At 42.7% G+C, this 57671-nt stretch carries 49 protein-coding genes (2 of these 49 running past the window's edge); 48 read left to right on the top strand and 1 reads right to left on the bottom strand.

Annotation, left to right across the window (positions count from 1 at the left end; all coding sequences use genetic code 11):
- From coaBC to spoVM, 12 genes are all read left to right on the top strand, one after another.
- On the top strand, nt 1–1116 hold the 3' portion of the coding sequence (gene coaBC / locus IQ19_RS10865) for a bifunctional phosphopantothenoylcysteine decarboxylase/phosphopantothenate--cysteine ligase CoaBC (protein WP_144542445.1). Its footprint begins 93 nt before the window's first position; only the last 1116 of its 1209 coding nucleotides appear in the window; its start codon lies off the left edge, out of view; the stop codon is at nt 1114–1116.
- Nucleotides 1113–3527, top strand: a complete 2415-nt coding sequence (priA, locus tag IQ19_RS10870) for a primosomal protein N' (protein WP_144542446.1) — start codon at nt 1113–1115, stop codon at nt 3525–3527. The genes coaBC and priA overlap by 4 nt, the downstream gene beginning before the upstream one ends.
- Before the next feature lie 75 nt (nt 3528–3602).
- Nucleotides 3603–4088 (top strand): peptide deformylase, encoded by a 486-nt coding sequence (gene def / locus IQ19_RS10875; RefSeq protein ID WP_144542447.1) that lies wholly within the window; start codon nt 3603–3605, stop codon nt 4086–4088.
- Nucleotides 4085–5035: a methionyl-tRNA formyltransferase gene (gene fmt / locus IQ19_RS10880; protein WP_144542448.1), complete on the top strand. Its 951-nt coding sequence runs from the start codon at nt 4085–4087 to the stop codon at nt 5033–5035. The genes def and fmt overlap by 4 nt, the downstream gene beginning before the upstream one ends.
- Entirely contained in the window at nt 5032–6387 is a 1356-nt protein-coding gene (gene rsmB, locus IQ19_RS10885; RefSeq protein WP_144542449.1) for a 16S rRNA (cytosine(967)-C(5))-methyltransferase RsmB, read from the top strand. The genes fmt and rsmB overlap by 4 nt, the downstream gene beginning before the upstream one ends.
- Nucleotides 6388–7473 carry a dual-specificity RNA methyltransferase RlmN gene (gene rlmN / locus IQ19_RS10890; RefSeq protein WP_144542450.1) on the top strand — a complete coding sequence of 362 codons (1086 nt, stop codon included), beginning with the start codon at nt 6388–6390 and terminating at the stop codon, nt 7471–7473. It begins immediately after the preceding gene.
- A gap of 4 nt (nt 7474–7477) precedes the next feature.
- A complete protein-coding gene (locus IQ19_RS10895; protein ID WP_144542451.1) occupies nt 7478–8227 on the top strand; it encodes a Stp1/IreP family PP2C-type Ser/Thr phosphatase in 750 nt (249 codons plus the stop codon).
- A 6-nt stretch (nt 8228–8233) separates the two neighbouring features.
- Nucleotides 8234–10216 (top strand): Stk1 family PASTA domain-containing Ser/Thr kinase, encoded by a 1983-nt coding sequence (gene pknB / locus IQ19_RS10900; RefSeq protein WP_144542452.1) that lies wholly within the window; start codon nt 8234–8236, stop codon nt 10214–10216.
- 15 nt (nt 10217–10231) lie between these two features.
- Complete coding sequence (rsgA, locus tag IQ19_RS10905) at nt 10232–11113, top strand: ribosome small subunit-dependent GTPase A (protein WP_144542453.1); 882 nt, start codon at nt 10232–10234, stop codon at nt 11111–11113.
- A gap of 3 nt (nt 11114–11116) precedes the next feature.
- Nucleotides 11117–11767, top strand: a complete 651-nt coding sequence (gene rpe, locus IQ19_RS10910) for a ribulose-phosphate 3-epimerase (protein WP_144542454.1) — start codon at nt 11117–11119, stop codon at nt 11765–11767.
- 111 nt (nt 11768–11878) lie between these two features.
- Complete coding sequence (locus tag IQ19_RS10915; RefSeq protein WP_144542455.1) at nt 11879–12526, top strand: thiamine diphosphokinase; 648 nt, start codon at nt 11879–11881, stop codon at nt 12524–12526.
- Between the two features lie 177 nt (nt 12527–12703).
- Nucleotides 12704–12784, top strand: coding sequence for a stage V sporulation protein SpoVM (gene spoVM, locus IQ19_RS10920; RefSeq protein WP_019381739.1), 81 nt, complete (start codon nt 12704–12706; stop codon nt 12782–12784).
- Between the two features lie 158 nt (nt 12785–12942).
- On the opposite strand, the gene rpmB is transcribed toward spoVM, so the two are convergent.
- Entirely contained in the window at nt 12943–13131 is a 189-nt protein-coding gene (gene rpmB / locus IQ19_RS10925; protein WP_019381740.1) for a 50S ribosomal protein L28, read from the bottom strand.
- Nucleotides 13132–13585: 454 nt separating this feature from the next.
- On the opposite strand from rpmB, the gene IQ19_RS10930 reads away from it, so the two are divergent.
- The 36 genes from IQ19_RS10930 to topA all read left to right on the top strand — a co-directional run.
- Complete coding sequence (locus IQ19_RS10930; protein ID WP_009330806.1) at nt 13586–13948, top strand: Asp23/Gls24 family envelope stress response protein; 363 nt, start codon at nt 13586–13588, stop codon at nt 13946–13948.
- Nucleotides 13949–13964: 16 nt separating this feature from the next.
- A complete protein-coding gene (locus IQ19_RS10935; RefSeq protein ID WP_144542456.1) occupies nt 13965–15641 on the top strand; it encodes a DAK2 domain-containing protein in 1677 nt (558 codons plus the stop codon).
- 550 nt (nt 15642–16191) lie between these two features.
- A complete protein-coding gene (gene recG, locus IQ19_RS10945; RefSeq protein ID WP_144542458.1) occupies nt 16192–18240 on the top strand; it encodes an ATP-dependent DNA helicase RecG in 2049 nt (682 codons plus the stop codon).
- 485 nt (nt 18241–18725) lie between these two features.
- Nucleotides 18726–19286, top strand: coding sequence for a transcription factor FapR (fapR, locus tag IQ19_RS10950; RefSeq protein WP_144542459.1), 561 nt, complete (start codon nt 18726–18728; stop codon nt 19284–19286).
- Nucleotides 19287–19307: 21 nt separating this feature from the next.
- Nucleotides 19308–20312, top strand: coding sequence for a phosphate acyltransferase PlsX (gene plsX / locus IQ19_RS10955; protein ID WP_144542460.1), 1005 nt, complete (start codon nt 19308–19310; stop codon nt 20310–20312).
- Between the two features lie 198 nt (nt 20313–20510).
- Nucleotides 20511–21458, top strand: a complete 948-nt coding sequence (gene fabD / locus IQ19_RS10960) for an ACP S-malonyltransferase (protein ID WP_144542461.1) — start codon at nt 20511–20513, stop codon at nt 21456–21458.
- A complete protein-coding gene (fabG, locus tag IQ19_RS10965) occupies nt 21455–22198 on the top strand; it encodes a 3-oxoacyl-[acyl-carrier-protein] reductase (RefSeq protein ID WP_144542462.1) in 744 nt (247 codons plus the stop codon). The genes fabD and fabG overlap by 4 nt, the downstream gene beginning before the upstream one ends.
- A gap of 90 nt (nt 22199–22288) precedes the next feature.
- Nucleotides 22289–22522: an acyl carrier protein gene (locus IQ19_RS10970; RefSeq protein WP_009330799.1), complete on the top strand. Its 234-nt coding sequence runs from the start codon at nt 22289–22291 to the stop codon at nt 22520–22522.
- 374 nt (nt 22523–22896) lie between these two features.
- The gene (rnc, locus tag IQ19_RS10975) at nt 22897–23640 is read left to right on the top strand and encodes a ribonuclease III (protein WP_144542463.1); all 744 of its coding nucleotides are present in this window, start codon (nt 22897–22899) and stop codon (nt 23638–23640) included.
- A 50-nt stretch (nt 23641–23690) separates the two neighbouring features.
- Nucleotides 23691–27257, top strand: a complete 3567-nt coding sequence (gene smc, locus IQ19_RS10980; protein ID WP_144542464.1) for a chromosome segregation protein SMC — start codon at nt 23691–23693, stop codon at nt 27255–27257.
- Nucleotides 27258–27334: 77 nt separating this feature from the next.
- Nucleotides 27335–28336: a signal recognition particle-docking protein FtsY gene (gene ftsY / locus IQ19_RS10985; protein ID WP_144542465.1), complete on the top strand. Its 1002-nt coding sequence runs from the start codon at nt 27335–27337 to the stop codon at nt 28334–28336.
- A 1027-nt stretch (nt 28337–29363) separates the two neighbouring features.
- Complete coding sequence (locus IQ19_RS10990; protein ID WP_144542466.1) at nt 29364–31745, top strand: hypothetical protein; 2382 nt, start codon at nt 29364–29366, stop codon at nt 31743–31745.
- On the top strand, nt 31742–32677 hold the full coding sequence (locus IQ19_RS10995; RefSeq protein WP_144542467.1) for an ABC transporter ATP-binding protein: 936 nt from the start codon (nt 31742–31744) through the stop codon (nt 32675–32677). The genes IQ19_RS10990 and IQ19_RS10995 overlap by 4 nt, the downstream gene beginning before the upstream one ends.
- Nucleotides 32674–33522, top strand: a complete 849-nt coding sequence (locus IQ19_RS11000; RefSeq protein WP_144542468.1) for an ABC transporter permease — start codon at nt 32674–32676, stop codon at nt 33520–33522. The genes IQ19_RS10995 and IQ19_RS11000 overlap by 4 nt, the downstream gene beginning before the upstream one ends.
- Before the next feature lie 78 nt (nt 33523–33600).
- A complete protein-coding gene (locus IQ19_RS11005) occupies nt 33601–35166 on the top strand; it encodes a hypothetical protein (RefSeq protein ID WP_242020956.1) in 1566 nt (521 codons plus the stop codon).
- A gap of 5 nt (nt 35167–35171) precedes the next feature.
- Complete coding sequence (locus IQ19_RS11010) at nt 35172–36176, top strand: AAA family ATPase (RefSeq protein WP_144542470.1); 1005 nt, start codon at nt 35172–35174, stop codon at nt 36174–36176.
- Nucleotides 36176–37042 (top strand): DUF58 domain-containing protein, encoded by an 867-nt coding sequence (locus IQ19_RS11015; protein WP_144542471.1) that lies wholly within the window; start codon nt 36176–36178, stop codon nt 37040–37042. The genes IQ19_RS11010 and IQ19_RS11015 overlap by 1 nt, the downstream gene beginning before the upstream one ends.
- A gap of 7 nt (nt 37043–37049) precedes the next feature.
- Nucleotides 37050–38822, top strand: a complete 1773-nt coding sequence (locus IQ19_RS11020; protein ID WP_144542472.1) for a vWA domain-containing protein — start codon at nt 37050–37052, stop codon at nt 38820–38822.
- The gene (locus IQ19_RS11025) at nt 38806–41589 is read left to right on the top strand and encodes a VWA domain-containing protein (protein WP_144542473.1); all 2784 of its coding nucleotides are present in this window, start codon (nt 38806–38808) and stop codon (nt 41587–41589) included. The genes IQ19_RS11020 and IQ19_RS11025 overlap by 17 nt, the downstream gene beginning before the upstream one ends.
- A 306-nt stretch (nt 41590–41895) precedes the next feature.
- Nucleotides 41896–42228, top strand: a complete 333-nt coding sequence (locus IQ19_RS11030; RefSeq protein ID WP_144542474.1) for a putative DNA-binding protein — start codon at nt 41896–41898, stop codon at nt 42226–42228.
- A 12-nt stretch (nt 42229–42240) separates the two neighbouring features.
- Nucleotides 42241–43593, top strand: coding sequence for a signal recognition particle protein (gene ffh / locus IQ19_RS11035; protein ID WP_144542475.1), 1353 nt, complete (start codon nt 42241–42243; stop codon nt 43591–43593).
- A gap of 358 nt (nt 43594–43951) precedes the next feature.
- Nucleotides 43952–44224 (top strand): 30S ribosomal protein S16, encoded by a 273-nt coding sequence (gene rpsP / locus IQ19_RS11040; RefSeq protein WP_026585563.1) that lies wholly within the window; start codon nt 43952–43954, stop codon nt 44222–44224.
- Between the two features lie 11 nt (nt 44225–44235).
- Nucleotides 44236–44466 (top strand): KH domain-containing protein, encoded by a 231-nt coding sequence (locus IQ19_RS11045; protein ID WP_144542476.1) that lies wholly within the window; start codon nt 44236–44238, stop codon nt 44464–44466.
- Nucleotides 44467–44888: 422 nt separating this feature from the next.
- The gene (locus IQ19_RS11050; protein WP_144542477.1) at nt 44889–45275 is read left to right on the top strand and encodes a YlqD family protein; all 387 of its coding nucleotides are present in this window, start codon (nt 44889–44891) and stop codon (nt 45273–45275) included.
- Nucleotides 45276–45289: 14 nt separating this feature from the next.
- Nucleotides 45290–45811 (top strand): ribosome maturation factor RimM, encoded by a 522-nt coding sequence (gene rimM / locus IQ19_RS11055; RefSeq protein ID WP_144542478.1) that lies wholly within the window; start codon nt 45290–45292, stop codon nt 45809–45811.
- Nucleotides 45811–46548 carry a tRNA (guanosine(37)-N1)-methyltransferase TrmD gene (trmD, locus tag IQ19_RS11060; protein ID WP_199749454.1) on the top strand — a complete coding sequence of 246 codons (738 nt, stop codon included), beginning with the start codon at nt 45811–45813 and terminating at the stop codon, nt 46546–46548. Before rimM ends, trmD begins: the two co-directional genes overlap by 1 nt.
- A 136-nt stretch (nt 46549–46684) precedes the next feature.
- Complete coding sequence (rplS, locus tag IQ19_RS11065; protein ID WP_009330779.1) at nt 46685–47029, top strand: 50S ribosomal protein L19; 345 nt, start codon at nt 46685–46687, stop codon at nt 47027–47029.
- 492 nt (nt 47030–47521) lie between these two features.
- Nucleotides 47522–48073: a signal peptidase I gene (lepB, locus tag IQ19_RS11070; RefSeq protein WP_144542480.1), complete on the top strand. Its 552-nt coding sequence runs from the start codon at nt 47522–47524 to the stop codon at nt 48071–48073.
- A 69-nt stretch (nt 48074–48142) separates the two neighbouring features.
- The gene (gene ylqF / locus IQ19_RS11075; protein WP_144542481.1) at nt 48143–49015 is read left to right on the top strand and encodes a ribosome biogenesis GTPase YlqF; all 873 of its coding nucleotides are present in this window, start codon (nt 48143–48145) and stop codon (nt 49013–49015) included.
- Nucleotides 49016–49101: 86 nt separating this feature from the next.
- Nucleotides 49102–49881 (top strand): ribonuclease HII, encoded by a 780-nt coding sequence (locus IQ19_RS11080; RefSeq protein ID WP_144542482.1) that lies wholly within the window; start codon nt 49102–49104, stop codon nt 49879–49881.
- A gap of 11 nt (nt 49882–49892) precedes the next feature.
- Nucleotides 49893–51794 (top strand): hypothetical protein, encoded by a 1902-nt coding sequence (locus IQ19_RS11085; protein WP_144542483.1) that lies wholly within the window; start codon nt 49893–49895, stop codon nt 51792–51794.
- Nucleotides 51791–52087 carry an EscU/YscU/HrcU family type III secretion system export apparatus switch protein gene (locus tag IQ19_RS11090; RefSeq protein ID WP_144542484.1) on the top strand — a complete coding sequence of 99 codons (297 nt, stop codon included), beginning with the start codon at nt 51791–51793 and terminating at the stop codon, nt 52085–52087. Before IQ19_RS11085 ends, IQ19_RS11090 begins: the two co-directional genes overlap by 4 nt.
- Nucleotides 52088–52412: 325 nt before the next feature.
- Nucleotides 52413–53573 carry an ADP-forming succinate--CoA ligase subunit beta gene (gene sucC, locus IQ19_RS11095; RefSeq protein WP_144542485.1) on the top strand — a complete coding sequence of 387 codons (1161 nt, stop codon included), beginning with the start codon at nt 52413–52415 and terminating at the stop codon, nt 53571–53573.
- Between the two features lie 136 nt (nt 53574–53709).
- Nucleotides 53710–54612: a succinate--CoA ligase subunit alpha gene (gene sucD, locus IQ19_RS11100; protein WP_110065705.1), complete on the top strand. Its 903-nt coding sequence runs from the start codon at nt 53710–53712 to the stop codon at nt 54610–54612.
- 148 nt (nt 54613–54760) lie between these two features.
- Complete coding sequence (gene dprA / locus IQ19_RS11105; RefSeq protein WP_144542486.1) at nt 54761–55636, top strand: DNA-processing protein DprA; 876 nt, start codon at nt 54761–54763, stop codon at nt 55634–55636.
- A 691-nt stretch (nt 55637–56327) separates the two neighbouring features.
- On the top strand, nt 56328–57671 hold the 5' portion of the coding sequence (gene topA, locus IQ19_RS11110) for a type I DNA topoisomerase (RefSeq protein ID WP_144542487.1). The gene runs 732 nt beyond the window's last position; only the first 1344 of its 2076 coding nucleotides appear in the window; its start codon is at nt 56328–56330; its stop codon lies off the right edge, out of view.

A 57671-nucleotide genomic window follows, 5' to 3' on the forward strand; every position in this document is an offset into this window, starting at 1 on the left:
GCGGATGTAAAAGTTATATTAAGTGACTCTGCAGCAAAATTTGTGGCTCCCCTAACATTTCAGGCTTTGTCGAGAAACGATGTTTATACTGATACCTTTGATGAAAAAGATTCAAAGGTGATTGCCCATATTGATCTTGCAGACTGGGCAGATTTGATACTTGTGGCTCCGGCCACAGCTAATGTGATTGGAAAGCTGGCGAACGGAATAGCGGATAACATGATCACAACAACCTTATTGGCTGCAACATCGCCTATTTGGATTGCTCCTGCAATGAATGTACATATGTATAGCCATCCGGCAGTCCAGAAAAATATTGAAACGTTATACAGCTTTGGCTGCAGGTTTATCGAACCTTCTGAAGGTTATCTTGCATGCGGGTATGTTGGCAAAGGCAGATTGGAAGAGCCTGAGAAGATTACAGAGACGATCAGCTTGTTTTTCAGCAAGCCCAAGCAAGATCTTGCAGGAAGAAAAGTTGTGATTACAGCAGGTCCAACGAGGGAGAAAATTGATCCGGTCCGTTACATCACCAACCATTCTTCGGGAAAAATGGGCTATGCGATTGCGGAAGAAGCAGTTGCTGCCGGTGCAGAAGTAACTTTAATTTCCGGACCTGTGTCCATTAAAGCCCCAGATGGCGTAAAGCTTATAAATATTGAAAGCGCCGAAGAAATGTATCATGCTGCAATGGAAGAATATGAAAATGCCAATATTGTTATAAAAACAGCTGCAGTTTCCGATTATCGTCCTAAAGTGTGCTTTAGCCAAAAAATGAAGAAGCAGCCTGGAGACGAAGTATTGGAGCTTGAAAGAACAAAAGATATTTTGTTTGAACTCGGGCAGAAAAAGAAGGGCCAGATTTTAATAGGCTTTGCTGCTGAAACTGAACGGGTTGATGTATATGCAAAAGGCAAGCTGAAGAAGAAAAACGCCGATATGATCGTTGCCAATAATGTAACTTCTGAAGGTGCCGGCTTTGGGACAGACACCAATATTGTTACTTTGTTTAAAAAAGATGGAACTTCAGAAGAGCTCCCTCTTATGTCCAAAAAAGATGTTGCTGCAAAGATTCTTCAGGAAGCTGCGATTTTACTAAAGGATGAGCAGAAATGAATATTGCCAGTGTAATTGTTGATGTACCTGCCAAGCAGACAGACCGAGCGTTTGACTATAAAATACCTGGCCATTTGGCAGGTGTAATTCAGCCTGGCATGAGGGTCATCGTTCCATTCGGACCAAGGAAGATCCAGGGTTTTGTAACTGGCCTGAAAACAGAATCGGAATTCAGCCAATTAAAGTCCATTGCAGAACCAATGGATTTAAATCCTGTCCTAAATCAGGAGCTTCTGTCTCTGGGAGATTGGCTGACAGAGAAAACACTATGCTATAAAATATCAGCCTACCAGGCAATGCTGCCAGCAGCCCTTAAGGCAAAATATGAAAAAAAACTAGTATTGGCGGAAAAGGCAGACCGTGTGGCGCTTCCTGAAAAAGTGCAAACTCTTTTTGAAAATACTGAGGCAATCACCTGGGATGAAGCAGTGAAGGATGGAACTCTGTCGCTTTTGCAGAAAGAAGCTACCAATGGGAATATTGACATTATCTATCAAGTAAAAGAACGTGTGAAAAAGAAAAAAGTAAAGCAGGTATTTCCAGCCGCAGACCGAAATGGCCTTGCGGAATACATTGAAAAGCTGCCTGCTAATGCAACCAAGCAAAAAGAGGTGCTTGAATACTTCCTTCAGGATGACAGCCCGATCGAACAAAAAGAGCTATTCTCCTTCCTCAGAATAACCTCGTCAACAATAAAAGGGCTCATCCAAAAAGGGTTGCTTGGTCAAAAAGAAGTAGAAATTTATCGTAATCCTTTTGGAGACCGAGAGTTTAAAAGAACAGAACCACTGCCCTTGACCGAAGAGCAGAGAAAAGCAATTATCCCCATCCTGAATTCCATAGAGGAAAAAAGGCATGGAACGTTTTTGCTGTATGGCGTAACAGGCAGCGGCAAGACAGAGGTATATCTTCAATCGATTCAAAGGGTTCTTCAGGACGGAAAAGAAGCGATTGTCCTGGTTCCCGAAATTTCGTTAACTCCGCAAATGGTCAACCGCTTTAAAGGAAGATTCGGCGATCAGGTTGCCGTTATGCACAGCGGCCTTTCTGCGGGGGAAAAGTATGATGAATGGAGAAAGATTCAAAGGAAGGAAGTAAAGGTGGTTGTCGGAGCACGATCCGCAATCTTTGCTCCTTTTGAAAACCTCGGGATTGTCATTATTGATGAAGAGCACGAGACAAGCTACAAACAGGAGGAAAACCCAAGGTACCATGCAAGGGATGTGGCGATCGAAAGGGCTGGAAAGTATAAATGTCCGGTCGTTCTAGGCAGTGCAACTCCTTCACTTGAATCGTTTGCAAGAGCCCACAAAGGAGTATATCAGCTCCTATCCCTGCCTAAAAGGATGAATAACCAGTCTTTGCCGTCAGTTGAAATTATTGACATGAGAGAAGAGCTCCGGGAAGGCAATCGTTCCATGTTCTCCAGGGTGCTCCTTGATAAAATAAAAGACCGGCTGGAAAAGAAGGAACAGATTGTCTTATTTCTCAATAAAAGAGGGCATTCCTCTTTTGTTATGTGCAGGGATTGCGGCTATGTCATTAATTGTCCGCACTGTGACATCTCCTTGACTTATCACCGGTTTAACCAGCAAATGAAATGCCATTATTGCGGGTATGAAGCATCTGTCCCAAATACATGCCCGGAATGTGAAAGTGAACATATCCGTTATTTTGGAACCGGGACACAGAAGGTTGAAGAAGAGCTGGCAAAGGTTTTGCCGGAAGCAAAGGTCATCAGGATGGATGTGGACACTACCAGCAGAAAGGGATCTCATGAAAAGCTGTTGGACCAATTTCAGGAAGGTCATGCGGATATTCTCCTTGGTACGCAAATGATTGCAAAGGGCCTTGATTTTCCCAATATTACATTAGTAGGTGTGCTTTCCGCCGATACAATGCTCCATCTGCCTGATTTTCGTTCTTCGGAAAAAACCTTCCAGCTTTTGACCCAGGTCAGCGGGCGCGCAGGGAGGCATGAGCTTGAGGGTGAGGTTATTATCCAAACCTATACACCTGAACATTACAGTGTCGAGCTTTCAGGAGAGCAGGATTACGATAAGTTCTATGAAAGGGAAATGATGGTCCGCAAAATTCATAGATACCCTCCTTTCTACTATATCTCCCTTGTTACCGTCAGCCATGAAGAATTAATGAAGTCCGTTTCCGTAACTGAAAAAATAACACAATATATTCAGTCGCGACTATCGGCGGAAAGCATTGTGCTTGGCCCGGTTGCATCGCCAATTCCGCGGATCAATAATAGATATCGCTATCAATGTCTGATAAAATACAAGCGGGAACCTGAGCTTGGTCGGGCACTGAAAAAGGTCCTTGATAATTATCAGCATGAAATTGCTGCAGGAGGCCTTGCCATTTCAGTGGACCTGAATCCATATATTTTAATGTAAATATTTATGCTGGCATAAATCCGGTTATGATTAATCAAAAAATGGTTGAAAATAGATAAAAATGGAGGAAATGTTTTGGCGGTTAAAAAAATAGTAACGTACCCGGCTGAAATCCTGGAGGCAGAATGCGAATCTGTACAGGTTTTTGATAAAAAGCTGGGCAAATTATTAAATGATATGTACGATACGATGATTGAATTTGATGGTGTCGGGCTGGCTGCTCCGCAAATCGGCCTTGACAAGCAAATCGCCATCGTTGATATAGATGATGAATTTGGCACTATCGAGATGATCAATCCGGAAGTTCTTGAAACAGATGGAGAACAGACAGGGACTGAAGGATGCTTAAGCTTTCCAGGTTTATATGGTGAAGTTACGAGGCCTGATTATGTAAAAATAAAGGCTCAGGACCGCAAAGGGAAATACTATACACTCGAAGCTGAAGGCTTTCTGGCAAGAGCGATCCTGCATGAAATTGATCATTTGCACGGAGTTTTATTTACATCAAAAGTGACCAAGTATTTGAATGAAGAAGAGTTGGAAGGATTGGAAGCTGAATGACAAAGATTGTATTTATGGGGACACCCGATTTTTCTGTACCGGTATTGCAGCAAATAATAAAGGACGGCTATGAAGTGATTGGAGTCGTCACCCAGCCTGACAGGCCCGTGGGAAGAAAGAAAGTCCTCACTCCTCCGCCTGTCAAAGTGGAAGCTGAAAAGCAGGGCATTCCTGTGCACCAGCCTGAGAAAATCCGGCAGCCTGAGGAACTGGAAAAAATTCTTGCACTTAAGCCTGATTTGGTCGTAACTGCTGCTTTTGGCCAAATTTTGCCAAAAGAGCTTTTGGAAGCGCCAAAACATGGCTGCATCAACGTCCACGCTTCGCTTCTTCCTGAACTGCGCGGCGGGGCACCGATCCATTATTCCATTTTACAGGGAAAGGATAAGACGGGCATTACAATCATGTATATGGCTGAGAAGCTTGATGCAGGCGATATTTTAACACAGGTGGAAGTGCCTATCACTAAGACAGATACAGTAGGCACACTGCATGATAAATTAAGCGCAGCTGGTTCAAAGCTTTTGTCTGAAACATTGCCAAAGCTGCTGAAATGCGAGTTGACACCTATAAAGCAAAATGATAAGGACGCCACTTTCGCTTATAACATTAAACGTGAGCAGGAAAAAATCGACTGGAACAAAACTGGGGAGGAAATCTACAATCATATCAGGGGTTTGAACCCATGGCCAGTTGCTTATACAACATTTGATGGCAAAGTGATTAAAGTCTGGAGTTCAGAAAAGACAAAATTAGCAGGCAACGAGGCACCTGGGACGATTATCCGACTAGAAGAAGATGGGTTAGTAGTTGCAACCGGAAATGATACAGCTATCAAAATAACAGAGCTGCAGCCTTCGGGCAAGAAAAAGATGCCTGCAGAACAATTTTTAAGAGGGGCAGGCTCCCATCTTTCTGCCGGTGGCCGCCTGGGAGATAGCGAATGAAGAATCAAAAGACTAAAAATGTCAGAGAAACTGCATTAGAACTGCTGGAAACCATTGAAAAAAGTCAGTCCTACAGCAATCTTTTGCTGAATAACGCCATAAAAAAGAATGAAATCAGCCAGAAAGATATTGGCCTTCTTACAGAATTAACTTATGGCACTCTTCAGCGCCGGATGACCCTTGATTTTTATTTGAACCCCTTTTTAAAAGGAAATAAAAAAGTCGAGAGCTGGGTAAAGCAGCTGTTAAGGCTGACCCTTTATCAGATGGTTTACCTGGATAAGATCCCTGACCGTGCAGCTATTTTCGAGGCAGTGGAAATTGCCAAGCGGAAGGGACATAAAGGAATTTCCGGTATGGTTAATGGCGTGCTGAGAAATATTCAAAGGCAAGGGCTTCCATCCCTTGAGCAAATTGAGGATCCGGTTGAGCGGCTTTCCATTGAAACCAGCCATCCCTTGTGGCTCGTAAGAAGATGGGTTGATCAGCTTGGCTATGAAGAGACGAAGAAAATGTGCGAAATCAATTTGACTGCGCCACTGCAGACTGCAAGGGTGAATGAGGTCAAGGCCTCAAGAGAGGAATGCTTATCGCTTCTTGAGGAAGAAGGCTATGAGGTGGAAGCGAGCCCGTTTATTCCCGTAGCCATTAAGTGCTTGAGAGGTAATTTGGCAAACTCCCAAGCCTTTAAAGAAGGGCTGATAACGATACAGGACGAGAGCTCCATGCTCGTTGCCTATGCGCTTGGCGGAAATCAGAATGAAACCATATTGGATGCCTGTGCTGCTCCTGGAGGAAAATCAACGCACATTGCGGAAAATCTGCAAAATACTGGACAGGTCATCTCGCTGGATCTTCACGAGCATAAGGTTAAGCTGATTAATGATAATGCCATGAGACTGGGATTATCCAACATCAAGGCAAATGCGCTTGACAGCAGGAAAGTGCAAGAGCATTATGAAAAAGGATCTTTTGACCGGATTTTAGTGGATGCACCATGTTCGGGCTTCGGTGTTATGAGAAGAAAACCGGATATGAAATACACGAAAAAGGAAGAGGATTTATACCATCTTCACAAGGTTCAGAGAAATCTATTGGCTGCCGTTTCGCCTTTGCTGAAAAAAGGTGGTATTCTAGTTTATAGTACGTGTACAGTTGACAAGGAAGAAAACCAGCATGTCGTACAGTCATTTTTAAATGAAAGTGCGGACTTTGAAGGAGACATATCAGTCCGGGAGCGAATGCCAAAAGCTATTACTCCGTTTATAGACGGATATGAACTGCAAATTTTGCCGCAAGATATAGGTTCGGACGGGTTTTACATTGCCTGTCTGAGAAAGAAGGTGCAATAAATGGAACAAACAGCAACTGAGAAAACAGCAACAGCCGAACAAAAGCCATCTATTTACACTTTACAGCTGCATGAGTTGAAAAACTGGCTTAAAGAAAATAATGAGAAAGCTTTCCGTGCGGAGCAAATATTTGATTGGCTATATATAAAAAGAGTCTCATCCTTTGAAGAAATGACAAACTTGTCAAAAGGATTAAGGGATTTATTGTCGGAGAATTTTTCTTTGACAACTCTTAAAACCATTATCCAGCAGGAATCAGCTGACGGAACAATTAAATTTCTTTTTGAACTTCACGATGGGTATTCGATTGAAACCGTGCTGATGAGGCATGATTATGGAAATTCTGTGTGTGTTACAACTCAAGTAGGCTGCCGAATCGGCTGTACTTTCTGCGCTTCCACATTAGGCGGATTAAAACGCAACCTGGAAGCAGGAGAAATCGTTGCCCAGGTCGTAAAAGTACAACAGGCACTTGATGAAACAAGTGAACGTGTCAGCTCGGTTGTAATCATGGGCATTGGTGAGCCTTTTGACAACTATGAGCATATGCTTTCGTTCTTAAAAATCATCAACCATGACAAAGGCCTTAATATCGGTGCACGCCATATTACTGTTTCCACAAGCGGCATCATCCCTAAAATTTATAAATTTGCGGATGAGAATATGCAGATCAACTTTGCTATATCCCTGCATGCCCCGAATACAGAGATCAGAAGCCGCCTGATGCCGATAAACCGGGCTTATAAATTACCTGATCTTATGGAATCCATCAGGTATTATATTAATAAGACAGGAAGGCGTGTCAGCTTCGAATATGGTTTATTCGGTGGTGTCAATGACCAGGTTGAACACGCAGAGGAATTGGCAAAACTCATCAAGGATGTTAAGTGCCATGTCAATCTGATTCCGGTAAACTATGTGCCTGAAAGGGATTATGTGCGAACACCAAAGGATCAAATTTTTGCTTTTGAAAAAACTTTAAAGAAACATGGCGTTAATGTAACGATTCGCCGCGAGCACGGTCATGATATAGATGCAGCATGTGGACAACTTCGTGCAAAGGAGCGAAAAGAGGAGACGAGGTGACAGAATGAGAGCTGTTTTTATGACAGATCGTGGCAAAGTCAGACAGCATAATGAAGATAATGGCGGCATCTTTATGAACAGCAGCGGGCAGCGCCTTGCCATCGTCGCAGATGGCATGGGCGGCCACCGCGCTGGCGATGTTGCCAGTGAAATGACCTTAACCAGTCTAAAGGAGTTCTGGGAACAATCGGATGAAATCCAAACAGCTGAACAAGCCGAAGATTGGCTGAGGAAGCATATTGACCAGGTGAACAAAATCCTTTTTGAACATTCGAAAGAGAACGCAGAATGTGAGGGGATGGGTACAACCATTGTTGCGGCTATCTGTACGGACCGTTTTTCAACTATTGCCAATATAGGCGATAGCCGCTGCTATATCCTAAATGAATTAGGTTTCCAGCAGCTGACGGAAGATCATTCTCTTGTGAACGAACTTGTTCGTTCAGGGCAAATTACAAAGGAAGATGCCGAGCATCACCCAAGAAAAAATGTCCTTCTCAGGGCATTGGGAACGGAATCATCGGTTGAAATGGATATCAAAACCATCACTTTTGAAGAAAGCGACTTATTATTGCTGTGCTCTGACGGCTTATCCAACAAGGTAACAGTATCGGAAATGGACGAAATTCTCAAGAGTGCACGAAATCTTGAGGAAAAAGCCACAGTGCTAATCGAGCAGGCTAACCATAATGGCGGCGAGGATAACATTACACTCGTGATTGTCGAGTTTTATGATGGCAGTGAGAGCGGGTGATAAAAAATGATTAAAGGCAGAAGAATAAGCGGCCGCTATAAAATTCTCGATATGATTGGCGGAGGGGGCATGGCAAATGTCTACCTGGCCCATGATATGATTCTTGACCGCGATGTAGCCGTCAAAGTACTCCGGCTGGACTTTGCCGAAGATGAAGAATTTATCCGCCGTTTTCATCGTGAAGCCCAATCTGCTACCAGCTTAGCCCACCCGAATATAGTAAATATTTATGATGTTGGCGAAGAGGATTCAATCTATTATATTGTGATGGAATATGTAGATGGACAAACCTTAAAGCAATACATACAGCAAAACAGCCCGGTGCGTATTGATGAAGCGCTGGAGATTATGAAACAGCTCACTTCCGCTATATCACATGCCCACCAAAACCATATTATCCACCGGGATATTAAACCGCATAATATTCTAGTAGACAGGCATGGAAATGTTAAAATCACAGATTTTGGCATCGCTATGGCTTTAAGTGCTACAAGTATAACCCAGACTAACTCTGTTTTGGGATCTGTTCATTATCTTTCTCCTGAACAGGCCAGGGGAGGAATGGCAAACAGAAAGTCGGATATCTACTCCCTTGGAATTGTAATGTTCGAGCTTCTGACTGGCAGGTTGCCATTCTCAGGTGAATCTGCTGTATCGATTGCCCTAAAGCATCTGCAATCGGAGACACCATCACTTAAAAGGTGGAATCCGTCTATACCGCAGAGCGTTGAAAATATTGTTTTAAAAGCAACAGCCAAAGATCCTTTCCATCGGTATGATACGGTGGATGAAATGGAAGAGGATATAAGAACAGCGCTGGATCCGGAACGGCTCCATGAAGAAAAGTTTATGGCTCCGATTGATGATGATGCCACTAAAGCAATTCCTGTCATTACAGATGACCGGCCATATCAAAATATGGATGAGACACTTGTCCATGCAAAAGATCCTAAGGCTGATACCCAGCCGGTTGCTAAGCAAAAGCAGGAAAAGAAGAAAAAGAAAAAGAAAAAGAAAAAGAAATGGCCGTTCATTTTGGTATCAATGTTCCTTACACTCATTGCATTAGGTGTTTTGGCTGTAACTGTTCTTCCAGACCTCCTGGAGCCGAAGGATGTCCAGGTTCCCGATGTGTCTGGAAAAGAAGTGGAAGATGCCGTGGCAGAGCTTGTTGCTGCAGGGTTTGCCGTCAATGAATCCATACCGATCAGCGACCCTGAAATAGAAGAAGGACATGTGGTTAAAACGGACCCGAAAGCGGGTAGAACCGTTAAAGAAGGAACCTCCATAGACATCTATGAAAGCACCGGCAAGGAAAAGTTTGAACTATCCGATTACCAGGGCCGCGAATTTGATGAAGTGGTTCGATTGCTGGAAGGCAAAGGTTTTAAAAGCATAAAAAAGAACGAAGAAAATAATGAAAGCGAGCCGGCAGGCGCAATCCTCGACCAAAACTTTTCAGAAGGCGATCTTGTCGTGCCTGAGGAAACAGACTTGGTATTTACCGTCAGCAAAGGGCCTGCTCCAATCTCATTGAAGAATTTACAGGGATATAATGAAAAAGGCCTCCAGGAATATGAAGAGTCTTCAGGCTTAAACATAGAATATGCTGAAGCTGAGTACCATGATGAAGTTCCAGAAGGTCTTGTTATAAAACAAGATCCTGCGCCTGGAACAAACCTGACAAGAGGCCAGAAGGTTACTGTGGTACTTTCAAAAGGTAAAGAAGAACTTCCTCCAAAAACGGTGAATGTGGATATAAACGTCCCATACCAGCCTGCCGTAGAAGGAGAGCCTCAGCATGTTCAAATATTTTTTAGGGATATGAATAATACTGGAGATGCACCGGCAGTGGATCAGTTTATTGAGGAAGATACAATCATAACTATTGATATGACTATTGCTCCGGAACAAAATGGCTTCTATAAAGTACAGATAGATGGCAAGGTTTATGAACAAAATGAAGTTCCTTATCCTGAAGAATCTTAAGCAAGGAGTGTTGCTATGCCTGAGGGCAAAATTATTAAAGCCTTAAGCGGGTTTTATTATGTGTTAAGCGGTGATGAAACGATCCAGTGCCGCGGACGCGGTGTTTTCCGCAAAAATAAGGTAAACCCGCTCGTCGGTGATGAAGTGGTTTTCCAGGCCGAGAATAATACTGAAGGTTATATTCTAGAAGTGAAGGACCGGAAAAATGAACTGATCCGGCCTCCGATTGCAAATGTGGACCAGGCTATTCTTGTATTTTCCGCAGTGGAGCCCGGGTTTAGCACAACGCTTTTAGATCGGTTCCTTGTCCTGGTTGAATACAACCATATTAAGCCAATTATTTGTATTACAAAAATTGACCTGACAAATCAAGAGGAATATAAACAGATTCAGCAATATGCAGCAGATTACCGCCAGGCTGGATATGATGTCCTGCTCGCTTCCTCCGAAACAGAAGAAGGAGTCAAGGATCTAATGCCATATTTGGAAGGTGAGATCTCGGTGTTTGCCGGACAGTCTGGTGTGGGAAAATCCTCCCTGTTAAATGTGTTAAGGCCAGATTTGGAGCTGAAAACCAATGATATATCTTCACACCTGGGCAGGGGGAAGCACACGACAAGGCATGTAGAGCTCATCGAGGTAGGCAAGGGGCTTGTTGCAGATACTCCAGGATTCAGTTCTCTGGATTTCACTGATATTGAAATGGAAGAATTGAACTTTTGCTTTCCTGAAATTCAGGCGAAGAGCGAGGAATGCAAATTCAGGGGATGCCTCCATATGGCAGAGCCAAAGTGCGCCGTGAAGACTGCAAGTGAAAACGGTGAAATTCCTTCCTACAGGTACGAGCATTACAAAACGTTCTTACAGGAAATAAAAGATAGAAAGCCGAGGTATTAATTGATGGTTAAAATCGCACCTTCTATTTTATCAGCCGATTTTTCCAACTTAGGAGAAGAGATTAAGGATGTAGAACGGGGAGGAGCAGATTATATCCATGTGGATGTAATGGACGGCCACTTTGTTCCCAATATCACGATTGGCCCTTTAATTGTGGATGCTATTCGTCCAGTCACGAAGCTTCCATTGGATGTCCATCTGATGATTGAAAACCCGGATGCATATATTGAGGCATTTGCAAAAGCAGGAGCCGACTATATAACAGTACATGTAGAAGCATCCCGGCACCTGCATAGAACCGTCCATTTTATAAAGTCTTTTGGTGTAAAAGCAGGTGTGGTCCTAAATCCGGCTACCCCTGTAAATGCAATTGAGCATATCATCGAAGATATCGATATGGTTCTGCTGATGTCCGTTAATCCTGGCTTTGGGGGCCAGAAATTCATTCCTTCCGTCCTTTCGAAAATTGCAGCAGTTAAGGAGATGGCAGATTCTAAAGGGCTGGAAATTGAAATCGAGATTGACGGCGGCGTAAACGAAGAAACAGCCAAGCAATGTATCGATGCAGGAGCCAATGTCCTGGTTGCCGGATCTGCTATTTATAATCAAAAAGACAGAGCCAAGGCGATTGCAGCTTTAAAAGGTTCAAGATAAAAAGAAGCCAGCTGTGCAGCAGCTGGCTTTTTTGCAAATATAAGAGAAGTTCTTAGAGCGGCGTGAGCGCCTCTTGATGCAGCGTTTTTTAAAAAATGGAGTGAATAATTAATGAAGATAAATATTCTGGCAGGGGGACCGGAGGACCTGCTTCCGGATCTGTCACTTTATGAAAATGATAGCGATATGTGGGTCGGTGTAGATAGAGGAGTTCTGACACTGATCCAAAATGGCATTCAGCCACAACTTGCATTTGGCGATTTTGATTCAGTGACACTGGAGGAATTGTCATTGATTAAGGAAAAAGTAAAAGAGCTAAACAGATTCAAGCCGGAAAAAGATGAAACAGACATGGAGCTTGCATTGAATTGGGCGCTCGAGCAGAGTCTGGAGAGAATACGGCTATTCGGGGCAACAGGAGGAAGGCTTGATCACTTATTCGCTAATATTCAGCTTCTTATAAAGCCTGTTCTGCAAAAGAACCCTGTTCAAATTGAAATAATCGACAGAAAAAATATAGTCTATATAAAACCCGCTGGGGAGTACACGATACAAAAAAATAAAAGGTTTAAGTACATTTCTTTTATCCCGATCACCATGGAAGTCAAAGGCATTACGCTAAAGGATTTCAAGTATCCGCTGGCAAATCATACAATTCCTATTGGTTCAACACTATGTATAAGTAATGAACTTAATAACGATTATGGTACTTTTTCTTTTACTGAAGGCATATTAATGGTTGTAAGAAGCAAGGATTAATTGAAAAGCTGAAGGCGCCAGCCTATGGTGCCAAAAGCCAGACATCTGTCTAAGTTGAAATTGCTTTCTAATCATTTTTAGAAATCATGAGTACTTATCTTTCATTATTTGAATAAGATAGTAAGGACGATTTAAGGACAGAATGGATGCGTAAGATCGTGAGGAGGGACACGAGTAATGAGATTTTATACAATTAAACTTCCGAAATTTTTAGGGGGCATTGTACGTGCCATGCTAGGAACCTTCAAAAAGGGCTAAACCCATACATTTCAAAAACAGATAAAAAGCAGTTATCAGAGTCAAACTGGGCACCTCTCCACGGGGTGCTTTTATTTTTTGCAGAATTGGGGAGACTGATAGTGGAGTAAAATTCCGGCAAATAAAAAGGACATCCAATATAGGATGTCCCGAGCATATTAAACACGCTCTACTTTACCTGATTTAAGTGCTCTTGCAGAAACCCAAACACGTTTAGGCTTGCCGTCTACAAGAATACGTACCTTTTGAAGGTTAGCACCCCAAGTACGCTTGTTAGCGTTCATCGCGTGAGAACGTGCGTTACCTGAAGTTGTCTTTTTACCAGTTACAACACATTTGCGTGGCATGTATGTTTCCCTCCTTACTATACCAAAGCTGAAACTATTTTTCATGCTTTCATTTGCAATCGTCAGATTCATCCATCTGAATTAATGTGAAAATCCTGTTCGGCTTTCGACATTAAAAGATACTTTAATAATTTATCACACAACCCTTCTGATTGCAATAGTTTGCTTTCAAGAAAATTTCCTTGACATAGGGGTAGGCAACATGAGCTATAATAGAGATGGGGAAGTATGACTTTCAAATTCACAGCCCATATAGTAAAATGTCATAAGATATGCTTAAAGCTTTGGAGTTAGGAAGAATGCTGTCTGGCTGAATAAAGCAGCATGTTTTTATTTTGCGGCTTGGGCTTAGCGGCAGTTTCAAGTGGAATGCAAGCGCTCCGGCTTGAATGGGAGCGTTTGAACGCAGTGCGCTTTTCTTAATATAAAGCAATTTCCAAAGGGGGAACGAAACATGTCCATCGAACTAAAAACTAATTTCGGGCAAATTGATATCTCAAATGACGTTATTGCAACGATTGCAGGCGGAGCAGCAGTGGACTGCTATGGCATTGTAGGAATGGCCTCTAAGAATCAAATTAAAGATGGCTTAACCGATATTCTTCGCAAAGAGAATTTCACGCGCGGAGTGATTGTGCGCCAGGAAGAAGATGAAGTACATATCGACATGTATATTATTGTAAGTTACGGAACGAAAATTTCCGAGGTTGCCCACAACGTGCAATCTAAAGTAAAGTACACCCTTGATAAAACAGTGGGGCTCAGCACAGACTCGGTTAATATTTACGTTCAGGGAGTTCGTGTAACGAACCCGTAGTGAGGAGGAAAGACTTGTGTCAAAAAAAGTTTTAGATGGGAAGCTTTTTGCCGAAATGGTTATACAAGGAGCGAACCATTTATCTGCTAATGCAAAATTAGTAGATGCATTAAACGTTTTCCCTGTTCCTGATGGAGACACGGGAACAAACATGAATTTGTCCATGACTTCCGGTGCAAAGGAAGTTAAGAGTAATATTCAGGAACATATCGGAAAAGTGGGCTCTGCTCTCTCTAAAGGCTTGTTAATGGGTGCCCGCGGAAACTCCGGGGTAATCCTTTCCCAGCTGTTCCGCGGCTTCTCCAAAGCCATTGAGCAGAAAGCCGCTATTAATGGAAAAGAGTTTGCTGATGCCTTGAATTCAGGGGTTGAGACTGCCTATAAAGCCGTAATGAAACCTGTAGAAGGAACGATTTTAACCGTTGCCAAGGATTCTGCCAAGAAGGCTATACAGGCCGCGAAAAATGAAGATGATATTATTGCCATCATGGAGGAGGTTTTAATAGAAGCAAAAGCTTCGTTAAACCGGACTCCAGACCTTCTGCCTGTTCTAAAAGAAGTGGGTGTTGTAGACAGTGGCGGCCAAGGCCTTGTTTTTGTCTATGAGGGATTCCTTGCAGTGCTTAAAGGCGAGAAACTTCCGGATACACCGGCTGCCCTTCCAAAGATGGATGACCTGGTAAGCGCAGAACATCACAAAAATATTCATAGTTTCATGAACACTGAAGATATTGAGTTCGGCTATTGCACTGAGTTTATGGTGAAGTTTGAAGGTGAAAAGCTATCTGCTAACCCTTTCTCAGAGGAAAAATTCCGCCAGGATTTAAGCCAATATGGTGATTCTCTGTTAGTTATTGCAGATGAGCAGCTAGTAAAAGTACATATTCACTCCGAGCAGCCTGGCGATTGCTTAACGTATGGCCAGCGCTACGGGAGTTTAATCAATATGAAGATTGAGAATATGCGCCAGCAGCATACAAATTTGGTAGAGGATGTCCAGACACCTTTAGCTGTCGAAACAAAGCCGAAAGAAAAGCAAGAGTACGGTATTGTTACGGTATCAATGGGAAGCGGAATCGCTGATCTTTTCCGCAGCATCGGGGCGCATGCAGTCATTGAAGGCGGGCAAACGATGAATCCAAGTACGGAGGATATCGTGAAAGCCATCAAAGAAGTGAATGCAAAGAAAGTCATTATTTTACCAAACAATAAAAATATTATCATGGCAGCACAGCAGGCTGCAGAAGTGACAGAGGAAGAAGCAGTAGTTGTTCCATCAAAAACTGTCCCTCAAGGAATGGCAGCGCTTCTTGCCTTTAATCCAGGTGCAGACCTTGCTCAAAACGAGGCAGGCATGATAGATGCCCTTCAGCATGTTAAAACCGGCCAGATCACATTTGCTGTCCGGGATACGAGCATTGACGGACTTGAAATTGAAAAAGATGATTTCATGGGCATAGCGGATGGGAAAATAGTTGTAAAAAACAAAGATAGAGTGCAATCCGCCAAAGACCTTCTTGATCAAATGATCGACGAAGATTCTGAAATCTTAACCATTTTAAAAGGTGAAGATGCCGCAGAGGAAGAGGTAGACGCACTGATCAGCTATGTTGAAGAAAAGTATGAAGATGTCGAAGTGGAAGTGCATGATGGCAAACAGCCGCTATACTCTTTCATCTTCTCAATTGAATAATAATGACAAAAGCGAGGGCATTGCCTTCGCTTTTTGCCTGTTTAAAAAGCTTGATTTTCTTTCCGCACAGAGAATATTAGGCTGTGTTAAATGGCGATGTTGTTTTGGGCACTTTGTTGATTGGGGCTGAAGTCGCTAATCCCGCGAAAATGCATTCGCATTTCCTTCGTGCGGTGTGTTTTCAACGATGTTTATTCAAAGTCCTGCGGGAGTGCGGATCAAAGGGAGACCCCGCAGGCTTAATGCTTGAGGAGGCTCTCGGACCGCCCGCGGAAAGCGAGCTTTGTGAGCGGAAATCAACAGGCAACCTTTACAAAGCCAAATATTTAAAAAATATGCAAAGGAATTATTCTGAAAGCACGAGGGTGTTCAACTGACATAAATTAATGCTTAGGAGTGATTCATTTATTTGCATATTTAAATAAAAATGTGCTAGGTATAAATTAGGCATTTAAATGCCTGCAGAACAAAAGAAACTGCGCAGGGAGGGTTGGCGGTCTGCCTTGAACACGGATACATTAAAATTAAATTGGCATGCTGCTCAATAAACGTGAATCAAAACTTAATCCAGTCTGTTACGGCTGTTAAAGGTATAGGCGAGGAAACAGCAGAATCACTGGCCGAAATGAATATAAATACTGTCAGGGACTTGCTTGAGCATTTTCCATACAGGTACGAGGATTACAGGCTAAAGGATCTCGCTGACATCAAACATGACGAAAGAGTGACCGTGGAAGGGAAGGTTCACAGTGAGCCCTCTCTTGTCTATTATGGGAGAAAACGATCGAGGCTGACGGTCAGGGTACTTGTCGATCGATATCTTATCCAAGTAGTCCTGTTTAATCAGCCATATTTAAAAAATAAAATCGCTTTGAATGAAACGGTATCAGTTACAGGCAAATGGGACCAGCACCGCCAGGTCATTACGGCGAATGAATTGAAAATTGGCGCGGCCTCTAATAACAAAGATTTTGAACCTGTTTATGCCGTTAAAGGCAAAATAACAGTTAAAGGAATAAGGCGCTTTATCAATCTTGCTTTCTCCCAATACGGGAATGAGATCGAGGAAACATTGCCTGAACGTTATTTATTGCAATATAGGCTTCTTAATAGAAGAGATGCAATGAGATCCCTTCACTTTCCTGCAAATGAAAATGAGCTGAAGCAGGGAAGACGGCGTTTCGTCTTTGAAGAATTTTTCTATTTTCAATTAAAAATGCAGGCACTGCGAAAGATTGAAAGAGAGCAGTCAAAGGGGATTGTACAAGCCTATGATCTTCCTAGGTTAATGGAATTTATAGATTCTTTGCCTTTTTCACTAACAAGCGCGCAAAAAAGGGTTGTAAATGAAATCCTGGCCGATCTGAAATCTCCATACCGTATGAACAGGCTTCTTCAGGGGGATGTAGGTTCAGGCAAAACGGCCGTGGCAGCCATTGCGCTATTTGCCAGCAGAACAGCGGGATTCCAAGGAGCTTTGATGGTTCCGACAGAAATATTGGCAGAGCAGCATGCTGAATCTTTAAAAGCAATGCTTGAGCCATTTGAATTACGCTGTGAACTTCTAACTAGCTCAGTTAAGGGAAAGCGGAGAAGAGAAATTCTCCAGCAGCTTAAAGAAGGCGAAATTGATGTCCTTATAGGAACCCATGCACTCATCCAGGAAGAAGTGGAGTTTGAAAAGCTTGGATTAGTTATAACGGATGAGCAGCATAGATTCGGTGTAGGACAGCGCCGAATACTGAGGGAAAAAGGAGAAAATCCCGATGTGCTGTTTATGACCGCTACTCCTATTCCAAGAACTTTGGCGATCACCGTCTTTGGGGAAATGGATGTATCCATCATCGATGAAATGCCCGCAGGTCGAAAAGCAATTGAAACATATTGGGCCAAGCCGGAAATGCTTGATCGGGTTCTGGACTTTATGGAAAAAGAGCTTTCAGCGGGCCAGCAGGTATATGTAATATGCCCCCTTATTGAAGAATCAGACAAACTGGATGTCCAAAATGCTATTGATGTCCATGCTACTTTGATGCACCATTTCCATGGCCGGTACGATGTCGGGCTAATGCATGGAAGACTGCATCCTGAAGAAAAAGAAAACGTCATGAAGGCTTTCAGCAAGAATGAAATTCAGGTTCTTGTTTCCACTACAGTTGTTGAGGTTGGCGTAAATGTTCCCAATGCTACCATGATGGTTATCTATGATGCAGAAAGATTTGGGCTTGCACAGCTCCATCAGTTAAGGGGAAGAGTTGGCCGAGGAGATAAGCAATCTTTTTGCATTCTCCTTGCCGATCCGAAATCAGAAGTAGGAAAAGAGCGAATGAAAATCATGACGGAAACAAATGATGGATTTGCACTCAGTGAAAAAGATTTGGAACTCAGGGGGCCTGGAGACTTTTTTGGAAAAAAACAAAGCGGACTGCCTGAGTTTAAAGTTGCAGATATGGTCCATGATTACCGCGCACTGGAAACAGCAAGAAATGACGCAGCTGCCCTGGTTGAATCAAACGAGTTTTGGAACTCTGATGAATACTTGCCATTAAGGGATTATCTAAAGGAAACTGGAGTTCTTGAAGGAGAAAAACTGGACTAGGGACAGAGGGTCCGATAGATCAAGAGTACAAAAGAGCGGCTAATATTGTGAAATGGCCAAGAAGTTGTATCAAAGAGTTGGTATAATGCTATTTTTCCTTTATGAAGGTTAATCTTGTATATTTTGTCTCTTTTAAACTGCAAACTAGGTTTTACTCACAGAGTTGATTGAAGCGGAGGGTACTTGATCTTCGAAAATGCATTGGCATTTTCTTCGTGCGGTGTTTATTCAGGGAAGCAAATTCAATGTCCTGCGGGAGGAGAGGGAGTGTGAGACCCCACAGGCGAAGCCGAGGAGGCTCTCATTCTTCCCAGCGGAAAGCAAGTACCTGCAGCGGAAATCAACGGTCAGCATTCATAAGCTAATACAAAATTCAATGGATCACCAAGGCAGAATTGCAGAAAAGTTCTTTCTTGCAATCTGCTTTTTTTGATTATATACTACTATTAGTACCTAGTCTTAATATCTCGGACGGTGGGATTTTTATGAAAAGAAACAAAAAAGAGCGCCAGCAATTATTAACGGACACAATAAAAGAGAACCCTTTTGTTACGGATGAAGAGCTAGCTGAAAAATTTTTAGTAAGCGTCCAGACGATCAGGCTCGATCGCCTTGAATTATCCATTCCTGAATTGCGCGAACGGATCAAGCATGTAGCTGAGAAAAGGTTCGAGGATGAAGTCCGTTCTTTGCCTATAGAAGAAATAATCGGTGAAATAATAGATATAGAACTGGATAAAACAGCTATTTCCATTTTTGATGTAAAGGAAGAGCATGTTTTTAAAAGAAATCAAATAGCCCGCGGTCACCATATGTTTGCACAGGCCAACTCACTGGCAGTAGCTGTAATAAACGATGAGCTTGCTTTAACGGCAAAAGCAAATATTCAATTTACAAGGCCAGTAAGATTGAATGAACGTGTTATCGCAAAAGCCAAAGTACTGACAATCGACAAGGGCAGCGGCAGGACGATTGTCGAGGTCAATAGCTTCGTCAACAATGAATTGGTCTTTAAAGGCGAATTTGATATGTTCAGAAAAAAATAAAGACTAAAAGGATGAATCATCATGAAAGTTGCAATTGATGCAATGGGAGGCGACAATGCGCCAAAGGAAATTGTTCTGGGAGCGATGAAAGCTGCAGCAGAGTTTAAGGATGTTCATATCACCCTGGTTGGGGACGAGTCGAAAATTAAAGAACACTTCACACCTCATGAACGGATAGAAATTTTACATACGAATGAAGTCATACTCCCGGATGATGAACCAGTAAGGGCGGTCCGGAGAAAAAAGAATGCATCGATGGTGCTGGCAGCCCAGCTCGTCTCAGACGGTAAAGCAGATGCTTGTATATCAGCAGGCAACACGGGTGCCCTAATGGCAGCAGGCCTTTTTGTAGTAGGCAGAATAGAAGGGATTGAACGCCCGGCATTATCACCGACGCTTCCAACAATTGGCGGGGAAGGTTTCCTGCTGCTGGATGTAGGAGCAAATGTGGATGCAAAACCTGAACATCTTCTCCAATATGCGATTATGGGGTCCATTTATGCGGAAAAGGTACGCGGAGTATCCCATCCCAGGGTCGGCCTTTTAAATATTGGAACAGAAGAGAAGAAAGGAAATGAACTAGCTAAAAACACCTTCGATCTCCTGAAGCAGGCAGATATTAATTTTATCGGCAATGTGGAAGCACGAGATTTACTAGAAGGTGCTGCCGATGTTGTTGTAACAGATGGATTTACCGGAAATATGGTGCTTAAAACAATTGAGGGCACGGCGCTTTCTGTTTTTAAAATGTTAAAAACAGCTTTGACAAGCAGCTTTAAGACCAAACTGGCAGCAGCTGCTTTAAAGCCTGATTTATATGAACTTAAATCTAAAATGGATTATTCGGAATATGGCGGAGCAGGATTGTTCGGGCTAAAGGCACCGGTCATTAAGGCGCATGGATCTTCTGATGCGAATGCTTTATATAATGCGGTACGGCAGACCCGAAATATGGTTGAAAACGATGTTGCCGAAACTATCAAGGCAGCTGTTGAGAAAGAAGCGGGCAAAGCTTCTATTAAATAATAGGCTGTTTATAGCTTAATGTTGATTTTAGCAACCTGTTGATTGGAGCGGAAGGCGCGTGTCAACGGGAGACCCCGCAGACGCGAACGCGTCGAGGAGCGTCGGGCCGCCCGCGGAAAGCTTGAGTGCCTGGAGCGGAAATCAACAGGCAAATTTAACCGAGCCAAATAATAATAATTAAATTTAGGGGGAAGCACGATGGGTAAGATTGCCTTTTTGTTCCCTGGTCAGGGATCACAGACTGCAGGAATGGGAAAAGCATTAGCTGAACAAGATGAGAAGGTAAAATCCTTTTTTGAAAATGCTGATCAAAAACTGGGGTTTTCACTTTCCTCACTTATATTCGAAGGGCCTCAGGACAAGCTGACGTTAACAACAAATGCTCAGCCTGCGCTGCTGACAACAAGCATTGCTATTCTGGATTACTTTAAAAGATCTGGCGTTACACCTGATTATGTAGCAGGCCACAGCCTTGGCGAGTATACAGCACTGGTTGCTGCAGGGGCTATTTCCTTTGAAGATGGCGTATATGCTGTCCGAAAAAGAGGAGAATTTATGGAAGAAGCTGTTCCGAATGGGGAAGGCACCATGGCTGCGGTGTTAGGCCTTGACAGGGAAAAGCTGACTGCTGTGACAGAAGGGGTAACCAAAGAAGGGAATCCTGTGCAGCTGGCAAACTTGAATTGTCCTGGCCAAATCGTTATTTCTGGCTCCAGAGCAGGTGTTGAACAAGCTTCCGCAAAGGCTAAAGAAGCAGGGGCCAAACGCGTGCTTCCTTTAGATGTAAGCGGGCCTTTCCATTCCGAGCTTATGAAGCCTGCTGCGGAGAAGTTCAAACAGATTTTGGATGAGATTGAAATAAAGGATGCTGCTGTACCCGTTATTGCAAACGTTACTGCATCTGAAATGACATCTGCGTCCGAGATTACCAGCAGATTGATTGAGCAATTATATTCTCCTGTACTCTGGGAGGACTCCATCCGCAAAATGGTAGATCTTGGAGTTGATACTTTTATAGAAATAGGACCTGGAAAAGTATTGTCAGGATTGGTTAAAAAGGTTGATCGTTCCCTAAAAACCTATGCGGTTTCAGATGCAGAAACCTGCCAGGCAGTACAAGAGTCCTTAAAGGAGGAAATACGATGAAGTTAGAAGGAAAAGCAGCGTTGGTTACAGGTGCTTCCCGTGGAATTGGCAGGGAAATCGCTCTTGGCCTTGCAAAGCAGGGTGCTGATATTGCGGTTAATTACTCAGGAAGCGAAACAAGAGCAAATGAAGTAGTTGATGAAATCAAAGCATTGGGCAGAAATGCATTTGCAGTGCAGTGCGATGTTTCCGATAGTGAGTCTGTGGCTAACATGGTGAAGGAAACAATTGAAAAGTTTGGCAAGCTTGACATTCTTGTCAATAATGCCGGCATAACAAAAGACAATCTGATCATGAGAATGAAGGAAGACGAGTGGGATGATGTTATTAACATAAATCTCAAAGGGGTATTCCTTTGTACCAAAGCTGTAACAAGGCAGATGATGAAGCAGCGCAGCGGACGCATTATCAATATTTCCTCCATTGTAGGTGTAAGCGGAAATCCTGGCCAGGCTAACTATGTGGCTGCGAAGTCAGGGGTGATTGGCCTGACAAAAACATCAGCCAAGGAGCTTGCATCAAGAGGGATTACGGTAAATGCGATTGCCCCAGGTTTTATTACAACTGACATGACTGATAAGCTAAACGAGGAAGTAAAAGACCAAATGCTTAAACAAATTCCGTTAGCACGTTTTGGGGATCCGGCTGATATTGCAAATGTAGCAGTATTTCTTGCTTCCGAAGACAGCCGCTATATGACAGGGCAAACCCTTCATGTAGATGGAGGAATGGTTATGTAATTGTAATAGGCTTGTAATGCAAAATTTCTTATAAAACCTTTTATTAATTGATTAAAATAATCTATAATACTTGAGGGGAGGTGAACAAGCATGGCAGAAGTATTAGAACGTGTAACAAAGATCATCGTAGACCGTCTTGGTGTTGAGGAGTCTGAAGTAAAATTGGAAGCTTCTTTTAAAGATGATCTTGGCGCTGATTCCCTTGATGTAGTAGAATTAGTTATGGAATTAGAAGATGAGTTTGATATGGAAATTTCTGACGATGACGCTGAAAAAATCGCAACAGTCGGTGACGCTGTAAATTACATAAAAGCTAGCCAATAATCGTTAGGTGAACCAAACCCTGCAGTGAGGGACTCCCCCTCGCTGCAGCAATTTTAACAGTGGATGTTTACTGTCCGTTGTTACCTGTTGCATTGGCCAGAAGCTGCATTCATACCAACGCGGTATCCGCCAGTTTCTTCAGGTGGCTGCGGACAGTAAATATGTTTTAACAAAAGCTCCGTTTCGATAACGGGGCTTTCTTCTGTGAAAAATGGATTATCCGGATTAGCTTGTAATGGACGGTAAAAAGCACCCAAGTTTTTTTGCGTTTTTTATCTTTATTACGTAAACTTAGGGAAGACCATGATAAACTCTATCTTTAACGATGAAACAAAGAAACCAAGAATATAATATGTTAGCAAGGTGGATGCATTATGCGCAGTAACAATAAAGACAAGGAAAGAAAATCATTTCGCGGAATCGAAAAGCAATTTAAAGATTTTCAGGCAAAGATAGGAATTCAATTTGAAAATGAAAAGCTTTTAAAACAAGCTTTTACCCATTCATCTTATGTGAATGAGCATCGGAGAAAACCCTACGAGGATAATGAAAGGCTTGAATTTTTGGGAGATGCTGTCCTGGAATTGACAGTTTCTAAATTCCTTTATCTGAAATATCCTATGATGAGCGAAGGAGAATTAACCAAATTGAGGGCGGCTGTTGTTTGTGAGCCATCCCTGGTTTCTTTTGCCCATGAATTATCCTTCGGAGATCTTGTCCTGCTTGGAAAAGGAGAAGAAATGACAGGCGGAAGAGCTCGTCCTGCACTGCTTGCAGATGTTTTTGAAGCTTTTGTCGGTGCCTTGTATTTGGATAAAGGGTTGGATACGGTTGTCGGCTTTTTGGAAAAAGTCGTTTTTCCAAAAATCGATTCAGGTGCTTTTTCGCATGTGATGGATTTTAAGAGCCAGCTGCAGGAGCTGGTCCAGCGTGATGGTGCAGGTTCAATTGAATATAAAATACTTCAGGAAAAAGGGCCTGCCCATAATCGAGAATTTGTTTCCACCGTTTCCTTGAATGGCAGGGTGCTTGGAACAGGCACAGGGCGTTCAAAGAAGGAAGCGGAACAGCATGCTGCCCAAATGGCTCTGGAAGTATTGAAGAACCATATAAAATAAACTCTGACAGCAAAGAATGGAGACTCGGAGGAGACAGAGGGGGAGCAAAGTTGTTTTTAAAACGGCTTGACGTAGTTGGATTTAAGTCATTTGCTGAAAGAATCACAGTTGATTTTGTTCCGGGTGTCACTGCTGTTGTGGGTCCGAATGGAAGCGGTAAAAGTAATATAACGGATGCCATCCGCTGGGTATTGGGCGAGCAATCGGCTAAATCCCTTCGCGGCGCTAAAATGGAGGATGTCATTTTTGCTGGCAGCGATTCCCGAAAAGCACAGAACTTTGCAGAGGTTACCTTGACACTTGATAATGGAGATCAAGGATTGCCGATTGATTACAGTGAAGTTAGTGTGACAAGAAGGGTTTACCGTTCAGGAGACAGCGAATATTTAATCAATAAGCAAACTTGCAGACTTAAAGACATTGTGGATTTATTTATGGATTCCGGCCTGGGGAGAGAAGCTTTTTCGATCATAAGCCAGGGCAGGGTTGAAGAAATTTTAAACAGTAAAGCGGAAGAACGCCGCACCATTTTTGAAGAAGCAGCAGGTGTACTTAAGTATAAAACAAGAAAGAAAAAAGCGGAAAGCAAGCTTTCTGAAACACAGGATAATTTAAACCGTGTTAATGATATCTTACATGAACTTGAAAGCCAGGTAGAGCCTCTAAAGATTCAGGCTTCGATTGCAAAAGATTTTTTGCAGCAGAAGGAAGAATTGGAGAAAATAGAGGTTGCTCTTACTGTCTACGAGATAGAAGACCTGCATTCAAAATGGGAGAAGCTTTCTCGCCAGCTTGAACAGCATACAGAGGACGAAATGAAACTTTCCTCAGTCCTGCAGAACAAAGAAGCGAAAATGGAGGAATTAAAAGACCATATCGCTGCCCTCGATGAGTCGGTGAATGATTTGCAGGAGGTCCTCCTCCATGCAAGTGAAGAGCTTGAAAAGCTTGAAGGCAGAAAAGAAGTACTGAAAGAACGAAAGAAAAATGCAAACCAAAATAAAGACCAGCTTCAAAGAAACATGGAAGAACTGGCTTTGAAAATAACCGGCATGAGAGAGCAAAAAGAAAAACAAACAGCTCTTAAGGAAAAGGTCAAAGCTGAGGCGCTCAAGCTTCAAAAGGCATTAAAAGAAAAGCAGGATCAGCTCAAGCTTTTCAGTGAAAATACGGAAGAAAAGATAGAATCGCTTAAAAGTGATTATATCGAAGTGCTAAACTGCCAGGCTGCTTCCAGAAATGAATTGCAAAATATTGAGCAGCAGCTGAGCCAGCAGGGACAGCGGAGCTCCAAGCTTGAAATGGACAATGAAAAGTACATTGCCGAGCGCAAGAAAATTGAAGATAAGAAGCGGGCCATTCAGTCAAATCTAGAGGACCTGCAGAAGGAATTAGAGGGTCAGGTCCATCTTTTCCGGAATGAAGATCGTAAACTTGAATCTTTGAAAAATAATTATCAAAAGCAGGAAAAGACCTTGTATCAGGCATATCAATACCTGCAGCAGGCTAATTCAAGGCAGGAAATGCTTGAAGAAATGGAAGAAGATTATTCAGGCTTTTTCCAGGGGGTAAAAGAGATCCTGAAAGCACGCGGGAACAAGCTCCAGGGGATTGAAGGAGCGGTTGCCGAATTGATTCAGGTGCCGAAGGAGTACGGAACCGCGATTGAAACGGCACTTGGCGGAGCTATGCAGCATATCATTGTCCAGACTGAACAGGATGGCCGAAATGCGATTCAATACTTGAAGAAGAACTCATTTGGCAGAGCAACTTTCCTCCCATTAAGTGTAGTAAAAGGGAAAAAGTTAAATTCTGGCCAGTTGAAATCTATGAATGCACACCCAGCCTTTATTGGCGAAGCAGCTTCACTTATTCAGTTTGAAGGCAAACATCAGCCTGCAATTGAAAATTTACTGGGCAATGTTGTCATTGCAAAGGATTTAAAAGGTGCCAATGAGCTGGCAAAACTGCTTCAGTATCGTGTGAGGCTTGTAACTGTCGAAGGAGATGTGGTCAACCCTGGCGGTTCCATGACAGGCGGAGCTATAAAACAAAAAAGCTCTTCGATTTTATCCCGTAAAGGCGAGCTAGAGGAGCTAAAAGACCGGATTGCCGACATGGAATCCAAAACAGCCAATCTCGAAAAACAAGTGAAGCTGCAAAAAAGCGAGATTCAAAAACAGGAAGCCCATATTGAAAAGCTCAGAAAAGCCGGTGAAGAGCTTCGCATGAAGGAACAGGCGGTTAAAGGCGACCTTCTTGAAGTAGAATTTGAGGAAAAAAGCATCAATGAACGTTTGTCTCTATATGATATGGACAAGGCCCAGTTTTCTGAAGACAGGGAAAAGCTTTTAAACAGAAAGAATGAGCTCGCATCCATATTGGAAGAACAGCAAAAACAAATAGCCAATCTGGATGAGGAAATAAAAGCTTTAACCGATAGAAAAAACACCCAGCAAACATCAAAGGAAACACTGGTCTCCGAAATTAATGAGCTTAAGATCGGTTACGCCTCAAAAAGCGAACAGCTGAATCATGCCGAAGATAAGCTGGCAGCAATAACCTCCGAACTTGCTTTTAATGAAGATAAACTGAAGACGGTTAAAGAGGATTTGGAGCTTTTATCATCGGAAATGACAAACAGCTCTTCCGGAGAACAGCATTTGGAAGAAGCTGCACAGCAAAAGCTCAAAGAAAAAAACGAAACGCTCGAATTGATTGCATCAAGGCGGGAAGAGCGGCTAAAACTTCAAACAGCTTTGGAAGACCTCGAGCTGGAGACAAAGGAATTGAAGCGCCAGCACAAAGGCATGGTTGAGGTGCTGAAGGACGAAGAAGTGAAGCAAAACCGCCTGGACGTAGAGCTAGAAAATAGACTAAACCATTTAAGAGAAGAATACCTGCTTTCCTTTGAAGCGGCTAAAGAAGAATACCCGCTTTTAATCGAAGTAGACGAAGCGCGTAAAAAGGTAAAACTGATTAAATTGGCCGTTGAAGAGCTGGGAGCTGTAAATCTTGGGGCAATTGAAGAGTACGAACGTGTTTCAGAACGCTATGAATTCCTGCTCGAACAGAAAACGGATCTTCAGGAAGCCAAGGACACATTATTCCAGGTTATAGATGAAATGGATGTAGAAATGAAAAGGCGCTTTGAAGAAACCTTCGAAGGAATTCGTTTCCATTTTGAGTCTGTTTTTCAATCATTATTCGGCGGTGGGAGAGCAGACTTAAGGCTGACCCAGCCTGATGATTTATTGAATACAGGGGTGGAAATCGTGGCACAGCCTCCAGGCAAAAAGCTGCAGAACCTCGGCCTCTTATCAGGGGGAGAAAGGGCGCTGACGGCTATCGCACTCTTATTCTCAATCCTGAAAGTCCGGCCGGTTCCGTTCTGTATCCTCGATGAAGTTGAGGCTGCACTTGATGAAGCGAATGTACAAAGATTCAGCCAGTACTTAAAAAGATACAGCGATGAAACCCAATTCATTGTCATCACCCACCGAAAGGGAACAATGGAAGAAGCAGATGTCCTTTATGGTGTTACCATGCAGGAATCCGGAGTGTCAAAGCTCGTATCTGTTCGGCTTGAAGAAACGAAGGAATTAATTCTTCAATAGCATCATTTATGGAGCAGCATTTTTAAAAGCTGTTCCATACCCATACATATTAAAGCTCTTAAAAAGGAAGTGAGAAGATGAGTTTTTTTAAGAAATTAAAAGAAAAAGTCACCAAACAAACAGATACAGTTACTGAAAAGTTTAAAGATGGATTAACCAAAACACGTGATAACTTCTCAAATAAGGTGAATGACCTGGTTTCCAGATACCGAAAAGTTGATGAAGAATTCTTCGAGGAACTGGAAGAGATCTTAATTCAAGCGGATGTCGGCTTTGACACTGTAATGGAATTGGTGGAAGAGCTAAGGCGTGAAGTCAAGCGAAAGAATATTCAGGACCCGCGCGAGGTGCAAGCTGTCATTTCAGAGAAGCTTGTGGAAATATACGAAGGAGCTGGCGAAGTCTCCACTGAATTAAATATTCAGCCTGATGGGCTTACAGTTATCCTGTTTGTCGGTGTTAATGGTGTTGGGAAAACCACTACCATCGGCAAGCTTGCCCATAAGTTCAAAAATGAAGGCAAAAGCGTCTTGCTTGCCGCAGGCGATACCTTCCGCGCTGGAGCGATCGAACAGCTTGAAGTGTGGGGAGAACGTGTCGGAGTTGATGTAATCAAGCAGGGAGCAGGTTCTGACCCGGCTGCAGTCATGTTCGATGCAGTCCAATCTGCAAAATCGCGCAAAGCGGATATTTTGATATGTGATACAGCAGGACGGTTGCAAAATAAAGTAAACTTAATGAAGGAATTGGAAAAGGTCAAGCGTGTCATTGAAAGGGAAGTTCCTGGCGCTCCGCACGAGGTATTGCTGGTACTGGACGCAACCACTGGACAAAATGCTATGATCCAGGCGAAAACCTTTAAAGAAGCAACAGATGTTTCAGGCATTGTGCTTACCAAGCTGGATGGCACAGCAAAAGGCGGAATTGTTCTTGCCATAAGAAACGAACTGGAAATCCCGGTTAAATTCGTCGGACTTGGCGAAAAAATGGATGACCTTCAGGAATTCAATGCAGAACAATACGTTTACGGCCTCTTTGCCGACGTGGTCGAAAAAGAAGCAGAAGAGGAAGAAGAATAAGATTTGAAAAACAGCCGGAGTTGGGTCTTTGGCTGTTTTTTTATTTTGACTCAATTATCTTTGAGGATAATTTTTTATTCTTAGAAAGACGCCGAAACCTTGTGCCCGGCTCATAAAAGAAAGTTAATCCGGTAGAATAACGACGAAAACAACCGTCCACTTGCAGAAAAGGTAATTAATCCAGTTGGATAACGACGAAAACTGCTCCCCATCTCCAGAAAAGGTAGTTAATCGGGTTGGATAACGACGAAAACTGCTCCCCATCTCCAGAAAAGGTAATTAATCCAGTTGGATAACGACGAAAACTGCTCCCCATCTCCAGAAAAGGTAGTTAATCGGGTTGGATAACGACGAAAACTGCTCCCCATCTCCAGAAAAGGTAGTTAATCGGGTTGGATAACGACGAAAACTGCTCCCCATTTCCAGAAAAGGTAGTTAATCGGGTTGGATAACGACGAAAACTGCTCCCCATCTCCAGAAAAGGTAATTAATCCAGTTGGATAACGACGAAAACTGCTCCCCATCTCCAGAAAAGGTAGTTAATCCAGTTGAATAACGACGAAACGCCTGCCCACCTCCAGAAAAGGCAGTTAATCCAATCAAAATATTGAAGAAATCCTGGACACCTTCTTCAGAAATGATAGTTAATCCGGCAGGATAGGGACCGATTTATAATTTCCTTTTCATACAAGGGAAATTAGTTAATTTACTAATCCCATAAATATCAAAATAGATTGACAATTAATTCAAAAAGTGTAAAATTACACTAAATACAAATGGGTAATCTCTTCAGTACCTTCTTAGTAATTTCTCCATCTAAACTTAATAAAATGGTTAAATTTCTAAATGGTCAGGAACTTTTTGTCAGTTGCCTGCGTCTATACTTATGGAAGCTGTCATTGAGTATTCAAAATAGTCATCTATTTTTAATAGCAGCTATTTTAAGGTTTAATATGGCCCAAAAAAAAGATAACAGAATCAGGGCCAATACAATTGATGTTTATATTTTTAATTGGGGGAGATTGGGTTGCACAGAAGGTTTAAGATGATCATTATGGGTCTTTTATGTTTATTCCTTATGGTTAATCCCTTGCAAACCGCAGGGGCCGCAAACACAAAGATCAAAGTTACGCTTGATGAAGGATTTGGAGGAAAGGTAAAGAGGGGAAAGGGGTTTCCACTGAGGATAAAGCTTGAAAATACTGGGGAGTCTTTTAGCGGTGACTTATTAATAAGCTATCACCCTTCCTATAATACCGGCGGTGCGGTTTCGGTGGATGTCGAGCTTCCGGCAGGCAGCACGAAAGAATATTTGGTTTCCATGCCGGGAATGACGGAGGACCATCCTTCCATTTATCAAAATATTCCTTCACTGACTCTTTATCATGGAGATTGGAAGAATGGAAAAAAAGCTAGTTTCAAAGGCGAAGATACTTTAAAACCAAAGTTTATAGATATGAGTTCTAAGGTTGTTGGAGTCTTAAGCGAAAAATATGACCGTTTAAAAGAACTTAGGACGCTGCCTTCCATGTCCATTCAGATGATTGAACTAAAAAAAGAGGAATTGCCAAATCAGGCTATAGGATTTGAAACGCTTGATTATTTGCTGGTGGATGAATATGAGGTTTCCCAGCTGAATGAACAGCAGCAAAAAGCAATTAAGGATTGGGTTTATAACGGTGGAGTTTTAATTGCTGGGGCCGGACCGGATGCAAGCCAATCCTATGGCGAGCTATATTCATTGCTTCCGATGGAATCTGAAAATGAAACAACCGGTACAGCTGATTTCCTGCAAGGCACTAAAGACTTACAGCCCGAGTTTAAAGAGCTGAACTTTTTTACAGGTCCGTTAGATAAGGGTTCCGCTGTTATTACGAAAAGCGGCGAACTTCCTGTTGCCTTAAAGAAGGAATATGGAAGCGGTGCGATTCTGCAAACTGCTTTTTCCCTGGGAGATGAGCCCTTATCTTCCTGGAAAGGATACAGCACCTGGTTTGCCGGCTTTTTAAAGCATGCCTCCAGTGCCAGCACAGGATCCAACCCATATGCACAGGATTATCTGGATCAGCTTTATTGGGAATTTGCAGAAGCAAATGAATTTTTTCCTGCATCCAATTTTTCAGTCGGGCAGTTAATTGGACTTTTTGCCGGCTATATTATTTTGATAGTGCCAGTTCTTTACTTTGTTTTGCGGAAGCTTGATAAAAGGGAGCATTCCTGGTGGATCATTCCTTCAATTGCCTTTTTAATGGCTGCTGTTGTCTTTGGCATGGGCGCGAAAGACAGGATTTCACAGCCGCAGCTTAACCAAATGGGTATTTTTAAGGTGAATAATCAGCTTTTGACTGGCTATCAGGCTTCGACGCTTTTATCAAATAAAAGCGGTGAGTACACTCTGTCAATGCCAAAAGGCGAGTTCAATGCTGTTGTGCATACAAACAATTCGTCCACCTTCGATCCGCTCAGGGGCGGAATCATGGCTGAAAAAGTTAAAAATAATGAAATCATTTTTCCTGTAGTGGATTATTGGTCTTCCAAAACGATATACGGAAAGGCTCAGACCCAAATAACGGAGAAATTTACAGCTGATCTGACTCTAAAAGACAAGCGGTTAACAGGAACGATCACAAACGGGTTCGATTACGATTTTGAAGAATTATCTGTCTGGTCAGGCAATGAAGCGATTAAATTGGGGCCGCTAAAGAAAGGCGAAACATTAAAAGTAGATAAAACAACAAAGCAATCCCTGCTGACAAGGCCATATTCAGGTAGTTTTAATGGAGCATACCCGAGCAATCGAAATAATGATATCAGCCAATTAAGAAAAGAAAGAATGGAATTTGCTTCTTCTACATTTTTGCTTGGAGATGTGACACAGCCAGTCCTTGCAGGGACAACGAAAGATGCTGTTATTGATGTAACCATTGATGGAAAAAAAGAAAAGCAAAACAATACCAATCTTATACTGCAGCCATTTGAGGCTATAAATGAGTTTTCTGGTTCATTTACGCTGAAAGATGGAATGATGGCGCCGGATTGGAATGTGATCCAAGGCCAAATTTATGAAAAAGGAATGGGTGGGTCTCATACAGAAATTATGTTAGAGGACGGAGAATATGAATATATTTTAAATCTGCCAAAACAGCTGGCAGACAAACCATATAGTCTTGAAGAAATATCAATTAGAATCAATAGCCATGCAGTACAATATTCAGTTAAAAATCATAAAACCGATGAATGGCTGCCGATAGAGCCGGATCAGCGCAGCTTAAAGCTGACTAGCAAGGACAATCTAAGCCAATTTATTTCAAGAGAAGGCAAACTCATATTAAAGCTCAACAAATCAGCTCAGGGCGATCCTTATGTTCAATTGCCAGCTATTACGATTAAAGGGGAGGTGTCAAAATGATAGAAATTATTGATTTAACGAAAAGATATGGGAAATTCACAGCACTTGATTCATTAAACCTGACAATAGAAAAAGGAAGTGTGTTTGGATTTGTCGGACAGAATGGCGCGGGAAAGTCGACGACATTTTCCATTTTGGCAACCCTCCTGGCCCCTACCTCCGGAACTGCTTATGTTAATGGCTTTAATGTTCAAAAGGAGCCAAAGCTGGTCAGGAAACAAATCGGGTATATGCCGGATTTCTTTGGAGTTTATGATCAGCTCAAGGCAGATGAATACCTGCATTTCTATGGTGCCAGCTATGGTATTCCGTTTGCCGAGAGGGAGAAGCTGATTCCACAGCTTCTCGACCTTGTCAATTTGTCACATAAAAGAGATTCATATGTTGACCTTTTATCAAGGGGGATGAAGCAGCGCCTTTGTCTGGCGAGATGCCTTATCCATGACCCGGAAGTATTGATTCTTGATGAACCCGCTTCAGGCCTGGATCCACGTGCAAGGGTGGAGATGAGGGAAATATTAAAGGAACTGAAGAGCATGGGTAAAACGATTTTAATTTCTTCCCATATTTTACCGGAGCTTGCCGAGATGTGCGACATTATTGGCATTATTGATCAAGGGAAATTAGTGGCCCAGGGATCAGTTGCTGATATACAGGCTCAGTTAAGAGGGGAGAGGCTAATTATTGTAAAAGTCCAAGAAGGGATTGAGGAGGCGATCTCTTTATTTGAAGATGATCATAATGTTTCCAAATTATCAGCGATGGAGGACGGATTGTCCTTCCAATTTATATACAGAGGCACTGCAGAAGAACAAACAGAGATGCTGAAAAAAGCAATACTTAATAATCTGGCTATTACCAGCTTTTCCGAAGTGGAGACAGACCTTGAAGATGTCTTTATGGAAATTACAAAGGGGGTTGAGCTGACATGAAGAATTTAGTGGTAAATCCTGTGCTGAATAAAGAATTTAAGCTCCGCTTCCGTAACTTTAAGAGTTATCTTGGCGTTCTCTTTTACCTTCTTGCGCTCGGGCTAATCATTGTCGGTTTTATATTTATAGAATCATTGTCCAATAACATGCAGGGCTTTTTTAAACCAGACCAGAGCCGAACGATGTTTATGATTCTTTCAGTTTTGCAGCTTGCTTTAATTCTCTTTATTACACCGGGGCTGACTGCAGGAGTCATCAGCAGTGAAAGGGAACGGCAAACATTAAACATCATGCTGACCACTACCCAAAGCTCTGCAAGCATTGTGCTGAGCAAGCTGATTTCTTCTATTTCGTATTTGCTTCTGCTTATTGCGGCAAGTCTGCCGCTATATAGCTTCGTGTTTTTATTTGGCGGTGTTTCCCCCGGGCAGCTGCTTACGACAATGGGCTTTTATCTATTCACAATCCTTGCCTTTGGCAGCCTTGGGGTACTGTTTTCAACGCTCATTCGAAAAACCATTGTATCAATGGTTACTACTTATGGAGTTACTTTATTTTTGGCGGGAGGAACAGCTTTTCTGGCTTTAATCTTCATGCAGCTAAACAATGCATACAATTATTCAGCCGTTCAACCGATAAACCCTTTGGCTTATTTTCCGGCGATGCTGAACCCTGTTATTATTTTGATCGGCACGTTTGAACCGGAGATTATTAATGAAATTGCCAGATCAACAGGCATTGAGTTTCCGTTATGGATTTCTTATTTAATCTCGTACACTGTAATTTTCATTGGAGCTTTGCTGCTCAGCATCAGAAAACTCCGCCCCAATATGAGAAAGGGCTAAATGAATGGGGGTTCGGGCAATTTCTTTCTCCCTTAGGGGCTGGGATTGCCCGCAATTTTTAATAAGGGAATGAAACCGATGGGAGACCGCATTCAATATCTGAAACTTTTAAAACCGATTAGGCGGCAGATGCTGCTTCAGCTAATTGTTAAGGAATCGCAGGTGTTCCTTGCGTTAGCAGCGGCTTTGTCTTTTCTACTGATTACTGCAGCAAGGTTTATTGCCATTCCTTTTCTTGGTTATTATTTTTGGCCAATCATTCTAATATCCCTGCTCGTTTCCGTTTACCGAATATGGAAAGGCTGGACGGGAATGGCTGAAGCAGCGGCATTATATAACAGGTTTGTAGCGGAAGACAGAGTTATTACATCCTTTTCTTTTTTGCAGGATGAAGGAATTATAGCCAGGCTGCAGCTTGCTGATACCGTAAAGCATATGAAAAAAGTGCATGATCAGGTCTTAGCAAGGAAGAAAACCATCTTCTACCCTAAGCCTCTTTTACTGTTTTTTGCTTTTCTTGCTGCCGCGGTGCTGCTTTATTTGATCCCCAGCGAAAAAATGGAATTGGCACACAAGCAGGAGAAGGAAACCAAACTAGTGGAAGAAGCCAAAAAGGAATTGGAGGAAAAAGCCGAGAAGGAAAAGAATCCTGCGGTGAAAAAGGCTTTAGAAACGGCAAAAGATAAAATCGCCGAAAAAAAATCAGCTGAGGAAGCTTTAAAGGAATTGGCCAAACAAACGAGAAGTCTCGAATTAAAAGCGCTTAAAGAAAAAGAAAAATCAATGGCACTGGAAAAAATGAAATCAGACTTGAATAAAAACGGTTTGGATCAATTAAGCCGCATGCTGGCTCAAAAAGATATGGCCGCATTTGAGAAAGAACTGTCAAAGCTTAACGACCAGAAGGATGGATTAAGCGAAGAGCAAAAAAAGACATTGAGCGAGCTTACCGGGAGTGAAGAGCCATTATCGGAAGAAGAGCTATCGAAGCTTTTGGAGCAGCTTGAAGAAGCGATAGAATCGGAAGAGCTTTTGAAACAGCTGGCTGCAGCGCAGCAGGCGCTGCAAAATTCAGGATTGTCCCTTCAGCAGCAAATGGCAGCAAACGGAATGCCTCCTGGCCAATTGGCATTTGCACCTCCTGGCCAGCCAGGCAGCCAGGGTACAAGCACAAATTCGCAGCAGGGCCAGCAGCAAAACACCTCTGGCCAGCAAAAAAACCAAACTGGCAATAATTCAAGCAGCGGAAATGGCAGTGGTACAGGTTCAGGAACAGGTTCTGGAACAGGCTCTGGAAGCGGTTCGGGCTCGGGATCCGGAGCAGGATCAGGAAACGGTTCAGGCAGCGGCCTGGGCGGCGGGGCGGGCCTGGGCCAGGGTTCAAGAGAGCTGTTAACTATCCCATCTCATATGGAAGGGCAGCAGAACATTGAGAATGACAATGGCACCCTAGGAGAAGGGAATTCAGGACAGCAATTTGGAGGGGATGGGCCTGTCTTGAAAGGAAGTATCAGACCATACAGTGAGGTGTATGGCAGTTATGAAAAAGCTTACAGGCAAAGTACGGATCGTTATAAGTTTCCGGCTGACTTAGAAGAAATAGTTAAAAATTACTTTACGAGTATAGATCCTGACAAGGAGTGACTTCAATGTCTGTTATCGAAGAAAAAGAACAGCAGTTTGCACAAGCTGCTGAAACAATTGCAAAGGTGAAAGAAGAAATTCAATCATTTATTGTCGGCCAGGAAGAAGTGGTTGAACATGTTTTATGGAGTATTTTTGCAGGAGGCCATGTACTCCTGGAAGGTTTGCCTGGACTCGGAAAAACGATGCTGATTAAAACAATTTCAGAGGTGCTTGATCTGAATTTTTCCCGAATACAGTTCACGCCGGACATCATGCCATCCGACATAACCGGTACGATGCTGCTTCAGCCTGATGAGGCAGGGAGGCAAACATTCAGTTTTCATAAAGGGCCGTTATTTGCCAACATTATTTTGGCAGATGAAATCAATAGGGCAACTCCCAAAACACAGAGTGCACTGCTTGAGGCAATGGGTGAAAAAACCGTAACAATTATGGGTGAAACCAAAAGCATGGAAAAGCCTTTTTTTGTATTGGCAACTCAAAATCCGATTGATATGGAAGGTACTTATCCGCTTCCAGAGGCGCAGACAGACCGTTTTCTTTGCAAAGTCAATGTCCAATATCCAACAAAGGCAGAGTTAAAGGAAATTGCTTTAAGAACAACAGGGCCGCAGAAGAAACAGCTAAAAAAGGTAGCAGGAATGGACGATGTGATTGCACTGCAAGGGCTGGCCAGGGAAATCCTTGTTTCAGATGAAATATTGGATTACGCGGTTTGGATGATTACTGCAACCCACCCTGATTCGGAAGAGGCTCCTGAAATGGTGAAAAATTTTGTCCAGTATGGAAGCGGGCCGCGCGGGCTCCAAAGCTTAATCAATATGGCAAAGGCAAGAGCTATGTGTTCAGGAAGATTCCATGTTTCCGTTGGCGACATTAAACATGTTGCACATCCTGTTTTAAGGCATCGCCTGATTTTAAACTTTGAAGGTGAAGCATCAAGTGTTACCGCTGATTCAATCATTGAGGCACTGTTAAGCGAAGCCATTCGGGGAGCAAAAGGCTGATGAACAATCAACAGGCTCTGCTTGGAAGGCTGCAAAAAAGAAAGGTAGTTGTAAAAACAAGAAAAAGGGGAATTCATGCAGGCTCACGGCAGTCCAATAAATTTGGTTCTTCCATGGAATTCTCCGATTTTAGGGCCTATCAGCCTGGTGATGATATTCGCCAAATTGACTGGAATGTTTTCGGGAGAACCCAAAAACATTACATCAAACGGTTTTTGGATGAACAGGAACTTTCCATTGCCGTTTATCTTGATGCAACCTCTTCAATGACAAAAATCCATTCGAAGTGGGAGTATGCAAAAGGGCTGGCTGCCGCATTGAGTTTTATGGTGCTTGCTGGTGAAGACCGGCTTTTATTTGCAGCAGTATCTTCTGAAGGGATACAGCCAGTGAAGAGAAAGGGTTCTGTATACAGCAGACGCACTTTCTTGGAAATTCAAAAACACGAAGGCGGTGCAATGGCCAAAAACTTTCTAGGCTGCTTGAAAGATTCTTTATTGAAACAGCAGCAGCTTGCTATTTTAATAACTGATGGATTTGAGCCGATTAAAGAATGGGAAAGTCTGTTAAAGAAATTAAAAGGGTTGAAACAGGAGTTTTGGTTTTTCCAAGTCCTGGCTAATGAAGAGCTGGCCCCTTCCTATTCGGGAGATATGAAGCTAATAGATAGTGAAACAGGGACCGAAGTCAATGTCAGTTTGAATTCTTCTATTTTATCTGACTATGAAAAGCGGCTGAAGGAACATAATAAGCAGCTTGAAGCCATATGCAAACGGTATGGCGGCCAGTATATCTTCGCCCCTGAAGTCAGGGACCTGCAGACGATTCTTTTCCGGGATCTTCTTGCAAAGGGGCTGGTAAGGTGACGAAAACATGCAATTTTTAAATCCTATCTATTTTATTTTAACTATTTTCATAGCGGCCGTTGTTTTATTTTATTTTTTTCGCAAGCAGTACATGGAAAGGACAGTTTCATCCAACATGCTTTGGGAGCAGGTGTTAAACGAATGGCAGGCTTCTCCGTGGCTGAAAAAGCTGCAGCAAAATCTTTTGTTCTGGCTGCAAATATTGGCCCTGCTGTTATTAATGCTTGCCCTTGTGCGTCCGTTCTGGCTTGAAAGTGCAATAAAGGGTGAACACCTAATTCTTATCGCGGATCCTTCTGCCTCCATGTCAGCCGAAATGGATGACTCTACCCGGTTTGAAATGGCGAAACAAGAAATGCTGGAGTTGGCAGATAAGCTAAATGGCCAGGAAGTAACTTTGATTAAAGCAGGAGAGAAAAGCGAGATTCTATTAAGCAGGGAAGATGATTCAGAAGAAATCAGCAGAAAAATCAACAGCCTGGAGCTTTCTTATGAGCATGAAAATATGGATAAATCACTCGTATTGGCAGATTCCTTATCCTCAGGGAAAGACACGGCTATCCATATCTTTTCCGACGCAGTTACACCGGACGAAATAAAAGAAAAAATGGATGGCCAATACACTGTTGTACATAACATTGGAGTGGACGAAGGAAATGTTTCGCTGCAGTCCTTTGGCACTGCAGCAGTAGCGGGTGAAATTTCAGCAGTTGCAGTGATAGAAAACCAATCTTCAAGAAATATAGAAACAGGGTTTAAGGTGCAAAATGAGGAAGAAGTTTTGTTCGAACAAAAAGTATCATTAAAAGCAAATGAGCAAATGACGGTTCAGGTCCCTTCACTGCCTGAAAAACCTTATTATGAGGCATCTATCTCGATTGAGGATGGCTACAGCGCTGATAATTTTGCTGCTTCCATTTATACGGATTCAAAGCCAAAAATATACACAATGGGAACGGTTAACCCATTTCCTGTAAAAGGCTTTCAAACCATCGGAGCAGAATTATTGCAGACAGATTCAGGCAACATTAGCGGATTGGATATTAAGGGAGTTGTTCTTGCCGAAGGGAGTACCCTTGCGGAACTTCCGCAGCAGCCGCTTATATTTTTTAACAGCAGCAAAGAAAAGGTAAAGCTTGATGAAGGGATTACTGAAGAAGACGATGCTCTCCTTCAATATGTTAATTTTGATAAAGTGTTTATCGATTCTGCATCTGCACCCTTGGATGGAGAATGGGAATCTGTGCTGAAAAGCGGCAGCATCCCATTAATACAAAAGGGTATGCTGAAGGGGCAGCCAATTATTATTGTGAATTTTGATCTGGCTGATACGGACTGGCCGCTGCAGCCGGGCTTTCCGATTTTCTTATATAACGCTTATCAATGGTTATCTCAGCAGACAGATTTCCTTGGTTATTTCAGCGCTGGTGAGGAGCGATGGATTACTATAGGTGAGGGTTCGGATCGCTGGGAGATCTTTAATCATAAAGATGAGAATTTGTACTCCCTGGATTTAAGCAAGGAAAACTTCAAAGCGCCTGCCGTTCCTGGAACCTACCAGGCTGTTTCAGGAAATCAAATCTATTATTTTTCCGTACTTCTCGATGAACGGGAAAAAAATACAAGAGCTGAAGAGTCCTATACAATGAATGAAAAATCATCTGAAAAAGACAGTATGACCCAAAAGCCAAATGAAAAGCTCTGGTTCTGGCTGGCGTTAACTGCTCTTATTTTAATTGCTTTGGAATGGGAGGTATATCGCCGTGGGCATAGAGGTTAAATATCCCTTCCTGTTTTTGTTGTTTATTCCTGCTGTACTTTTGATTTTTTTGTATATATGGAAACACCGGACTAAGGGAAAAGAAGACTATTGGATTGCCGGCCTAAGGATGGTGATTTTTTCTCTCTTAATTTTTGCACTGACCGTTCCGCAGGTTCTGCTGCCGGTAAAGGGAGAGACCGTCATTTTCCTTGCCGACCGATCAGCGAGTATTGGTGAAAACGAGGAAGCGCTTGCCTGGATAGAAAATAGTGTCAGTCATAAGAAAAGCGATGATCAATATGCGGTTGCTGCATTTGGAGAAAATGTTGCCCTCGAACAGAATCTGGGAAGAAATCGGGAGGCTGTTGCCCAATTTAATGGGAAAGTGGATGGTTCCCAAACCAATCTGGAGGCAGGCTTGCAGTTCGCGGCATCATTGATGCCAAGAGATTCAGCTGGAAGAATCGTACTTCTGTCAGATGGCAATGATACGTCCGGCAACGGTCTGGAAGCAGCTTCTATTTTAAAAAACCGGCAAATTGAAATCGACCATGTTTTGTTAAAAACAACCTCGGGTGAAGATGTATCTATTTCAGAGCTATCTGTCCCTCCTTCACTCTATTTGGGAGAAGAGGCTCCCATAACGATTGAAGTGACGAGCAATACCAGTAAAAAAGCTGATATTCGCCTTTCTGTTAATCATAAAGAGGTTTTGAAGGAAACGGTTCAAGTAAATGAAGGAAAGAACGTTTATACGTTTACCCGTAAAGCAGATACAGCCGGACTAACGGTATATAAGGCAGAAATAGTTGCTGAGCAGGATACTTTTACAGAAAATAATACATTGCACTCGGTTGTAAATGTAAAAGGAACGCCGAAGGTATTGATTGTGCAGGGGACGGAATCGGGGAATATTGAGGAGCTTCTGGATGATTCAGGCCTTGAGGCAGATACTGTTCAGCCTGAAAAGCTTCCGACCGTTATGTCAGGGTATCTGCAATATAAGTCCATTATCTTTAATAATGTTCCCGCTACCGTTATCTCGGAAAATCAGATGAATTTAATGGAAAAAGCAGTGAATGAATTTGGTATCGGCTTTATTATGATGGGCGGTGATGAAAGCTTCGGATTAGGAGGCTATTTTAAAACACCAATCGAAAAATTGCTGCCGGTGGAAATGGATATCAAGGGCAAGAAAGAAATGCCTTCATTGGGGCTTGTACTTGTAATGGATCGGTCTGGAAGTATGGCCGGAAGCAAAATCGAACTGGCCAAGGAGGCTGCTGCCCGCTCAGTGGAACTTCTCCGTGAAGAAGACACGCTTGGTTTCATCGCATTCGATGACCGGCCATGGGAAATTCTTGAGACAGAGCCGCTGAAGGATAAAAAGAAGGCAATTGATAAGATCAGATCCATTACACCAGGCGGAGGAACTGAAATCTTTTCCTCCCTTGAACAAGCATTCTCGGAGCTGGAAGATTTGAAGCTGCAGAGAAAGCATATTATTTTGCTCACAGATGGACAGTCTTCAACCAATAATGACTATGACTCACTGATAGAGAGCGGAAAAGAGAAAAATATTACCCTTTCAACAGTTGCGCTGGGACAGGATGCTGACCGGAGCCTTCTTGAAGATCTCGCCGCAATGGGATCTGGTCGATTTTACGATGTAACCGATTCATCTGTCATTCCGAGCATATTATCGCGCGAAACCGTGATGGCAACAAGAACCTACATAGAGGATAACCCCTTCTATCCGAGTGTTCAGCCTTATCCAGAGTGGTCAGCACTTTTTGAAAATGGTGTTCCCCAAATGAATGCCTATATTGCTGCAACGGCAAAGCCGCGCTCACAGGTTCCGGTATTGAGCGAAAAAGAAGACCCTGTCCTTGCTGAATGGCAGTACGGTATGGGCCAGACAATTGCCTTTACATCCGACTACTCAGGAAAATGGTCAGGGGATTGGGCACGCTGGGAAAAATGGCCTTTATTTATTAATCAGCTTGTTACAAAAACCTTGCCGCAGTATGAAAGTGAACCATACAGGATTTCCGTTGAAAAAAGGGACGGAAGTACGGTGCTAAACCTTGAGTCTGCAAATAGCCAGTCACTCCCTATAGAGACCTCCATTGTTTCAGAAACTGGCGAGCAGATTGAAGCGAATACAAGGCTAATCGCCCCGGGTAAATATGAAGCGATCCTGCCCGAAAGCACTGGGATGTATTTTTTAAACATTAAGCAGACAGATCAAAATGGAAATGTCCATATCCATCAGACTGGCTTTACCATTCCGTACTCAGCAGAATATCTGCAAAAGGGAGCCAATAAAGAGCACCTGGAGGAACTTTCCAAGCTGACAGGGGGCAAAGGACTTGCGGCTGAAAAAGAAAGCTTTCGCCCGCTAAAGAACCCTGCCAGTACAAAACAGCCGATCAGCGAATGGCTGATCCTGACGGCATTCCTGCTCTTTTTTACGGAAATAGCGATAAAGCGATTTGGTTTGATAGGGATTGTTGGAGGAATTTTGAAGAGAAACAGAAAGAAAGCGGTTAAAGAAAATCGTGAAAAAACAGAAAAGTTTGCAATGCTGAAACCTGCCAGGAAAAAGATAGCTAAAGCAGATAAAGCTCCGGTTCTGGAGGAGCACCTTTCAAAAGAAAAACCGAAAGTGAAAGCAGAAAGGAAAAAGCAAAAGCCTTCAAGACAGCCGGAAATGCTCACACCAAAAGAACGGGAAGAGCGAATGAAAAGGCTGCTGGACGCGAAAAACAGAAAAAATAAGTAAAAGCGGAGCAAATAGCTCTGCTTTTGTTTGTCTGCAATCAAAATTTTGTTGCGAATGGTTTATCCGGGCACAAAATTAAGCTGTTATTCTAAAAAAACTGGATATATCAACGAAATTTTCAATATATCAATAAAAAAGCAGCATATATCAACGAAAATTTTAATATATCAACGAAATTCCGATTATATCAACGAAACGCAAAAGTGAGTAATGGACCCATCATGTAAAGATATTTTCTTGACATGCCATGCACTTCTATGTAAACTAACTTTGTAAAGGCTTTTCACTTAACAAGGGGGAATAGGGATGCTCGAAAAGACAACGAGGATGAATTACCTCTATGATTTTTATCAATCGTTGTTAACTCCTAAGCAGAGAAGCTATATGTCCCTGTACTACCTGGATGATTTTTCGCTTGGAGAGATTGCCGAGGAATATGAAGTGAGCCGGCAAGCGGTTTATGACAACATTAAACGTACAGAAGCAATGCTTGAAGAGTATGAAGAAAAGCTGTTATTATTTCATAAATTTCAAGAGCGCAACAAGCTGATTGCAAACATGAAAGAGATGCTGAAGGAAGGTTCCCCTTCCGCCGAAGCATTAAATGTAGCAGTAGCAGAGCTTGAGAAATTAGATTAGGAGGCGGCATATATGGCATTTGAAGGATTAGCCGACCGACTGCAAAATACAATCCAGAAGATCCGCGGAAAAGGCAAAATCAATGAAGCGGATGTAAAAGAAATGATGCGTGAAGTCCGTCTCGCCCTTTTGGAAGCAGATGTTAACTTCAAAGTCGTCAAAGAGTTTGTCAAAAAAGTAAGCGAACGCGCTGTCGGGCAGGAAGTACTAAAGAGTCTGACGCCGGGCCAGCAGGTCATTAAGGTTGTTAAAGAGGAATTAACGGAACTGATGGGCGGAGAACAGAGCAAAATTGCTGTTTCGAATCGTCCGCCGACTGTCATTATGATGGTCGGCCTTCAGGGTGCCGGTAAAACGACAACAACCGGAAAGCTTGCAAACCTGCTTCGCAAAAAGTACAACCGCAATCCGATGCTCGTAGCCGCGGATATTTACCGCCCTGCTGCGATTAAGCAGCTTGAAACACTTGGCAAACAGCTGAATATGCCGGTCTTTTCCCTTGGCGATCAGGTCAGCCCTGTTGAAATTGCAAAACAGGCCATCGCAAAGGCAAAGGAAGAACATAATGATTATGTTCTGATCGATACAGCGGGAAGATTGCATGTGGACGAGGCTCTAATGGATGAGCTTAAGCAAATCAAAGAGCTTTCTAGTCCGGATGAAATATTCCTTGTTGTAGATGCCATGACAGGTCAAGATGCGGTGAATGTTGCCCAAAGCTTTAATGAACTGCTCGGATTGACAGGGGTTGTACTGACAAAGCTGGACGGCGATACTCGAGGCGGAGCGGCTCTATCCATCAGATCCGTGACGAACACGCCAATTAAATTCGTCGGTCTTGGCGAGAAACTGGATGCGCTTGAAGCGTTTCATCCAGAACGGATGGCGTCCCGTATTTTAGGCATGGGAGACGTCTTATCCCTAATTGAAAAAGCGCAGGCCAATGTGGATGAAGAAAAGGCGAAAGAGCTTGAGCAAAAAATGCGCACTGCTTCCTTCACATTTGATGACTTTTTGGATCAGCTTGGACAGGTCCGCAATATGGGGCCTCTTGACGAACTTCTGAAAATGATGCCTGGTGCCAATAAAATTAAAGGCTTGAATAATATTCAAATCGATGAGAAGCAAATTACTCACGTTGAAGCGATTATTAAAGCGATGACAAAGGAAGAGAAAACTCATCCGGAAATTATCAACTCAAGCCGCCGCAAACGGATTGCAAAAGGAAGCGGAAGAACCGTTCCTGAAGTAAACCGTCTGTTGAAGCAATTTGAAGATATGAAAAAGATGATGAAGCAGATGACCGGAATGCAGCAAAAGGGAAAGAAAAAGGGCGGATTCAAGCTTCCTTTTAATCCTTTTTAGTAATGTCTAGCGCAAGCAGCCTACCCCCTCGAGGTCACAAGCTTGTCTTGTTGCGGCTCCTAGGGACTCGGGGGTCATAAGCCGTTTCCTTTCAGAAGGAAGAACGCCTTCTTACAGGAACCGTCTTATGCCTGTCGTCCCTGGGCAGTCGCCTCCACATTTCGGGCAATCCTCCCAAAAAGGCAAAGAACGCCTTTCCGGAAGGCTCGTCTTGTGCTTGTCGGGGGTGGCCAAGGCGCTTGCGCTTTTCCAGTCAGCAAGCTTTTCATAACATGTAAAGAAAAAAACCTTTACAAACTAATTAACAATCTGATATTATACTATCTTGTGTGAAACTATTCGGAGGTGCTTATTTATTATGGCAGTAAAAATTCGTTTAAAGCGTATGGGTGCTCACAAAAACCCTTTCTATCGTATCGTTGTAGCTGATTCTCGTTCTCCTCGTGACGGACGTTTCATTGAAACAGTAGGAACTTACAATCCGGTTGCTCAACCAGCGATCGTTGACATCAATGAAGAGTTGGCTCTTAAATGGCTACAGACTGGTGCTAAGCCATCTGATACAGTACGCAACCTTTTCTCTAAGCAAGGCATTATGGAGAAATTCCATAACGCTAAAAACGGTAAGTAATTCATTATAAGATGAAAGAGCTTATCGAAACGATTGTTAAGCCCCTTGTTGATTTTCCGGAAGATGTTCAAGTGAATGTCCAAGAAGAGGATCAGCGCGTAACCTATCAGCTTTCTGTCAACAAGAATGACATGGGGAAAGTAATTGGGAAGCAAGGGCGCGTTGCGAAAGCAATACGGACCGTTGTTTATGCAGCAGGTTCATCAGAACAAAAGAAGGTCTTTTTAGAGATCATAGAATAACACTGAAAGTTCCGGCCGCCAGCGGCCAGAGCTGGATGGCACAAAGAAAAGGAGGGGTTTCCCCTCCTTTTTTTACAATTTAAAAGGCTAAGTGAAAGAGCCTTGTTGATCTTGACACCCTGTTGATTGGGGCGGAAGGCCTGAGATCCTCGAAAATCATCCGCATTTTCTTCGTGCGGTGTTAATTCGAAGATGCTTATTCAAAGTCCTGCGGGAAGAGCAAGTCAAAGGAAGACCCCACATGCTTAATGCATGAGGAGGCTCCCGGACCGGCCACGCAACGCTTGAGCACCTCGAACGGAAATCAACAGGCAAGGTTAGCAGAGAGATTTTAAAAATATAAACACCGCCAACTAAGAGTCGACAGGATTGTCAGGGAGGCCGGGTTTGTTTCCGGCTAATGCGTTTGGGAGGTGCTGTAGATGAAAATTATTCAATCAGTAACAGTCAAACAGGTGTTAACAGAGAATAGCAAGAAAGAACTGCTCGGGGGGTATGCTGCCAAAAAGCAGCAGCTGCAGAAAGAAAGCGACCAGCTCCGATTTGAGTTGAAAAAACAGGAAAAAACAAAAAAAATTCACCCGGCCAGTTTAATGAAGCATTTTGAAAAAGAAATTCAAATGAGGCAGGAAAAAGTTAAACTCCTCGATTTTCAAATAGAACAATTACATATGCTACCACTAGGGAGCGAATTGAAAGAAAAAGAAATCCAGGCGATTATCGAGGTTGAAGAAGGTTCTCGCTGGGAAGACATAGAAAAAGGGAAAACAATTATCATTAAAGATGGTATTGTTGATGAAATCCGCTAGAGGTGATAGTTAATATGCAGAAATGGTTTAATGTAGGGAAAATCGTAAACACCCATGGCATTAAAGGAGAAGCGAGAGTGATATCCAAAACAGACTTTGCGGACGAAAGATATAAGCCGGGAAGCAAGCTATATTTATTTATGCCGGACTCTAAAGCAGAACCGGTTGAACTGACGGTGAAAGCCCATCGGACTCATAAGTCATTTGATTTGCTTACCTTTGAAGGATACGAAAATATTAACCAGATTGAAAAAATGAAGGGCGGCATTTTGAAAATATCTGAAGATCAGCTGGGCGCTCTCGAGGAAGATGAATTCTACTATCATGAAATAATCGGCTGTACAGTAGAAACACTTGAAGGGGAAGACGTTGGCAAAATAAAAGAAATCCTTTCGCCTGGAGCCAATGATGTGTGGGTAATCAAAGGAAAAGGCGGCAAAGAGATTTTGATTCCGTATATTGAAGATGTTGTTAAAGAAGTAAATGTGAATGAGAAGCGTGTAGTAATCAACCCGATTGAAGGGCTGCTTTCATGATGAAGATTGATGTTCTCACTCTTTTTCCGGAAATGTTTGATGGGGTTTTTGGACATTCCATTTTAAAAAAAGCGGCTGAAAATGAAGCAGTGGAATATAATATCGTCAATTTCAGGGACTATGCGGACAACAAGCATAAAACAGTTGATGATTATCCCTATGGCGGGGGAGCAGGAATGGTATTAAAGCCGCAGCCAATTTTTGATGCTGTAGACGATCTCCGCGCCCATGGAGAAAAAGCCCCAAGGGTTATCTTGCTTTGCCCTCAGGGTGAGCGGTATACCCAGCGGAAAGCGGAAGAGCTGGCCGAGCTGGACCACCTTATTTTTGTCTGCGGACATTATGAAGGCTACGACGAAAGAATCCGGGAACATGTTGTAAGCGATGAGATTTCGATTGGGGATTTTGTTCTTACCGGCGGCGAGCTGGGGGCAATGGTTGTAATAGACAGCGTTGTGCGTTTGCTTCCAGGTGTTCTGGGCAACGAAGAATCACATATGAAAGACTCGTTCAGCACCGGATTTCTTGAGCACCCCCATTACACTCGGCCTGCTGAATTCCGGGGGATTAAGGTGCCTGATGTTTTAATGTCAGGGAATCATCGGCTTATCGAAGAGTGGAGGGCGAAGGAATCGCTAAGAAGAACCTATTTAAGGCGCCCCGATTTGCTTGAGGAAGCCGATTTAACAAAAGATCAGAAAAAATGGCTTGAAGAAATAAAAAAAGAAGGTAAATAACGTTGAAGTTACCGTCCAGGTATGGTATGATACTTTTTGTGACTTAGGCTGAACTTGTTCAGTTTTCGTCTGATAAAGATGTTCCGCTGCAAACAAAAGGTTGTGCAAGAGCGTCTGCTGAGAGGAGTTGAAAACGATGCAAAAATTAATCGAAGAAATCACAAAAGAACAACTTCGTACAGACCTTCCTTCTTTCCGTCCTGGTGATACTGTACGTGTACACGTAAGTATTGTTGAGGGAACACGTGAGCGTGTCCAGGTATACGAAGGTGTTGTGATTAAGCGTCGTGGTGGTGGAATCAGCGAAACTTTCACAGTTCGTAAGATTTCTTACGGTGTAGGCGTTGAGCGTACATTCCCTGTACACACACCAAAGATTGCGAAGCTTGAAGTTATCCGCCGCGGTAAAGTACGCCGTGCGAAACTTTACTACTTGCGTAACCTACGCGGTAAAAAAGCTCGTATCAAAGAAATTCGCTAATAAATCGAAAAGCGAAAGCGCCTTGACCAGCCCTGACAAGCATAAGACGAATCACACAGGAGGCGTTAGCCTCTGGAGTGATTTGGCTTATGACCTCGAGGGGCTAGGCGCTGCAGCTGGACAATGAGAGAAAAGAAGGAGCTTGATTATCAAGCTCCTTTTTCTTTCATTAACTTTTGAACTTCGATAACTGTCGAGCTCCAGGCGCCATCGGCTCGAAGTCTTAAGCTACGTTAAGAACGTCATCGTCAGCGCTTATCTTAAGCTTGTCGCCGATAGTCGGGCGCCTTGCGCTTTTCTTATTTTTGCTAATAATATTACATAAATGTTAAATAATATATAAATGAGATTCCCATCGTGTTTATTGAGACAAATTTTTGTAAAATAAAAAATAGAAAACACTTCCTGCAATAATTTGAGATGCAGAGCGTTTCCCTGAAGGACAGACGGCCTTTTAGGATAATTTTTGACTGAAGAATGGTGGGGAATTGAATGGGAAAAAAGAAAAATGAGTTGTGGGAATGGACAAAGGCACTTGTGATCGCAGTCCTGTTAGCGGCAGTTATAAGATATTTTTTATTTGCGCCGATTGTGGTCGACGGTTTGTCCATGATGCCTACTTTGCATGACCAGGACAGAATGATTGTGAACAAATTCAGCTATAAAATCGGAGAGCCTGAGCGCTTTGATATTATCGTTTTCCATGCGCCTGAAAACAAGGATTACATTAAAAGGGTGATCGGGCTCCCTGGAGATAAGATCGAATACAAAGAGGATACGCTTTATGTAAACGGCAAAGCGTATGAAGAGCCTTATCTGGATGAGTATAAAAAACAGGTTATAGACGGTCCGTTAACAGAACCGTTTACGCTTAAAGAAAAAATAGGGCAGGAGACAGTGCCGGAAGGGCATTTGTTTGTCATGGGCGATAACCGCCGTTTCAGCAAGGACAGCCGCCATATTGGGCCTGTTCCGCTGGAAGAGGTTTTAGGTGATGCCGGCATTATTTACTGGCCTATAGAAGATATTCGGATTGTTAATTAAAGAAGTAGTTCAAAAAGTCCGGAGTTGTCCTCCTTTTTGAACACTTACTTGAAGAAGGAGGTGCCAGCCATGACCATCCAATGGTTTCCCGGCCATATGGCGAAAGCCCGCAGGCAGGTAACAGAAAAACTAAAGCTGGTAGATATCATCTTTGAACTTGTCGATGCTAGAATCCCGTATTCTTCTCGAAATCCGATGATTGACGAAATTATTCAGCATAAGCCGCGGCTTGTTTTGCTGAATAAAGCGGATATGGCTGATAAAGAAGCTACTAATCAATGGATAAAATATTTTAAAGAAAAAGGCATCAGAGCCATAGCCATAAATTCGCAAGCAGGGCAGGGGATGAAGGAAATCATATCAGCATCACAGGTTATCCTGCAAGAAAAGTTTGACCGCATGAAAGCAAAAGGTGTTAAACCGAGAGCGATACGTGCGATGATCGTTGGAATTCCGAATGCCGGCAAATCAACTCTGATCAACCGTCTTGCCAAAAAGAATATCGCCAAGACAGGAAACACTCCCGGCGTTACCAAAGCCCAGCAGTGGATAAAAGTAGGCAAGGAACTGGAACTGCTTGATACCCCAGGAATTCTTTGGCCAAAATTTGAAGACCAGGAAGTTGGGCTTAAGCTTGCCCTGACAGGGGCAATCAAAGATACCATTTTGAATCTCCAGGATGTTGCAGTGTATGCTCTGCGCTTCCTCGAAAAAAGGTATCCGGAAAGGATGAAAGAGCGGTATCAGCTTGAAGAAATTCCGGAAGATATTGTAGAGCTGTTTGATAAAATTGGAAAGCTACGCGGCTGTCTGATGGGCGGCGGAGAAATTGATTATGATAAAGTAACTGAATTGGTTATAAGAGAATTCCGTTCAGAGAAACTGGGGCCAATCACATTGGAGCTTCCTCAGGAAATGGCTGAGAAAAGTGAAGCCGAATAAGCTATAATGAGGCCTTCTAATAGTGAAGGCCTTTATTTTTTTGAAGAAATGCCGATACATACATTAAAGGGACAAAGGAGAAAGAAATGGCAAGGTTAACGATTCGCCAGATTGAGGAGAAACTTAACACGATCGACATACAGAATGACCCATTTATTCTTTCTATACAAAATGATGACAGAAAAGGTGTACAGCATCTTTTAAATAAGTGGCATTCCCGGCAGCTGCTACAGAAAAAGATTTATGAGAAGCATATTGAGATGACACAATATGAAAACATATACAGGTCACAAGGTTTTCGATTTATTGCAGGTATTGATGAAGTGGGCAGAGGGCCGCTTGCGGGGCCGGTCGTTGCCGCAGCAGTCATTTTGCCGGAATCTTTTTTTCTGCCTGGCCTTGATGATTCAAAAAAAATCTCTGAACAAAAAAGAAATGAATTTTATGAAGAAATTCAGGCGAAAGCTGAAGCGATTAGTATTGGCATAATTGAACCGGAGGAAATCGACCGCATCAATATTTATGAGGCAACAAAAAAAGCGATGCTGTCAGCGATAGAAGAATTGAATCCCAAGCCCGACTTTCTCTTGGTGGACGCGGTTAAGCTTGTGACGCCTTACCCGTTGGAAGCGATTATTAAGGGAGATGGCAAGAGCATATCGATTGCCGCAGCATCCATAATAGCCAAGGTTACCAGGGACCGCATGATGGCTGAAATCGCAACAAGCTGCCCGCAATATGGGTTTGCGCAAAATATGGGTTATGGGACAAAGGAGCACCTTGAAGCCATTAAAATACATGGTATAACTCCTCATCACCGAAAAAGCTTCGCTCCGGTCAAGGATTATGTTACAGAAAGCAAATAGAAGGTGAAGATATGAAGCCGTCTGAAATGATCAAGACATTAATAAGGCAAGACCAGGGCTACTCGGGAAAATCGGTCTCCTTTAGGCCTGGCCAAATTGTTAGCGGGAAAATAGTTAAGCTATTTCCAAATCAGACGGCAGAGGTTCAAATAGGATCACATAAAGCGATTGCGCAGCTTGAAACACCATTATCAGCCAATAGCCGATACTGGTTTAAAGTACAGCCTGGTGAAGGGATGATACGCCTTAAAGTGATGGAATCAGGAGGCCAAGCCAGTATGGCTTCACCGGTTGTGAGTCTTCTTGCACAGCTGGCACTGCCGGCATCGAAAGACAATAAATTGCTTCTCCAATATTTCCTAAAGGAACAGCTGCCTATTACCGGTGAAACGCTGCAGCTGGCCTCCGATTGGCTTAAGGAAGGTGAATCCTTTGAAGACGGGCTTCGAACAGTGAAGGAGTTAATCGTCAGGCAATTGCCTTTTACAAAGGATGTTTTTTTAGCCTTATCTTCAGTTAATAATGGTGAGTCGGTTTCAGTTCTAATGGAAAAACTCCTGCATCAGTTAAATCAAAGCGAGTTAACGGCAAGAGGCCAAAAAATTAGCATCTTATTAAATGATTTTACACAGACTGCAAGAGAAAAATCTGGTGGGCTTGCAGCAGCCAGGCTGTCTGCTGAATGGTTAAGTACAAAAAGCCAGGCGAACTCACTTGCAGCTTTTAACATCCTGAAGGCTCTGGAACTAGTAAAAGGAGAGACGAATGAGGAAATGGCATTAAAGCAGGCGATAGATAGTTGGAGCCAAAGAAACCATATCCCGGGACAGCCTGCAATTATGGAGTCTATAAAGGAACTGCTTCAAACAAACCAATCCGAAAAGAGGCAAGAGTTTATTTTAAATCTGGCAAAACTGAGCAGTGTGATTGACAATTTTCAGGTATCTAGCGGACAATCGCAAGCTTTAAGCGAGATTCAAAGAATTTTAAGTAATATTCGAACAAGCCAAATCACATTTCCGGTGGAAAACAAAATGATCGTGCCTTTGGTAAAAGAAGCTATGTTTTTAAATATGAAAAATAATAGCAATTCAGGGAACCGTTTCTTATCCATTTTCGGCGAATCTGAATTGAAAATCGCATCCGTTACGCTGGGCCGTTTTCTGGCAGGAGAGAATAATTCCCTGGCGGCAATGCTCCAACCGCAAGAAAGGTCTATACTGGCAGATTTGAAAAATAGTATTCAAGCTGAAAGTATTTTCAATGTTGACCAGCAAAGTATTAAAGCCCAATTAAAAAACCTGATTCAGGCATTGGGGCTATCCCATGAACATGATATGGTTCATTTTTTAAAACAACCGGAGGATGGGTCAGCTACAAAGTGGGAATCGCTTAAACCGCTCCTTATAGGCCTTTTAAGCGAAGCAGTGCCGTTTTCGGCAAAGGATGCAGCTGAAAGGCTTCTGCATAAAATAACAGGCTTCCAGGCTCTCTCGCAGGAAGCTGGGCCGCAGCAGCACTTTGTTTTTCAGCTGCCTGTTCCATTATGGGGGAAAGTATCTGATTTGACGATGCAGTGGAGCGGCAGAAAAACAGAAAACGGAGACATTGACCCCAGCCATTGCCGGGTGCTTTTTTACTTAAACCTGGAGCATTTGAATGAAACCATCGTTGACCTTCATGTCCAAAACAGAATTATAAATATATCTGTTATTAACGAGCACGAGGGAATGAAAGCACTTGCTGCACCACTAACTGTTAAATTAAAAGAAAGTCTGGCTAAGCTGAATTATAAGCTTTCATCTGTCACCTATCATAAGCCGGAAACATCTGGAAATTCCTTGAAAAATAGGGAACCAATTTCTTCTCTTGTAGAGGCAAACCAATTTACCGGAGTGGATTTGAGAGTATGAAAAAAGAGAATAATAGAATAAGAAAAGAAGCGGTTGCACTAACGTATGGTCCACATGGGCAGGCTCCTCCGAGAGTATCGGCAAAGGGGAGGGGCTTGGTTGCTGAAAACATTCTCGATAAAGCAAAGGAACACAACGTTCCGGTCCAGGAAGACCCAACTTTGGTTGAACTTCTTGGAAAACTTGATATAAATGCTGGGATACCCGAAGAACTCTTTCAGGCGGTTGCTGAGGTCTTTGCTTTTATCTATAGGGCGGATCAAGAAGCAGGCAATAAGCTTGGGAGAAAATAATTTATACTGCTAAACCAATATTTGCGTTCCAGATTAAAAGAGCAGAAAAATTGACAGCGTTTACATCTGGAAGAAGCATGAAGAAATATAAAAAACTACTCAAAGTGGAGACTGCCGAGAAGGCAGTTTTCTTTATTTTAATAAAATAATTTTTTTGTTGGTACTGTCAAAAATCACTGTGAATAAAGGGGTTTCCCTGCTATTTAATATTTTAAATTTTTAAAGAAATATAATATTTTAGAGTTAATGGTAGACAAGGGTAGTGTCATTTTATAAAATGAAAGCGCAGTCTATTTTTTTGAAGAGTTAGATAGGAGGATGGGAAATGAATATACATGAGTATCAAGGTAAAGAAGTCCTCAGACAATACGGGGTAGCAGTTCCGAACGGAAAAGTGGCTTTTACAGTTGAGGAAGCTGTTGAAGCTGCCAAGGAACTTGGCACTGAGGTTTGTGTTGTTAAAGCGCAAATCCATGCTGGAGGACGAGGAAAAGCTGGCGGTGTAAAAGTTGCCAAAAACCTCGAAGAAGTACGTACATATGCAAGTGAGATCTTAGGGAAAACACTTGTGACACACCAGACTGGTCCTGAAGGAAAAGAGGTAAAACGCTTACTTATTGAAGAAGGCTGTGACATTAAAAAGGAATACTATGTTGGTTTAGTATTGGACCGTGCAACGTCCCGCGTCGTTTTAATGGCTTCTGAAGAGGGCGGAACAGAAATTGAAGAAGTGGCAGAAAAAACGCCTGAAAAAATCTTCAAGGAAGAAATCGATCCAGTTCTTGGTTTGACAGCATTCCAGGCACGCCGAATTGCTTTCAATATCAATATTCCAACTAAGCTTGTCGGACAAGCTGTAAAATTCATGATGGGCTTATACAAAGCCTACATCGACAAGGATTGCTCCATCGCTGAAATCAATCCGCTCGTTGTAACAGGAGACGGAAAAGTAATGGCATTGGATGCGAAGTTAAACTTTGACTCTAATGCTCTTTACCGTCAAAAAGACATCCTGGCTCTTCGCGATTTGGAAGAGGAAGATGCAAAGGAAATCGAAGCTTCAAAATACGATCTAAGCTACATTTCCCTTGACGGAAACATCGGGTGCATGGTTAATGGTGCAGGCTTGGCGATGGCTACAATGGATATCGTAAAGCATTACGGCGGAGATCCAGCCAACTTCCTTGACGTTGGGGGCGGAGCTACAGCTGAGAAGGTTACAGAAGCATTCAAAATCATCCTTTCTGACAAAAACGTAAAAGGTATTTTTGTTAATATCTTTGGCGGAATCATGAAATGTGACGTCATCGCTACTGGAGTAGTAGAAGCAGCGAAGCAAGTAGGCTTAAGTGTGCCTTTAGTAGTACGTTTGGAAGGCACGAATGTTGAATTGGGCAAGAAAATCCTTGCTGAATCCGATATTGATATCATCGCAGCTGAATCAATGGCTGACGGCGCGCAAAAAATCGTTTCATTAGTAGGTTAAAACTAAAAATTGAGCGGCCGTTCAGGTGCGGCAGCATTAGGCCAGCCTGAAGCAGGTTTTATTATCCTGCAGCATGATTGGCTTAAGTCCTGGCGACCCGGAAGGGCATCTCTGGAAACCAGAAAGGAGAATTAACGTGAGCGTATTTATTAATAAAGATACTAAAGTTATAGTTCAAGGGATTACAGGTTCAACTGCCCTTTTCCATACAAAGCAAATGCTTGAATACGGCACTCAAATTGTCGGCGGTGTTACTCCAGGAAAAGGCGGCACAGAAGTAGAAGGTGTTCCCGTTTTCAATACTGTGGAGGAAGCAGTTAAAGCAACAGGAGCTAATGCTTCTGTAATCTACGTTCCAGCTCCGTTTGCTGCGGATGCGATTCTTGAAGCGGTTGATGCTGAACTTGATCTTGCAATCTGTATCACAGAGCATATTCCTGTATTGGATATGGTCAAAGTTAAGCGTTACATGGAAGGCAAGAAAACTCGCCTTGTAGGACCGAACTGCCCAGGCGTTATCACCCCTGATGAGTGCAAAATCGGTATCATGCCTGGATATATCCATACTAAAGGCCATGTAGGTGTTGTATCCCGTTCAGGAACACTGACATATGAAGCAGTACACCAGTTATCACAAGCTGGAATCGGCCAATCTACAGCTGTTGGAATCGGGGGAGACCCTGTTAACGGAACTAACTTCATCGATGTATTGTCTGCATTCAATGAAGACCCTGAAACTTATGCTGTAATCATGATTGGAGAAATCGGCGGAACTGCAGAAGAAGAAGCTGCTGAGTGGGTTAAAGCAAACATGACTAAACCTGTTGTAGGCTTTATCGGCGGACGCACTGCACCTCCAGGAAAACGCATGGGCCATGCTGGTGCTATCATTTCCGGAGGCAAAGGAACTGCTGACGAAAAGATCCGTGTAATGAACGAGTGCGGAATTCAAGTAGCAGATACTCCATCCGTTATGGGTGAAACTTTAATAAAGGTATTAAAAGAAAAAGGCCTTTATGATAAGTGCAAAACTCATTAATTCAACAAAATTTTTATTATTTTTATAAGAGTAGTCCCCCTGTTTAATGGGGGGCTATTTCTACATTGCTAAATCCGCTTTCATTCCCTTCTTTTCACTCCCTTCTCCAGCACCTTTTTTCATTTTTCTAAAACCAAGGAGGTTCCCCATGGAAGAATTCAATAAGAAACTGGCCCATTTGCATCATTGCAAAGGCGTGAGCTGGAACATGATTTTAAGCATTCTAAAAAAAGATCCCCAATTAAAATTCCTTTACAATGATCCGTTTTACTATTCAAGCCCCCTGTTGTTTAAAAATCAGGACTCCCTTTCAGACACTCTCCATGACCTTCATTCCAATCGAATCCAGGAGCAAATTCGCCAATATCCCCCTAATGGCATTAAAATAATTTCCCTTTTTGATGAAGAATATCCGGTGTTGTTAAAAGAAACCTACCAGCCTCCGTGGGTTATCTATGCGAAGGGTAATACAGATCTTCTAAAGACTGGAACCCATCTTGCAGTCGTCGGGTCAAGGCAGGCGACAGAGTATGGAGAGAGGGCGATTGAATATTTGTTTCCAAAGCTTATCCAAAACGGCGTTGTTATTGTAAGCGGACTTGCAGCAGGTGTAGATGCAATTGCACATAAAGAGGCAATTAAAAATGGAGGAAAAACAATTGGCGTCATTGCGGGTGGGCTTTTTCATATATACCCTCAGTCCAATCAAAAACTCGCTTATGAAATGATGAAAAATCATCTTGTCATCTCTGAATATCCGCCTAATACGAGGCCGTCACGATGGCAGTTTCCAATGAGGAACCGCATAATCAGCGGCATTAGCAGAGGTACTTTGATAATCCAGGCAAAAAGCAAAAGCGGTTCCCTCATAACTGCAAACTATGCAGTCCAAGAAGGAAGGGAAGTTTTTGCAGTTCCGGGAAGTATTTTTAGTGCCTATTCAGCGGGGACAAATGAATTGATACAGCAGGGGGCAAAACTTGTCAAAACCGCAGAAGATATACTTGAGGAACTGATTTATTAAGGCTCTTTTCGTAAAGATTGTTGGTTTTAGCTTTCCCAATTAGAGAAGGTGTTGATTGGAGTGGAAGGTGCTCGTCTCCGGCGGGAGAAGCGTGTTGGAGGAGGCTCCGCAAGCACAAAGCGCTGAGGTGGCTTCTGAAACCGCCCGCGGTTCGCTGAACACCTGCAACGTAAATCAACAGACAAGGTTTTCGTGATAATTATATTTAAAAGCAACAAATTTTGGCTCTCAATCCTGCAATAAAATTCTTTTTGTGTATTAATTTAAAGGATTTTTTACAAAAAGGTTGAAATTCTATTAAAACTGTTATACATTTTGCAACAGGTATCCGTAAGAGAAAACGGATGTTTCAGTAATGAAAAATTTAACAGAACAGTTGAAAACGGTTTCGAAAATAAGCCGATTATGTTTGACAAACCTGAATAGAATGTAGAATAATAATGAATATTTAACTGACAGGTGCAGTATAGCTGGTTAGAAATGCAAGCTGCCCGGATTGAAAAAGGTAAATATCTGCAGATTAAATGAATGATCCGAATCCGGAGATAGTAAAAAAATGCTTTTCCGAAATTAAGATATATATAATGCCATTCAGCCTAAAATACAAATATCAATCTTAGAAAGGCGAGTAACAGTCCTTCAAAATTGATTTTGCCTGAATGTTAAAATTCCCTCTCAAGGAGGACTATTGATGTCAGAGTTTCTTGTAATCGTTGAATCACCTGCAAAGGCGAAAACGATTGAGCGTTATCTTGGAAAAAAATATAAGGTTAAAGCTTCTATGGGGCATGTCAGGGATCTCCCAAAAAGCCAAATGGGCATAGATGTGGAAAATAACTTTGAACCGAAGTACATAACCATTCGCGGAAAGGGCCCTGTTTTAAAAGAACTAAAATCAGCGGCCAAAAAAGCCAAAAAAATTTATCTCGCGGCTGACCCCGACCGTGAAGGTGAGGCAATTGCCTGGCATTTGGCCCATAGCCTGGATATGGATATTAAATCGGATTGCCGCGTGGTTTTTAATGAAATTACGAAGGATGCGATCAAAGAATCTTTTAAGCATCCGAGGCCGATTAATATGGATTTGGTGGACGCACAGCAGGCAAGAAGGCTTCTTGATAGGCTGGTTGGATATAATATCAGTCCTTTATTATGGAAGAAAGTCAAAAAGGGCTTGAGTGCGGGAAGGGTTCAATCCGTTGCGGTCCGATTAATTATCGATCGTGAAAAAGAAATAAAGGACTTTATACCAGAAGAATACTGGTCGATTGATGGAGAGTTCTTAAAAGGAAAGACGGCTTTCGATGCAGCTTTTTATGGGTTGGAAAATGAAAAAGTTGAGTTGAAATCTGAAAGCGAAGTCCAAAAAATATTGGGTAAAATGAAGGGAAATAAATTTGAAGTTGCTTCAGTTACAAAGAAAGAGAGAAAGCGAAATCCAGCTGCTCCGTTTACAACTTCCTCTCTTCAGCAGGAAGCGGCAAGAAAACTAAATTTCCGCGCAAAGAAAACGATGATGCTGGCCCAGCAGCTTTATGAAGGGATTGATCTTGGCAAAGAAGGAACGGTCGGCTTAATTACCTATATGAGAACGGACTCGACCCGAATTTCAGAGATTGCCCAGAGCGAAGCTGCAGAATATATTCAAAGCTCCTATGGCAAAGAGTTTTTGCAAAGTGAAAAGAAAAAAGAAAAGAAAAACAGCAATGCCCAAGATGCTCACGAGGCCATCCGCCCAACAAGCACGTTAAAGGCACCAGCAAGTTTAAAAGAATACCTATCACGTGACCAGCTTCGATTATACAGGCTCATTTGGGAACGCTTTGTCGCTAGCCAGATGGCACCAGCTGTCATGGATACAATGAGTGTGGATCTTAAGAATGGAGAAGTGATTTTCCGGGCAACAGGGTCCAAAGTCAAATTCCCTGGCTTTATGAAAGTATACGTAGAGGGTACGGATGATCAGGCTGAAGAAAAGGATAATATGCTCCCTGACCTAAAGGAAGGGGACGAGGTTTTAAAGAAGGATATTGAA

The sequence above is a fragment of the Cytobacillus oceanisediminis genome, assembly GCF_007830235.1.
GTDB classification, from domain to species: Bacteria; Bacillota; Bacilli; order Bacillales; family Cytobacillaceae; genus Cytobacillus; species Cytobacillus oceanisediminis.

Excerpts from the sequence above, each read along its gene's own strand:
- trmD (WP_199749454.1), top strand. The coding sequence starts at position 45,811 with ATGAAGATTGATGTTCTCACTCTTTTTCCGGAAATGTTTGATGGGGTT.
- rnc (WP_144542463.1), top strand. The coding sequence starts at position 22,897 with ATGCGCAGTAACAATAAAGACAAGGAAAGAAAATCATTTCGCGGAATC.
- IQ19_RS10930 (WP_009330806.1), top strand. The coding sequence starts at position 13,586 with ATGTCCATCGAACTAAAAACTAATTTCGGGCAAATTGATATCTCAAAT.
- rpsP (WP_026585563.1), top strand. The coding sequence starts at position 43,952 with ATGGCAGTAAAAATTCGTTTAAAGCGTATGGGTGCTCACAAAAACCCT.
- IQ19_RS11015 (WP_144542471.1), top strand. The coding sequence starts at position 36,176 with ATGAACAATCAACAGGCTCTGCTTGGAAGGCTGCAAAAAAGAAAGGTA.
- plsX (WP_144542460.1), top strand. The coding sequence starts at position 19,308 with ATGAAAGTTGCAATTGATGCAATGGGAGGCGACAATGCGCCAAAGGAA.
- rsgA (WP_144542453.1), top strand. The coding sequence starts at position 10,232 with ATGCCTGAGGGCAAAATTATTAAAGCCTTAAGCGGGTTTTATTATGTG.
- IQ19_RS10970 (WP_009330799.1), top strand. The coding sequence starts at position 22,289 with ATGGCAGAAGTATTAGAACGTGTAACAAAGATCATCGTAGACCGTCTT.
- IQ19_RS11005 (WP_242020956.1), top strand. The coding sequence starts at position 33,601 with ATGGGAGACCGCATTCAATATCTGAAACTTTTAAAACCGATTAGGCGG.
- rpmB (WP_019381740.1), bottom strand. The coding sequence starts at position 13,131 with ATGCCACGCAAATGTGTTGTAACTGGTAAAAAGACAACTTCAGGTAAC.
- sucC (WP_144542485.1), top strand. The coding sequence starts at position 52,413 with ATGAATATACATGAGTATCAAGGTAAAGAAGTCCTCAGACAATACGGG.
- IQ19_RS11045 (WP_144542476.1), top strand. The coding sequence starts at position 44,236 with ATGAAAGAGCTTATCGAAACGATTGTTAAGCCCCTTGTTGATTTTCCG.
- IQ19_RS11085 (WP_144542483.1), top strand. The coding sequence starts at position 49,893 with ATGAAGCCGTCTGAAATGATCAAGACATTAATAAGGCAAGACCAGGGC.
- IQ19_RS10895 (WP_144542451.1), top strand. The coding sequence starts at position 7,478 with ATGAGAGCTGTTTTTATGACAGATCGTGGCAAAGTCAGACAGCATAAT.
- IQ19_RS11080 (WP_144542482.1), top strand. The coding sequence starts at position 49,102 with ATGGCAAGGTTAACGATTCGCCAGATTGAGGAGAAACTTAACACGATC.
- dprA (WP_144542486.1), top strand. The coding sequence starts at position 54,761 with ATGGAAGAATTCAATAAGAAACTGGCCCATTTGCATCATTGCAAAGGC.
- IQ19_RS10995 (WP_144542467.1), top strand. The coding sequence starts at position 31,742 with ATGATAGAAATTATTGATTTAACGAAAAGATATGGGAAATTCACAGCA.
- IQ19_RS10915 (WP_144542455.1), top strand. The coding sequence starts at position 11,879 with ATGAAGATAAATATTCTGGCAGGGGGACCGGAGGACCTGCTTCCGGAT.
- IQ19_RS11030 (WP_144542474.1), top strand. The coding sequence starts at position 41,896 with ATGCTCGAAAAGACAACGAGGATGAATTACCTCTATGATTTTTATCAA.
- priA (WP_144542446.1), top strand. The coding sequence starts at position 1,113 with ATGAATATTGCCAGTGTAATTGTTGATGTACCTGCCAAGCAGACAGAC.
- IQ19_RS11020 (WP_144542472.1), top strand. The coding sequence starts at position 37,050 with ATGCAATTTTTAAATCCTATCTATTTTATTTTAACTATTTTCATAGCG.
- fabD (WP_144542461.1), top strand. The coding sequence starts at position 20,511 with ATGGGTAAGATTGCCTTTTTGTTCCCTGGTCAGGGATCACAGACTGCA.
- IQ19_RS11090 (WP_144542484.1), top strand. The coding sequence starts at position 51,791 with ATGAAAAAAGAGAATAATAGAATAAGAAAAGAAGCGGTTGCACTAACG.
- ylqF (WP_144542481.1), top strand. The coding sequence starts at position 48,143 with ATGACCATCCAATGGTTTCCCGGCCATATGGCGAAAGCCCGCAGGCAG.
- ffh (WP_144542475.1), top strand. The coding sequence starts at position 42,241 with ATGGCATTTGAAGGATTAGCCGACCGACTGCAAAATACAATCCAGAAG.
- rlmN (WP_144542450.1), top strand. The coding sequence starts at position 6,388 with ATGGAACAAACAGCAACTGAGAAAACAGCAACAGCCGAACAAAAGCCA.
- rimM (WP_144542478.1), top strand. The coding sequence starts at position 45,290 with ATGCAGAAATGGTTTAATGTAGGGAAAATCGTAAACACCCATGGCATT.
- fmt (WP_144542448.1), top strand. The coding sequence starts at position 4,085 with ATGACAAAGATTGTATTTATGGGGACACCCGATTTTTCTGTACCGGTA.
- IQ19_RS11000 (WP_144542468.1), top strand. The coding sequence starts at position 32,674 with ATGAAGAATTTAGTGGTAAATCCTGTGCTGAATAAAGAATTTAAGCTC.
- ftsY (WP_144542465.1), top strand. The coding sequence starts at position 27,335 with ATGAGTTTTTTTAAGAAATTAAAAGAAAAAGTCACCAAACAAACAGAT.
- fapR (WP_144542459.1), top strand. The coding sequence starts at position 18,726 with ATGAAAAGAAACAAAAAAGAGCGCCAGCAATTATTAACGGACACAATA.
- IQ19_RS11010 (WP_144542470.1), top strand. The coding sequence starts at position 35,172 with ATGTCTGTTATCGAAGAAAAAGAACAGCAGTTTGCACAAGCTGCTGAA.
- rsmB (WP_144542449.1), top strand. The coding sequence starts at position 5,032 with ATGAAGAATCAAAAGACTAAAAATGTCAGAGAAACTGCATTAGAACTG.
- fabG (WP_144542462.1), top strand. The coding sequence starts at position 21,455 with ATGAAGTTAGAAGGAAAAGCAGCGTTGGTTACAGGTGCTTCCCGTGGA.
- rplS (WP_009330779.1), top strand. The coding sequence starts at position 46,685 with ATGCAAAAATTAATCGAAGAAATCACAAAAGAACAACTTCGTACAGAC.
- IQ19_RS11050 (WP_144542477.1), top strand. The coding sequence starts at position 44,889 with ATGAAAATTATTCAATCAGTAACAGTCAAACAGGTGTTAACAGAGAAT.
- rpe (WP_144542454.1), top strand. The coding sequence starts at position 11,117 with ATGGTTAAAATCGCACCTTCTATTTTATCAGCCGATTTTTCCAACTTA.
- lepB (WP_144542480.1), top strand. The coding sequence starts at position 47,522 with ATGGGAAAAAAGAAAAATGAGTTGTGGGAATGGACAAAGGCACTTGTG.
- spoVM (WP_019381739.1), top strand. The coding sequence starts at position 12,704 with ATGAGATTTTATACAATTAAACTTCCGAAATTTTTAGGGGGCATTGTA.
- pknB (WP_144542452.1), top strand. The coding sequence starts at position 8,234 with ATGATTAAAGGCAGAAGAATAAGCGGCCGCTATAAAATTCTCGATATG.